We start from the raw sequence: 57,671 nt of genomic DNA on the forward strand, positions 1-57,671 counted from the left end.
GTGATGTCGTACACCGCCTCGCCGCGGGCGAAGGGGTGGTCCATGTCCCGTAGCATCTGGTTGGCCGCCGGCCGGATGTCGAGTTCCCTGGCCGTCACCCCCAGCGCCGTCATCAGTTTCCAGGCGTTGGACTTGGTGCCCTCGCTGGTGCCGAATCCCGGCATGGTGTAGCCGAGGATGCCGGTCCGTGGCAGGCCGAGCCGGTCCATGGCGCGGGCGGCGACGATCAGCGCATGGGTGCTGTCCAGGCCGCCCGACACGCCGATCACCACCGTCCTGATTCCGGTGGCGCGCAGCCGCTGGACCAGGCCGGCAACCTGGATGTTGTAGGCCTCGTAACAGTCCTGTTCCAGCCGTTCGGCGGCGGCCGGGACGAAGGGCAGGCGCGGCACCACGCGCAGCAGGCCGACATCTTCTTCTGGCGCGTCGAGACGGAAGGCGACGGTGCGGAAGCTGTCGGTGGCACCGGGGAACAGGCGGCGGTTGTCGTCGAAGGTGCCCTGGCGCAGCCGCTCCTGCCGCAGCAGGTCCAGATCGACATCGGCCACCGCCATCTGGGCGCCGTCGGGGAAGCGGTCGGTTTCCGCCAGCTTCTCGCCATTCTCGAAAATCGAGGTCTGGCCGTCCCAGGCAAGGTCGGTGGTCGATTCCCCCGCCCCGGCCGACGAATAGAGATAGGCTGCCAGGCAGCGCGCCGACTGCGATTTCGCCAGCAGGCGGCGGGTGTCGGACTTGCCGATGGTGATGTTGCTGGCCGACAGGTTGGCGAGGATCGTCGCGCCGGCCAGCGCCGCCATGGTGCTGGGCGGGGCCGGAACCCACAGATCCTCGCAGATCTCGGCATGGACGACCAGACCGGGCTGGTCCTCGGCGGAGAACAGCAGGTCGGGGCCGAAGGGCGCGGTCAGGTCGCCGATGCGGATCGTCCCGCCTTCGGTGCCGGCGCCCGACGCGAACTGGCGCCGCTCATAGAATTCGCGGTAGTTGGGCAGATGCTGCTTCGGCACCACGCCCAGCAACTCGCCCCGGTGGATCGCCACCGCCGTGTTGTAGAGCCGCCCGTCATACAGCAGCGGCGCGCCCACCAGCAGCAGCGGCATCAGCCCGGCCGACGCCTGCACCAGATCGAGGATCGCCTGCTCCACCGCGTCGATCAGCGGATCCTGCATCAGCAGATCGTCGATGGCGTAGCCAGACAGCGCCAGTTCGGGGAACAGCGCCACCGCCACCGACTTGTCGTGGCAGGCGCGCGCCGCCTCCAGCACCGCCGCGGCATTGGCCGCCGGGTCGGCGGGGGTGCTGCGCGTGGTGCAGGCGGCCACCCGCGCGAAGCCGTGGCGATAGATCGAGGTGAAGCTCATGACCCGTTCCCGCTGCCTTGCATGCCATTGACGCCCCAGGATGCGACGCCCGGGGGCAGCAAACATAGCAGGAATTTCGCGCACGTCAGGTCCCCCGTCCCGCTCGCGCTCTGTCTGATCCCTTGGCTTCGGACCGTTCGGAGGGATAGATGCTGAGGCTCGCCCGGGCGATGCTTAAGACACGATACATTCGTTATAAAACCAAAGTCAAATCGATGGGAAGATGCGGACATTCCAGATAAAATGATGATGTTGGAGGACGATGCCCTACGACAGTCAAGTTGACCAAACCAACAGCGTTGGATATAGGCAGGGGCTCGCTTGCGCAGAGAGCCGGCAGGCCGACGCCAGAAGGACTCGTTTATCACAGTGCCAACGGACACGCCCGCCACGCAGCCTGACCCGACAGCCGCCGCATTGCCCGATGCGGACGCGGGGGGAGTGCCGGCGGAAACGGGCGCGCCGCCGGAGCAGGCCTGCTGCATCGTCGGCATCGGTGCCTCGGCCGGCGGGCTGGAGGCGTTGCAGCGCTTCTTCGACGCGGTGCCCGGCGACAGCGACCTCGCCTATGTCGTGGTTCAGCACCTGTCGCCGGTGCACAAGAGCCTGATGGTCGATCTGCTGGCGAAGCACACGGCGATGGAGGTCGTGCAGGCGACCGAAGGCGTGCCGGTCCAGCGCAACACCGTCTATCTGCTGCCGCCGGGCAAGCATCTGAGCATCGAGGACAGCCGGCTGCGGCTGACCGCCAAGGACGCCAGCGGCGGCATGAGCCTGCCGATCGACATCTTCCTCACCGCACTCGCCCGCGACCAGGGGCCTTTCGCCATCGGCCTGATCCTGTCGGGGACCGGATCGGACGGCACGCGCGGCCTGATGGCGATCAAGTCGGCCGGCGGCTTCACCGCTGTCCAGCAGCCGGAAACCGCGCAGTTCGACGGCATGCCGCGCAGCGCGCTGGCCACCGGGCAGATCGACGCCACCCTGGCGCCGGAGGATCTGCCGGCCCGCCTGATCCAGCATGCGCGCAAGGCGCTGGCGCGCGCCCGGCCGATGCCGCCGCGCCAGCGGCGCGAGGACGGCGACGACCCGCTGGCCCAGATCATCGCGGTCATCCGCTCCGTCACCGGCGTCGATTTCTCGCATTACAAGCTGGCGACCCTGCTGCGGCGGATCGAGCGGCGGATGCAGGGCGCCGGTCTTGAGTCGATGGACGAGTATGCCGCCCTGCTGCGGCGGAACAGCGCCGAGACGGTCAATCTCTACAAGGAGATGCTGATCGGCGTCACCCGCTTCTTCCGGGACGAGGCGGCCTTCCGCGTCCTGGCCGACCGGGTGATCCCCAGCCTGCTCGCCAACCGCAGCCCGACCGACATGGTCCGCGTCTGGGTCTGCGGCTGCGCCAGCGGGGAGGAGGCCTACTCCCTCGCCATCCTGTTCGCAGAGGCGCAGGAAAAGCTGGGGCGCAGCTTCGACGTCAAGATCTTCGCCACCGACATCGACCAGGACAGCATCGAGATCGCAAGTCTCGGCGAATATCCGCGCGCGATTGCCGAGGACGTGTCGCCGGACCGGCTGAGCCGCTTCTTCGTCGCGCGCGGCGACAGCTATGCGGTGTCGCGCGACATCCGCCGCATGGTGGTGTTCGCCGCCCACAACATCATGCGCGACCCGCCCTTCACCAAGATCGACCTGCTGAGCTGCCGCAACCTGCTGATCTACATGGACCAGCCGTTGCAGCGGAAGGTCCTGAGCCTGTTCCAGTACGCCCTGCGCCAGAGCGGCTTCCTGTTCCTCGGCACCAGCGAGACGCTGGGCGACCTCCAGTCCGATTTCCACACCGTCGACAGCCGCAACAAGGTGTTCCAGAGCCTGCGCGCCGGCTCCTTCCGGCTGTCGCGCCTGCTGGTGCCGACGGTGGCGGCTCCGCTGGCCCGTCATGGCGAGGATGTCGGAAGCCATGGCATGGAGGAGGGGGCGGTCATCGACGAGGCCATCGGCGCGTTGATGAAGGCCTATGTGCCGCCCTGCCTGCTGGTCAACGAACAGATGACCATCATGCATGTGTTCGGCGACGCCTCGTCCCTGCTGAAGGTGCCGGCGGGCGAGGCGACGCTGAACGTGCTGAAGCTGCTGCCCTCCTCGGTCGCCATGGTGACGGGCACCGCGCTGAACCGCGCCTTCCGCTCCGGTGAGGAGTTCGCGCTGTCCAACATCCCGGTGAAGGACCGCGAGGGGGTGGCGGCGATCAGCCTGCGGGTCCAGCCCTATGTCGCGCGCAAGACCGGGCACCGCTTCGCCCTGGTGGTGCTGGACCGCGCCAACATGCTGCCGCTGTCGGTTCCGGATTCCGACTTCGACCTGAACGCTGACGCCGCCGAGCGCATCCGCGGGCTGGAACAGGAACTGCTGTCGCGCGGCGAGAACCTCCAGGCGACCATCGAGGAGCTGGAGACCGCCAACGAGGAATTGCAGGCCACCAACGAGGAGTTGCTGGCCTCGAATGAAGAGTTGCAGAGCACCAACGAGGAACTGCAATCGGTCAACGAGGAGCTTTACTCCGTAAACGCCGAATATCAGGCGAAGGTGGAGGAGCTGACCGAGATCACCAACGACCTCGACAATCTGCTGCGCTCGACCGAGATCGGCACGGTGTTCCTGGACGTCGACTTCGTCATCCGCCGCTTCACCCCGGCGGCGGCCGGCTTCATCAACATCATCCCGCGCGACATCGGCCGCTCCATCGCGCATCTGTCCACCAACATCGACTATCCCGATTTCCTCGGCGACATCCGCAAGGTGTTCGACGGGCAGGAGGCGGTGGAACGCCATGTCCGGGTTTATGACGGCCGCTGGGTGCTGACCTGCATCCTGCCCTACCTGACCGACAAGAATCAGATCGGCGGCGTGGTGGTGACCTTCGTCGACGTGACGGAGACCAAGCAGGCGCAGGAGCGGCTGCAGAAGGTGCTGGACAGCCTGCCGGAGCATATCGCCGTGACCGACCGGGACGGCCGGATCGTCATGGTGAACGCCGCCTGGCGCGGCTTTGCCCAGCGCAACGGCGCCGCGGCGACCGAGCGCTGCGGCGTCGGTACCAACTATCTCGACGTCTGCCTCAACCCCGAGGCGGCGAAGAAGGACGGCATCGCCCGGGCGGTGCATGACGGGCTGCGCCGCATCCTGGACGGCGAAGCCGACGATTTCTCCATCGAATATCCCTGTCATTCGCCCGATGAACAGCGCTGGTTCCTGATGCACGCCACCCGCATGAACGACCATGACGGCGGCATCGTCGTCAGCCACATCAACATAACCAACCGCAAGCTGATGGAATTGCAGGTCGACGGAGCCGGCACTGGCGACCGGGGTGACGGAGGCGGGGAATGACCGAGGAATCCTCCGGCCGACTGCGGCGCCGTGCCGAAACCATTCTCAACGGCGGGAATTTCGAGGCGACGGACGTCACCGCCACCTCGATGAAGGAACTGCTGCACGAGCTGTATGTCCATCAGGCCGAGCTTGAGATCCAGAACGAGGAGCTGCGCGGCGCCCAGCAGGCGCTGGAGGCGTCCCGCCTGCAATATCTCCAGCTTTTCCAGTCGGTGCCGCTGGCCTGTCTGGCGGTGAACGCCGCCGGCATCGTCGGCGAGGCCAACGCCGCCGCCGAACGGCAGTTCGGCCTGCCGATGCTGCGGCTGAAGGGCCGCCCGCTGACCCTGCTGCTCGACAGCGTCGACCATGGCCGGCTGTTCACCGCGCTCGGCCGGCTGCGCGACCATGGGGACTGGGTCCGGCAGGAGTTCCGCTATCTCGGGCCCCAGGGCACGATCATCGACGGGCTGACCGACGCCCGCCGGGTGACGCTGGACGACAGCGACCGCGGCGACGTGCTGCTGACCATCACCGACCTGACCGAACGCAACGCTTGGCTTCGCGAGGTGCAGCAGGCCCGCGACGACGCCGAGCGGGCGCGCGCCGACTATCACCACATCCTCCAGTCGGTCGGCGACGGCATCCTGGGAGTGGACGCCGACGGCCGCATCCGCTTCGTCAACGCCGCGGCGACGGCGATGACCGGGCATCTCGACCTCGACCTGATCGGCCGCCCGCCCTCCGACCTGTTTGCCGGACCGGCGGAGGCCGGGACCGGGCTGCCGGTCGGCGAAACGGATCCGGCGGCATCCCAGGCGGGCGGGGCGGCCCGTGCGCTGGCCCTGTCGCTGACCGATGGCCGGCCGCGCAGCGTCGCCTGCGAGAAGCTCCGCCGGGAGGATGGCGGGACGCTGCTGGTGGAGGTCACCATCTCCTCCATGCTGGCGTCCGGCATGCGCCTCGCCCCGATGCAGGAGCGCATTCAGGGCGCCGTCGTCGCCTTCCGCGACGTCACCGCGCGGCGGACCGCTGAAGCGGCGCTGAACCTCAGCGAGCGGCGGCACCGGGTGCTGGTGCAGTCGCTGCACGATGCGCTGGCGATGACCGCCGTCGATGGCCGCAGCCTGCTGGCCAATGCCATGGCCGAGCGGCTGTTGGACGGCCCCGCCCGCGCCCTGCTCGACCCGATGGCGTCGGCCTTCGACGCAAATGGCAAGGCAGAGAGCCGGGCTGACGGGCAACTGGTCCCGGCAACCGCCCCGTCCACCATGGTCCCGACCACCGCCGGCCGCCGCTTCATCGACGCCAACGGCAACCGGCTGCATGGGCTTCCCCCCGCGGCGGAGGCGGTGCGCAGCGGCAAGCCGGTGGTCGAGCGCATCATCGGCGTGGTCGAGGGGGAGGAGGCCACCGCCCCCACCCGCTGGCTGCGGGTGTCGAGCCGCCCGGTCGCCGATCCCGCCGGCCGGGTCGAGGCGGTGGTGTCCAGCGTCGCCGACATCACCGCGGTGAAGGCGCTGGAACGCGAGCTGAACGTGGCGCTGGACGCGCGCGAGCGCTTCCTGGCGGCGGCGAGCCACGATCTGCGCCAGCCGGTGCAGGCCCTGATGCTGCTCTCCGACCTGCTGATGAAGGAAGCGCTTTCCCCCGGCGCCCGGCGGATGGCGGAGCAGATCCAGTCCTCGCTCGGCGGGCTGGGCGGCATGCTGGACGGGATGCTCGACATCTCCAAGCTGGAGGCGGGGCTGGTCGCCCCCAATCCGGAGTCGGTCGACATCGCCGCCCTGCTAGCCCGGCTGCATGGGGAATTCGCGCCTGCGGCCGAGAAGGCGGGGCAGACCCTGCGTCTGGTGGCGCCACCTCTGACGACACGCACCGATCCGCGGCTGCTGGAGCGGGTGCTGCGCGCTCTGCTGACCAATGCACTGCATTTCGCCCCCGGCGGGCGGGTGCTGATCGGTGCGCGGCAGCGCGGCGACCATGTGCAGATCGAGGTGTGGGATACCGGCATCGGCATCGCCGACCAGCACATCGACCGCATCTTCCAGGACTTCTACCAGGTCGGCAACGCCGCCCGCGACCGGCGCGAGGGGCTCGGGCTGGGGCTCAGCATCGCCAAGCGGCTGGTCACCATGCTGGACGGTACCATCGACGTGACCTCCTCGCTGGGCCGAGGCAGCCGCTTCACCGTCAGCCTGCCCCTGACCGAAACCAGGCCGGACATGACCGACCGGTCCGGCAGCGCCGGCCGCAGCGGAGCCGATGACGAAGCCGGGCGGCTGGTCATGCTGGTGGAGGACGACGCCGTCATCCGTATGGCGCTGGTGCTGATGCTGGAGGACTGGAACTATCGCGTGGCGGAGGCCGGCAGCGGGGCGGAGGCGGAGCAGCTTCTGGGCGACCTGATCGAGTCGGGGGAGGAGCCCGACCTGATCCTGGCCGATTACCGCCTGCCGGAAGGGACGACGGGGCTGATGGTGATGGACATGGTCCGCCGCCGCCTGTCGCGCGACATTCCCGGCGTGCTCCTGACCGGCGACACCTCGGCGGACCGGCTGCGGGAGGCGGCCGGCGCCCAATGCGCATTGCTGCACAAGCCGATCCAGCCCGGCCGTCTGCACGATACGCTGGCGGCGGCGTTGAGTGGCTAGGATGCGATCGCTTCATGCGATGGTGTCACGATGGTTTGCCGACGTAGCTTTTTTTGATTCACGTCAATGCCCGGGGCAGGTGAAGATCCATGCTATTCGAATTGTTTAAGAGGTGAACGACTCCGCAGGACGGGGATGGCTCATGCCCATCGACACGGATGCCAGCCTTGCGCGCCGGACGGTGCGCGCCCGGGCCGCAAGAGTATCGGCGATGCTGCTCGGCGGCCTGTTCGTCGGCTTCCTGCTGCTCGTCGTCGTCTTCATCGAATATCGACGCGCCATCGACTGGATCGACCACACGCACGAGGTCATCTCCGCGGTCGGGGAACTGCAATCCACTCTGTCCGACACCGAATCCGGCCAGCGCGGATATCTGCTGTTGCCGGACCCCGTTCATCTCGCCGCCTACGAGGAGGGGAGCGAGCGCAGCCGACGGTTGCTGGACAGTATCGGGTCGCTGACCGCCGACAACCCGGTGCAGCAGGACAAGTTGAAGGCTCTGCGTTCCCTGACCGCCGACAGGCTGGACCAGATAGCCGAGGTACTGCGGCAGGCCACCAAAGAAGGACTGGAGCAGGCACTGGCGACCATCCGCGAGGGAAAGGGCGCCACCACGATGGCCGCGATCCGGCGCCTGACCGCCACCATGCGGGCGGAAGAGGACCTGCTGCTTGCCCGGCGCAGCCGGCATGCCACCATCCTCGAGCTGCTGATGATTGCCTATGGGGGCATCTTCGTCACGGTCACCGCTTGGCTCTGCTTCTCGACCGTCCGGCGGCTGGAGCGGGACTATCAGGCCGAGCGGGCCGAAGGGGAGGTGCTGGCCGCGACGTTGCAGGAGAACAGGATCCTGCTGGACGAGGTCAACCACCGGGTCAAGAATTCCTTGCAGATCGTCGCCAACCTGCTGCGGACCCAGGCGATGCGGCATCGCAGTGCGGAGGTGCGGCAGGAACTGCTGGACAGCAGCAGCCGGGTGCTGGCGATTGCCGAGGTCCATCGCCGCCTCTATGGCGAAGGGGCGGTGTACGACACCGTCGAACTGACCGACCTGATCCGCAGCATCGCCGAGAACGCCGTCCCGCCCACTGGCGGGGCCGAGCCGGCGATGACCCTGGCGGCTGGCACGCTGCTGTCGGCCCCGGTCGACACCGCGGTGCCGGTGGCGCTGATCGTCAACGAGCTGCTGACCAACAGCTACAAGCACGCCTTTCCCGACGGGCGGCGCGGCAGGGTCACGGTGGATATGGCGGTGGCGGGGAACGAGGTCCGCATCGATGTCGCCGACGACGGCATCGGCCTGCCGGAGGAGGTCGCGGGCAGCAGTGGCGGCGGCTTCGGCCTGAACACGGCCCGCAATCTTACGAGGCAATTAAGGGGGCGTCTGGAGATCGAACGTTTGACACCGGGGACCCGTTTCCTTTTAACTTTCCCAATGAAGCCGTCTGCTCCAACTCAGGCGTGATCCTTCCGGCGGATCCACAAAATATACAAGAAAAACAATGAAGATACTGATCATAGAGGATGAATTCCTGATCGCCGAGGGCGTGTCGCTGACTTTGCAGTCGGCCGGCCACGCGGTGACGGGCATCGCCGAGGATCTGCCGACCGCCCTTGCCCTGGCCGGGCAGGAGAAGCCCGACATGGCCTTCGTCGACATCAAGCTGGCCAACGGCTCGAACGGGCTCGACGTCGCCCGCGCATTGAAGGCGATGGGGATCGCTTGCGTCTTCGCCACCGGCAACCCGCCCAACAGGGCGCAGGCCGGCGGGGTCGGGCTCGGCTACATCGCCAAGCCCTTCTCGCCGCGCGTGCTGGTCCAGACCGCCGCCTTCGTCGCCGGCACGCTGTCGCCCTGCGCGCCGTCCGCGGCGGCGCCCCACGGGTTCGTCACGCTCTAAGAGTGCGAGCCCTCAGAATCCGGTGAAGCGGGTGAAGCCTTCGGCCGGTTCGCGGTCCGTCGGGAAGTTGTTTTCCGGTGCCGACCAGTCGGCGAAGCCCAGCGCCATGCCGCTGGCGATGATCTCGCCGTCGGGCAGGCCCAGATGCCGAGCGGTGATGGCGTGGCGGTAGCAGAAGGCGGCCTGCGGGCAGGTCTCCAGCCCGAAGCCGCGGGCGACGATCATGACATTCTGCATGAACATCCCGAGGTCGAGCCACGCCCCCTTGCCCATGTCGCGGTCGATGCTGAAGAACAGCCCGACCGGCGCCCCGAAGAACAGCCAGTTGCGGCCATGCTGGCGCGCCATCCGCTCGCGGTCGCCCTTGCCGATGCCGATGGAGCCGTAGAGCGCCCAGCCCACCGCCCGCCGGCGGCCCAGATAGGGCTCCCGCCAGCTTTCGGGATAATAGGGATATTCCGGCACCTCCGGCTCCCCGGCCTCATGGGCGGCCAGCAGCTCCGCCGACAGGGCGGCGCGCGCCTCCCCGGCGATGGCGTGGACCTTCCAGGGCTGGATGTTGGAGCCGCTCGGCGCGCGGGCGGCGAGGTCGAGGATGCGCAGCACCGTCTCCCGCTCCACCGGCGTGGCCAGGAAGGCGCGGATGCTGCGCCGGCCGGCGACGGCGTCCAGCACGGGCAGGGCCGTGGGGTCAGCGCTCATCGCCGGCCGCCTCTCCCCCCATTTCTCCCTCGACCTCCACCGCCGGTTCGTGCCGGACCGGGAAATTGACGGACCGGGCGATGAAGCATTTCTCCGCCGCCTCGTGATGCAGGGCCAGCGCCTTGCCGGCGTCGGACCCCGGCGCCAGCGTCACCCGCGGGCGCAGAACGACGGCGGTGAACTGGCCGCCGCCGTCGGTCTCCTCCTCCATCATCCCGTCCGCATCGTCACTGTAGCCGGTGACGACGATCCCGGCGGCCGAGCAGAGATGCAGGTACCAGAGCTGATGGCAGGAGGACAGGGCGCCGACCAGCATCTCCTCCGGGTTCCAGCGCGCCGGATCGCCGCGGAAGGCCGCGTCGGAGGTGGCGGGGATCGCCGGCTTGGTCCCGGCGCTCAGCGTGTGGTCGCGGCTGTAGGCCCGGTAGGACGAGGTGCCGGTGCCGAGATTGCCGGTCCAGTCGAGACGGACGGCATAGCGGTGTTCCTTGTGCGCCATGGAGTTCCTCCCTTCTACTGCATCACGAACATCAATAGCGCCGGCAGGCCGACGAAGGCCATGGCGGTGGACCCCAGGACCATGCCGGCGACATCCTCCGGCGCGTTGCCGTAGCGCAGCGCCCAGAGATAGTTGAAGACGGCCACCGGCATCGAGCTTTGCACCAGCACCACGCCGCGCGCCGCTCCGGTCAGCCCCATCGCCCAGGCCACCAGCAGCCCCATGGCGAAGCCGACCGCCAGCCGGAAGGCCGACATCGACAGGGCCCGCACCGCGCCGGAGAGGCGCAGCTTCGACAGCGCCACCCCCAGCGAGAACAGCATCAGCGGCACGGCGCAGTTGCCCAGCAGCGTGGTGGTGTTGCCGATCCACACCGGCAGCGGCAGTCCGGACAGCTGGATCGCCACCGCCGCCGCCACCGCGTAGATCGTCGGGGTGCGCGCCATCTGCCCCAGGTCGAAGCGCCCGGCGGCCAGCGCCGGCCCCAGCGTGAACTGCCCCACCGACATCACCGCATAGAACAGCACGGCAAGGCTGAGGCCGTTCTCGCCGAAGGCGAACAGGCAGACCGGCAGGCCCAGGTTGCCGGCGTTGGGGAAGGCCATCGCCGGCACATAGACCCGCAGCGACAGCCCCGACGCCAGCAGCACCGGGACCGACGCCAGCGCCGTCAGCGCCATGCACAGCGTCGCCGCCAGCGCCATCTCCCCCATCACGTCGGCGGACAGGTGCAGCCGCGTCAGGGCGGCGAAGACCAGGCAGGGCGACGACACGTTGATGGCGAAGGTGGTGATGAAGGCGCTGTCGTAGGGCAGCTTCCCCCGGGTCCAGCCATAGCCGAGTGCAGCTACCACGAAAACCGGGGCCAGCACGGCGAAGGCGTCGGACAGAAGGGCGGAGATGGGCATGGAGGCTGGCGGAACCCTGTGCTGCAACCGATGGGTAGGCGAATTGTCGGCCACCATGGCGGCATTCCCGCCCGCCGTCATCCCCCCAAGCCCAAGCCGGGACGCAGGGCAGCCGCGCGACAGGGCTCGGCAGGGCTCGGATCGCTGGGGCGTTCCCGGACCCTTGCGGCACATCCCCCCCCGAGTCGCACCCATTCGCATGCGGCGGCGATGAAAACGGCTGCGGACCTACCGTTATCGGAACGACACAGGTCCGCCGGAATACAGCTTCTGAGCGGGCTTTATCTCAAGTCAGTAACGATTTGTAACGAAGCTTGAGCCATAAGGGGGCACCCACTAGGGTGCAATGGCCTCATTCTGCGGATTTGCATGACAACCTCGCCCGGCGCCAAGACCGTTGTTCGGCCCCTGAACAATAAGGCGCAGCAATCCAAACGACAGCCGAACCTGAACAGCCGCCGATTCTCCCTGCGTTCGGTTCTGCTCTGGATTCTATTGTTGCTGTCGGCGGGTTTGTTTCTTGCGCTGGCCGCCTTGCCCGTTGGAAGATTTGCAAGCGCCGCCATCTCGGCCGGCGTGGTGGCCGCCGCCTTCGTGCTCGGGCGCTTCGCCCAGCGCTTCTGGCATGCCCGCACGCTGACCGTCCTGCTGCTGGCCTTTGTCACCTTCCGCTATTTCTTCTGGCGCCTGACCGGCACGCTGCCGCCGGCGGACGATCTGGTGAATTTCATTCCCGGCGTGACCCTGTTCGCGGCCGAGGCGCTGTCCTTCGTCCTGTTCCTGACCTCGCTGTTCGTCATCATCGACCCGCTCGCCCGCGAGCCGTCGGAACCGACGGGCGATCCCGCCTTCTGGCCCAGCGTCGACGTCTACATCCCCTCCTACAACGAGGAGCCGGAGCTGCTGGAGACGACGCTGGCCGCTGCGGTCTGCATCGACTACCCGCGCGACAAGCTGCATGTCTATCTGCTGGACGACGGCGGCACCGACCAGAAGCTGGCGCACAGCAACCCCGAACAGGCCGCGGCGGCTTTGGCCCGGCGCGAGACGCTGACCGCGCTGTGCGAACGGTTGCAGGTCACCTACATGACCCGGCCGCGCAACGAGCATGCCAAGGCCGGCAACATCAACCACGCCTTTCATAAGACCTCGGGCGATCTGCTGCTGATCCTGGACGCCGACCATGTGCCCACCGTGGGCATCCTGAAGGCGACGGTCGGCTTCTTCCAGCAGGACCCCGGCCTGTTCCTGGTCCAGACGCCGCATTTCTTCGTCAATCCCGACCCGGTCGAATACAACCTCGGCACCTTCGAGCGGATGCCGAGCGAGAACGAGATGTTCTATTACTCGATCCAGCCTGGGCTGGACCGCTGGAACGGCTCCTTCTTCTGCGGATCTGCCGCCATCCTGCGCCGCGCGGCGCTGGAGGAGGTCGGCGGTTTCAGCGGCGACACGGTCACCGAGGATTGCGAGACCGCGCTGGAGCTGCACTCGCGCGGCTGGCGCAGCGTCTATCTGCCGCGCCCGCTGATCGCCGGATTGCAGCCGGAGACCTTCGACAGCTTCATCGCCCAGCGGTCGCGCTGGACCCAGGGCATGATCCAGCTGTTCCTCCTGAAGAATCCGCTGCTGAAGCGCGGCCTGACATTCTCGCAGCGGCTGTGCTACCTCAGCACCATGCTCTACTGGTTCTTCTGGTTCTGGCGGCCGATCTTCCTGCTGTCGCCGCTGTGCTATGCCCTGTTCGGGCTGGAGATCTACCGCATCAACCTGCCGGACTTCGGCTGCTTCGTCATTCCGCACGTCTTCGCCGCCGCCTTCCTGTCGCAGTTCCTGCATGGGCGGATGCGCTGGCCGCTGTTCTCGGAGCTGTACGAGTATCTGCAATCCTTCCACGTCTCCCGCGCGGCGCTGGCGACGCTGATCCGGCCGCGCGATCCGGTGTTCAAGGTGACCGCCAAGGGCCAGTCGGTGGAGGAGGACGGCTTCTCGCCGCTCGCCACCCCATTCATCGTCACCACGCTGCTGCTGGCGGCCGGGCTGGGCGCCTGCGCGTGGCGCTATTCCATCTTCCCCGAACACCGGGCGGCCATCGTTCCGGTGGCGGTTTGGTGCTCGCTGAGCCTGCTGCTGGCGTTGGGCGGCCTCGCCGTCGTCTATGAGCGCAAGCGCGTCCGCCGGCAGGAACGCTTCACCGTCGACCGCCCCGCGGTGCTGAAGTTCGAGGACGGCACCGGCATCGACCTGACGGTCGCCGACGTGTCGGCCGGCGGCGTCGGGCTGATCGTCGATCCGAAATGGCGCGAGCTGCTGAGCCGGCCCGACCAGACGCCGGTGCTGACCATCGCCGCGACGGAGACGGAGGCGGCGACCACCACCGGCGTCCGTTTCTTCCGCATCGAGATGCGCAACGGCGAACTGGCGGTCGGCGCCGGTTTCGCCCCGCGCGACCGCCAGGACATCGTGGAGATGGCGCGCTTCGTCTTCGGCAACAGCGTCGGCTGGGACATCTTCCTCGACCGCAAGCGGGTGGCCGCACCGACCTTCTTCGGCGGGCTGCTGTTCTTCGCCACCCGCGTGGTTCCGCGGCTGGGCCATGTCCTGCTGGCCCTGCCGGGCGCGCTGCGCCGCATCCTGACTTTCCAGGCTCCGTAACGGCGATGGCGGTCCAGGGAAACCAAACCGGCGGAAGCCGGATGCTGCGGGCGTCGCCATTGACGTTGTTGGCGGCCCTGAGCGCGCTGCTGTCGCTGTGGATCGGCCTATGCGCCGGCTGGGCGTCGCCGGCGCAGGCCGCCGACCGCCGGGTGATCCCGCTGTCGAACCTGCGCGACGGCCAGCCGGAGGTCACGCTGCATGGCGAGACGGAGACGGTGGTGCTGCGCGCCGTCCTGCCGCCGGTGATCGGGCTGACCAGCGCCATGCTGACGCTGACCTACGAGAACGGCATCGACATCCTGCCCGAAAAGGGGTCGATGTCGGTCTTCATCAACGGCTCGCCGGTGGCCGACCTGCCGCTCGCCGCCTTCCGCGGGCCGGTCAACGCCTCCATCACCCTGCCCGGCAGCCTGATCCGCCCCGGCGAGAACCAGATCGTCTTCCAGACCAGCGCCCAGCACCGCGCCATCTGCACGGTCCGCGGCACCTACGATTTGTGGGCGCGGGTCAACCTTGTCGCCTCGTCGCTGACGCTGATGTCCGACGGCGGCGTGCCGGAGCCGGACCTCGCCATGGTGCGCCAGCTTCTGGCCTCCGCTGACCGCGCGCGGGAGCCGCTGGCCATCGTCCAGCCCGGCAGCGAGATCGACGCCGATCATCTCGGCTGGGGCTCCATGGTGGCGCAGTCCTACGGCCTGCTGCTGGGCGACCAGACCCCGCGGGTGGTGGCGGTGCCGGTGAAACCCGCCGGCAATGCCCAAGGCAATGCCCAGGGCAACCCTCCCGGCACTCCCGCCCCGACGCTGGAAAACCTGCCGCTGCCGGGCGGCAAGAACATCCTGATCGGCACCCGCGACCGCCTCGCTCCCCTGCTGGGCGAGGCGCGGGCGGCTGCCATCGGCGGACCGTTCCTCGGCGTTTATCCGTATGCCGTCAACAAGGGCGGTCCGGAGGGAAGCGGCGCAGGCGGCGGTGGCTTCGTCGCCGTCGCCTCGGGACGGACCCAGCAGGAGGTCGATCAGGCGGTGATGCGGCTGGCCGACGTGACCCGGCCGCTGCCGACCCAGACCGCGATGATCGTCACCGACGCGGCGGTCCCGGCCGCACCACCGGCCCCGCCAGTGCAGGTGGAGGGGCGCTACCGCCTGTCGGACCTCGGTTTCCAGACGGTGCAGCACAGCGGCTACCGCTACACCGGCCATTTCGGCCTGACCCTGCCGGCCGGCTTCGCCCCGGTCAGCGACCGCTCCATCCTGTTCCACGTCAACGCCGCGTTCGAAGGCAACCTTGGTCCCGGCGCGGTGCTGAACGTCCGGGTCAACGGCAAGTCGGCCGGCGCCATGGAGATCGACAAGCGCTCCAGCGGCATCATCGAGAATGGCGAGATGCCGCTGCCGATGGCGCTGTTCCGTCCCGGCCCCAACCTGATCGAGCTGGAGGCGGAGCTGCCGCCGGCCGGCGGCACCGACTGCGTCTTCGCGGTGCGGCGCCCGACCTTCACCCTGCTGGACAGCTCCAGCATCGAGATCCCCGGCTTCGCCCGTCTGGTCACGCTGCCGAATCTGGGCGGCTTCGCCAACACCGCCTTTCCCTATGGAGGCACCGCCGGGGGAGAGCAGGCGCCGCCCTTCGATCTGGTCGTCGTCGGGCGCGACCCCGCCTGGTTCGGCGCCGCCTGGAGCCTGACCGCCAAGCTGGCGCAGCGGGCCGGCGACCTGATGGCGGTGGTGCCCTACACCGGCTGGGACGGGCTGCCGAACGACAACGCGCTGATCGTCGGTCCGGTCGCGGCGCTGCCGCAGGCCGTCTTCACCTCGGCCCCGCTGCCGGCCGACCGGCTGGCCGGTCTCCTGGAGGCGGGCGCCCTGATCGCCCAGGCCAAGGCCCGTGGCGAGCCGATGGCGGCGGCCGACCGCCGGGCCCTGGCCGACCGGCTGCGTCTCGGCTGGTCCGGCACTGCCGCCCGTCCGGGGCCGGCGCGGCCGGGGGGGGTGCCGCAGGGGATGGGGCAGCAGATGGGCATCGCGGGCTCGGCGCTGGCCACCGACGGCGGCGCGGCCAACCGTTGGCAGCGGATGGCGGGCGACGCCAAGGACCCGGCCGCCGCCGGGCGCGGCTGGGTGCCCGACTGGGCGCGGCGGGTGATGGCGGCGGCGGCGCGCTACATCAACAGCTGGACGGTGGAGGAGGCGCCGGTCGACGTGGTCGCGCTGACCGAGAATGCCGAAACCCTGCCGGAAGCGGCGCTGCTGCAATACCGGGCACCGGGTGCCGAGCCGCTGACCTGGACGCTGCTGACCGCGGCAGATCCGCGCGCCGTCGACCGCGCCATGCGCAGCCTGGGCGAAGCCGGCCTGTGGGACAAGCTGCGCGGCGGCGGGGCGCTGTGGAGCAGTGCCGCGCCGGCCATCACCACGCTGGAGGTGTCGCGTCCCTACCAGATCATTCTCAATCCCTTTGACATCGGCAACCTGATCCTGATTCTGGCCCGCAACCTGTCGCAGCGGATCGAGCTTCTGTTCGCCCTGCTGCTGGGGACGGCGGTGGTGCTGACGGTCAGCATGCGCCTTCTGCTGAAGAGCGGGCATCGGGAACGGAGCGGGTCATGACGTCCCCTGTCGGAACATCGCGGCGCGGCATGCTGATCGGGACGGCCGCCCTCGGGCTGGCTGCGGCGGTGCCGGGGACTTCGCGCGCCGCCCCCTATGACGGGGCGGCGTGGCGCCGCTATGCCGAGCGTTTCCTGCTGCCGGAAGGCCGTATCGTCGACACCGGCAACAAGGGCATCAGCCATTCCGAAGGGCAGGGCTACGGCATGCTGCTGGCGGTGGCGGGGGGCGACCGCGCCGCCTTCGACCGGCTGTGGGGCTGGACCCAGCGCGTGCTGATGGTGCGCGGCGACGGGCTGGCGGCGTGGCGCTGGACGCCCGACGGCGGGGTCGCCGACCGCAACAACGCATCCGACGGCGACATGCTGATCGCCTGGGCGCTGCTGCGCGCCGCCGAGACATGGCAGGCGGAGGCCTACCGCACCGCCGCCGCCGCCATCGTCAAGGCGCTGGCCGCCGGGGTTCTGGTGGAGCAGGCCGGGCTGACCGTGCTGCTGCCGGGCCGCGACGGCTTCCGCAAGGGCGAGACGCTGGTCCTCAACCCCAGCTACTGGATCTTTCCGGCCATCCGCGCCTTCGCCGCCTTGGCCGGCGGCGAGCGCTGGAGCAAGCTGTCGGACGCCGGGCTGGTCCTGCTGTCGAAGGCCCGCTTCGGCGGCTTCCAGCTGCCGCCGGACTGGATGACCCTGGACGCCGCCGGAACGGTGGGCATCGCCGACGGCTTCAAGAAACAGTATGGCTACGACGCCGTGCGGGTGCCGCTCTATCTGGCGATGGACGGCTATCGCGATCCCTATTACTTCCGCCCCTTCGCGACGCTGGCGACCAAGTATGGCGCCTCGGCGGTTCCCGCCACCGTGTCGCTGCCGGGCGGCACCACCACCCAGGTGGCGGCGTCGGTCGGCATGCTGGCGGTCTACCGGCTGGCCTGCAAGCTTGCCGGGGCCGGGGCCGGCGACGCCGTGACGGTGCCGCCGCTGGCGCCCGACGAGGATTACTACTCCACCACCTTGGCCCATCTTTCCGCGCTGGCGGCGCAAAGCCTGGGGATCGATCCGTGACCCGTCCTCTCCTCCTTTCCGCCCTTCTCCTCGCCGGCATCGTCGTGGCTGGTGGGTCAGATGCCTGGGCGCAGTCGAACGGCGGCGCGCGGGCGCTGGCTCCCGGCGTGAAGGTGGAGGTGGCGCCGGCTCCCGGCAGCGGCTCTGCACCCGCCGCCGGCAAGGTGGACGAGACGGCGCTGCGCTATTACGCCCGCATCGGCGACGGCGAGCGGATGGAGGCGGAGATCGCCCGCCTGCGCGCTCTCGACCCAGGCTGGGAACCGCCCAAGGATCTGTTCGCGCCGCAGCCGACGACCGCCGGCGTCGACGAGACGCCGTTCTGGACTTTGATGTCCGCCGGCAAGGTGGCGGAGGCGCGGGCCGCCATCGCCGAACAGCGGCGCAAGTCGCCGTCCTGGCAGCCGTCGGACAAGCTTTTGCAGGAACTTGAACTGGCCGAGAGCGCCGGGCGCATCCGCTCCGCCAGCGACACCAAGCGCTGGCAGGAGGTGGTCGATGCCGCCGCCGCCCAGCCGGAGGCGGTGGCCTGCAACCGGCTCGACAATGCCTGGCGTCTGGCGGAGGCCTATGCCGAGCTGAAGCAGACCGACCGCGCCTTCGACACCTACAAGACCATTGTCTCCACCTGCCCCAAGGCGAAGGAGCGGCGCGACACCATCTTCAAGGCGTCGCGCCATCTCAGCCCGGAACGGCTGCGCGAGCTGTCGGCGCTCGGCGCCACCGCCAACCCCGCGACGGGGGAGGATTACTCCGCCGTCCGCAGCGCCGAGGCGGAGCTGGAGACCGGCCGCCTGCTGGAGCGTCTCGGGAACGCGAAGCCCGGCGCCTTGTCGGCGGGCGACCTGTCGCGCGTCCAGGGCATCGTCCGCGACAAGCAGGACGCCGACGGCGCCATCGCGCTCGGCTGGTATTTCCAGAAGCAGAAGAATTTCGCCGAGGCGCAGAGCTGGTTCACCCAGGCCAATGAGTGGACGCCGTCGGACAAGGCGGCGGAAGGGCTGGTTCTGGCCTACAACGGGTTGGGCGACAAGGCGCAGGCCCGTGCCGCCGCTGCCCCCTGGAAGGGCAAGTCGAGCCGCATCGATCAGGCGCTGAAGGCGGTGGATCCGCCGCGCGGCCCCTCCGGCCCCGGCGGCGGACGCAGCGCGCCGCAGGGCCCGAGCGAGCTCGACCGCGCGCTGGCCCGCCACGACTTCGCCGCGTGCATCAGCATCATCCGCGGCACCATCGCCAGAAGCGGCCCGACCGCCTCCCTGTTGCAGCAGCGCGGCTGGTGCCTGCTGGAGCTGAAGCGCCCGTCGGAGGCCGAGGCCGCCTTCGCCGAGGCGCAGACCCTGGCCGCCCGCGAACCTGCCCCAACACCTGCCAAGGGCGGGGCTTCGGCGGCCGGAAAGGCGGGCAGCCGCAGCCCCGCCGCATCGGGCCTGCCGCAGACGGCGACGCCGGCCCAGGAGAACGCCTATGGGCAGGCCATCGCGCGTCTGGCGACCGGCGACGTGACCGGCCTGACCCGCGACCTGCCGCGCGCCAATTTGACCGCGACGCAACGGGCGGAAATCCGCGCCTCGCTGATGGCGACGGAGGCCGGCCGGGCGCTGGAGGACAAGCGCTACAACGACGTGCTGCGCCTGCTCGATGCCCGCAAGGAGCTGGAGCCGGAGCCGCGCAACCTCGGCATCGTGCGCGGCTGGGCGCTGTACAACCTGATGCGCTTCGATGAAGCCTACGTCCAGTTCAAGTCCATCGACGACCGGCTCAGCACCGAGGAATCGCGCGAAGGCCTCTCCACTGCCTGGAAGACGATCTACCATGACTGGTAAGGAAGCCCCGATGGCCGTGATGCGGATGGCCCTGACTCCCATGCCCCGGATCGCGAGGCGCGCTGCGCTGTGGGCGGCGCTGGCGGCGGCCACGCTGCTGACCTCCGGCTGCGCCGGCTGGGTTCGCGACAACCTGACCCAGTCGGCCACCCCCTGGCGCCGCATCCAGCCGGCGGCGCTGCCGGTGACCCTGCCGGACAGCCGCGATTTCCCCATCGTCGCCGCCCGCATGCGCGACACCGGCACGGTCTACAAGACCTACAACGTGGCGCTGGGCAACCCGACCTCCTTGGCCGGGGAGAACCGCCTGACCGTCGACGTGCAGACCCTGCCGGACAGCCTGTTCGGCGCCCTGGTCCAGCCGCCGCGCGTCTTCCCGGTGCCGCTCTACACCATGGAAACGCTGACGGTGACGACCCGGCGCGAGTTTCCCGACATGAAGGTGAAGGTCGCCGACGGCGCCCGCCGCAACCGCTACGGCGATTACGACTACGCCACCGCCCAGGATGCGGTGAACAGCTGCGTGCTCGCCTGGCAGCTGATCACCGACCACAAGCGGATGCTGCCGGAACGGATCGAGGCGGTTCGGCTGGAGTACAGGGTCTGCGGTGTCGGCTCCGACATCCGCGCCCTGCTGGCTCCCTTCGACGGCCTGACCCTGACCCTGCCGGAGACGATCCTGGAAGCGCAGGATCTGGGGGGACTCTAGGAGCGCGCCCGCGATGACCACCGTATCCGAAGCCTTGCGTATCGCCGTTGGCCTGCACCAGGACAACCGGCTGGCCGAGGCGGCGGACATCTACCGGAAGATCCTCCAGGCCGCACCCGAGGTGGCCGATGCGTGGCACCTGCTGGGCGTGCTGCGCCACCAGACGGGCGAGCATGCCGAAGCGGTGCGGCTGATCGGCGAGGCGATCGGCCGGGATCCCCTGTGCGCCGCCTATCGCGACAATCTGGGATCGGCGCTGCGGGCGGCGACGCAGGCGGACCGGGCGGCCGGTCAGCATCGGGCGGCGATGGCGCTCGATCCCGCCTGGGTCAAGCCGTTCGGCAACCTCGCCGGCGCCCTGACCGACCTCGGCGACGGGGCCGCGGCGGCGGACGCGCTGGGCCGGGCCCTGCGGCTGGCGCCGGACAATGAGGGCTACCTGCTGCGGCTCGGCGACTGTCTCTATGCCCAGGATCGGACCGCGGAGGCCGAGGCGCAGTACCGGCGGCTGGACGCGCTCCAGCCCGGCCGGCCCGATTGCCTGTACCGTCTGGGGCTGTGCCGGCTGGCGGTGAGCCGGGTGATGGGCGTCGCGCTCGCCGCTGCCGGCCGGCTGGTCGACCGGGGTGCCCTGGCCGAGGCCATCGCCGCTTTCGGCCGTGCCGCCGACGGCGGCCATGGCGATGCCGGCAGGAACCTGTTCGGGACGGCGGTCGTCGCGGTCCAGACCGGCGTGATGGACGACGCAACGCTGGAGCGGGTCGCCGCCGCCGCCCGCCGCCGGCTGATGAGGGAGCCGCGCGACAGCGTCGCCCTGTCGGTGGTCTGCTACGCCCTCTACCGGCGGCAGCGGCTCGCCCTTGCGGAGCGCTATTTCCGCAAGTTCGCCCGCCATTGGACGGCGGCGGAGATCGCCGCCGATTTCGAGATGCTGCTGTGGTCGATGGTGCGCAGCGGGCCGGCCTTCTTCGAAGCGCTGGCCGCCGGGTCGCCGGACTGCTTCGCCCGCGCCGCCCGCCGCATGCCGGTGGCCGCGAAGTCCGACGGCCGGCCGATCCTGCTGGTCGGCTGCGACGGCGGCTATTGGCGCCGCTTCGGCGCCGGCTTCCTTGAGACATGGCAAGGCAAGGCCGCGTCCTGCGCCTTGCATGTCCATGTCGTCAACCCGCCGGCCGACATCGAGGCGGAGCTGATGCGGCTGGCGCGGGCGAAGCAGTGCGGCGGCCTGCCGCTGTCGGTCTCCTTCGAAGCCGTCGATCTCGGCGCCCTGCCGGAGTCGGTGCGGCTGACCTATTACGCCTCCGCCCGCTTCGCGGTGACGCAGCAGCTTCTGCGGGCAGGGGCCGGGCCGGTGATCCAGATCGACGTCGATGCGCTGCTGCTCGCCGATCCCGGCCTCGCCATGGCGGCGTCGCCGTCCTGGGACGTGGCGGTGATGCAGGACCGGCGCGGCCGCGGGCCGACCCGCGATTTCCTCGCCGGCTTCCTCGCCTTCAACCGCACACCGGCGGCCCAGCGTTACCTCGACCTTGTCGTCGCCTATATCGGCCGGCATTTCGACGAGGGCCGGGCCTTCTGGGGGCTGGATCAGGCGGCCCCCTACTGCACCTACGACCATCTGGTCCGCAGCGGCGGAGCGCCGGCCCTGATCCGCTTCGACTTCGAAGCCTTCCCCTTTCTGCATTTCCTCGAAAAGTGAGGCGGCCTCACGCCGCCTGCGCCGTCCGCTCCCGCAACCGCTGCTCCAGTGCCTGCCAGCGCGGCTCGACCGCCTCCATCGCGCGCTGCTTGACCGGGCCGAAGCCGCGGATCTCCTGCGGCAAGGCCGCCAGTTCCACCGCGGTGGCGAGGCGGTCGGACGACAGCCGCTCGGCGATCTCCGCCACCGTGGCCTCATAGCGGGCGACCAGGGCGCGTTCCATCTTCCGTTCCGCAGTGTAGCCGAACGGGTCGAGCGCCGTGCCGCGCAGCCGTTTGCAAGCCGCCAGCCCGCGGAACACCGGCAGGATCCAGGCGCCCAGCGCCATCTTGCGCGGCTCGCCATAGCCGTTGGTGTCGCGCGACAGCAAGGGCGGGGCGAGGTGGAAGACCGGCTTCCAGTCGCCGTCGAAACGGTCCTTCAGGCTTTTGGCAAAGGCCGGATCGCTGTGCAGGCGGGCGACCTCATACTCGTCCTTGTAGGCCATCAGCGTGAAGGCGCTGCGCGCCACCGCTTCGGCCAGCGCGGTCGATCCGGGGGCGACGCGGGTCTCCGACTGCCGCGCCCGCTCCACCAGCGCGCGGTAACGGTCGGCATAGGCGCGGTCCTGATAGTCGGCCAGGAACGCCGCCCGCCGCTCGACGATGGCGGCCAGATCGGTGGCCGGCGCTTCCTCCTCCGCACCCAGTGTCGCCAGCAGCTCCGGCCGGTGTGCGGCGAGGCGGCCGAAGGCGAAGGCGCGCAGGTTGGCGGGAACGCCGGTGCCGTTCAGTTCGATGGCGCGGGTCAGCGCCTCCAGCCCGACCGGCAGCAGCCCCTTCTGGAAGGCGACGCCCATCAGGAAGACGTTGGCGAGGATGCTGTCGCCGAACAGCGCGGTGACCACCCGGTTGGCGTCCACCACCTCCACCCGGTCGGGTCCGGCGGCGCGGCGCAGGGACCGCAGCAGCGATCCGGCATCGGGGAGCTTGGCGCGATCGCGGGTGAAGGCGCCGGTGGGGGCGACATGGGCGTTCGCCACCACCCGCGTGCGGCCGAGCCGCACCGTCTTCAGCGCGTCGGGAGAGGCCGCGACCACCGTGTCGCAGGCCAGCACCAGCTGCGCCTGCTTCGGATCGATCCGCGCCTGATTGAGCCGCTCCGCGTCGCCCGCCACCCGCAGGTAGCTGTAGACCGCACCGCCCTTCTGCGCGAATCCCATGAAGTCGAGCACCGAGGACGCCTTGCCCTCCAGATGCGCCGCCATCGCCAGCACGGCACCGATGGTGACGACGCCGGTGCCGCCGACGCCGACGATGAGGATCTCGGCGGGATCGGCGGTCGTGGAGCAGTGCGGCAGAGGCAGCGCCGCCAGATCGTCGGCGAAGCGGGCGGCGACGCTGTCGGGGTCCGGCTTGCGCAAGGTTCCGCCGACAACCGAGACGAAGCTGGGGCAGAAGCCGTCGGCGCAGGAATAGTCCTTGTTGCAGCTGGACTGGTCGATCTGGCGCTTCACGCCGAATTCGGTCTGCTTGGGCTGCACCGACAGGCAGTTCGACTTCTTCCCGCAATCGCCGCAGCCTTCGCAGACCAGATCGTTGATCACCATCCGGCGTGCCGGGTCGGCCATGGTGCCGCGCTTGCGCCGGCGGCGCTTCTCGGCGGCACAGGTCTGCTCATAGACGATGGCGGTGACGCCGGGAATCTCGCGCATCTCGCGCTGGACGGCATCGAGATCCTCGCGGTGATGCACGGTGGTGAAGGGGGCGAGGCCGGACCGGCTGTCGTATTTCTCCGGCGCGTCGCTGACCACGGCGATGCGGGTGATGCCCTCCGCCGCCAGCTGGCGGGTGATGGCGTCGACGGAGATCGGGCCGTCCACCGGCTGGCCGCCGGTCATGGCGACAGCGTCGTTGAACAGGATCTTGTAGGTGATGTTGATCCTGGCGGCCACCGCCTGCCGGATCGCCAGCAGGCCGGAATGGAAATAGGTGCCCTCGCCCAGATTCTGGAAGATGTGCGGGCGCTTGCTGAAGGGCGCCTGTCCGATCCAGCTGACGCCCTCGCCGCCCATCTGGCTCAGCCCCACCGTGTCGCGGTCCATCCACGACGCCATGAAATGGCAGCCGATGCCGGCCATCGCCTTGCTGCCCTCCGGCACCTTGGTCGAGCTGTTGTGCGGGCAGCCGGAGCAGAAATAGGGCGTGCGGGGCAGGGCAGGGGCGGCCAACGCTTCGCCGGGCAGCAGCTCCGCCAGCCTGCCGGAGAAATCACGGTCCGGGAAACGGTGGCGGATGCGCTCCACCAGCGCCTTGGCGACGATCCAGGGGCGCAGTTCGCCGGTGGCGGGCAGGAGATGCGCGCCGAATTCGTCGGTCTTGCCGACGACGGCGCGCGGGCGCTCGCCGGCCGGCAGGTGGAACAGCAGGTCCTTCAGCTGTCCCTCGACGACGGGGGCCTTCTCCTCGACCACCAGGATTTCCTCCGCCCCGCGCGCGGCGGTCAGGGCGAAGTCGGGCTCCAGCGGCCAGGACAGGCCGATCTTGTGGACCGACAGCCCGATCTCCGCCGCCTCCGCCGGGCCGATACCCAGCAGGCGCAACGCCTCCATCAGGTCGAGATGCGCCTTGCCGGTGGTGACGATGCGCAGCCACCCACCGGTCCCCAGCACGCTGCGGTCGATCCGGTTGACGCGGGCGAAGGCCTTCACCGCCGCGACCTTGGCGGCCAGACGCTCCTCGATGGCGAGGCTGGGCAGGTCGGGCCAGCGGTAATGCAGGCCCCCCGGCGACGGATCGAACGCCACCGGCAGGAAGCCGCGCTCCAGCGACGGCAGCCGGACGGTGGCGGAGCTTTCCACCGATTCCGAGATCGCCTTGAACCCGACCCACGCCCCGGAAAAGCGCGACAGGGCGTAACCGTAAAGGCCGAAGTCGAGATACTCGCGCACGCCCGACGGGTTCAGCACCGGCATCGACCATGCGATCATCGCAAGGTCGCTCTGGTGCGGCATGCTGGAGGACACACAGCCATGGTCGTCGCCGGCCACCGCCAGAACCCCGCCGCGCGGCGAACTGCCATAGGCGTTGGCATGCTTCAGCACGTCGCCGGAGCGGTCCACCCCCGGCCCCTTGCCGTACCACATCCCGAACACGCCATCGACGGTGGCCTCGCCGGAGGATTCGACCTGCTGGGTGCCCATGACGGCGGTGGCGCCCAGATCCTCGTTCACGCCGGGGACGAAGGTGATGGCGTGGGTATCGAGATGCCGGCTGGCCTGCCACAGCGCCTGATCCAGCCCGCCCAGCGGCGAGCCGCGATAGCCGCTGACGAAGCCGGCGGTGTTCAGCCCCGCCCGCCGGTCGCTCTCCGCCTGGAGCAGCAGCAGCCGGACCAGCGCCTGGGTGCCGGACAGATAGACTTGGCCTTCGGCCCGGCCATAGCGGTCGTCCAGGCGATAGCCGTCATCGAACGCCACCTGCTCAGGCCGCAGACCTTTCGGCATGCCGTCCATCTCTCGTCCCCTCGGATTTCTTTTCTGGGAACAAGTCTGCGCCTTTCGCAGGCAAATGATTTTGCGGGTTGGCCGGGGATCGGGGGTGTTCGGAAAATCCTGTTGCGGATTGTTGGATGAGTCAGCGAAATTTTTGCGCGGCACCGCCGCGTCCGGACGGGGTTACCCCCGCAGGGCGGCGCGGCGGTCGGCCCGCATCAGGGCGGCGCCGCGTTCGGCGATCATCACCGTCGGCGTGTTGGTGTTGCCGGAGGTCAGCGTCGGCATGACTGAGGCGTCGATCACCCGGAGGCCGCGCACGCCGCGCACCCGCATCTCCGCATCGGTGACGGCGGTGACGTCGTCCGTGCCGCCCATCCGGCAGGTGCCGACCGGGTGGAAGATGGTGGTGCCGATGTCGCCGGCGGCCTGCGCCAACTCCTCCTCGGTCTGGAAGCTGGGGCCGGGCTTGTATTCCTGCGGGTGGTAGGGGGCCAACGCCGGCTGCGAGACGATGCGCCGGGTCAGCGCCAGCGCCTTGGCCGCCTTCGCCCGGTCGGCCGGATCGGACAGGTAGCAAGGGGCGATGGCCGGGTTGGCGCGGTGATCGGCGCTGGTGATGCGGGTCCAGCCGCGCGACGCCGGGCGCAGGTCGCAGACGCTGGCGGTGAAGGCGGGGAAGCCGTGCAGCGGATCGCCGAACTTCTCCAGCGACAGCGGCTGCACATGGTATTCCAGGTCGGCGCTTCCGACCTTCGGCGAGGATTTGGCGAAGACGCCGAGCTGGCTGGGCGCCATGGTCAGCGGCCCCTTGCGGAACAGCGCATATTCCAGCCCCATCATCGCCTTGCCGAACAGGTTGCCCGCCCGCTTGTTCAGCGTCACGATGCCGTCGACCTTGTAGATCATGCGCAGCTGCAGATGGTCCTGCAGATTGGCGCCGACATCCGGCGCGTCCAGCACCACGGGAATCCCGAGCGACTTCAGATGCGCCGCCGGGCCGATGCCGGAGCGCTGGAGGATCGCCGGGCTGCCGATGGACCCGGCGGCCAGCACCGTCTCGATCTTCGAAGTCGCCCGCGCCGGCTGCCCATTCACGGTGAAGCGGATGCCGGTGGCGCGGCCGTCGGCGATCTCCACCCGGTCGATGGCCGCATCGATGGCGAGCTTCAGGTTCGGGCGGTCGAGGGCAGGGCGCAGGAAGGCCTTGGCGGCGCTCCAGCGGATGCCGCCCTTCTGGTTCACCTCGAAACTGCCGACGCCCAGATTGTCGCCGCGGTTGAAATCGTCGTTGCGGGGAATGCCGACCTGTTGCGCCGCCTCGGCGAAGCGGTCGAGCAGGTCCCAGCGCAGCCGCTGCCGCTCCACCCGCCATTCGCCGCCACTGCCATGCATCTCGTCGGCGCCGCGCCAGTAATCCTCGCTGCCCTTGAAGACCGGCAGAACCTCGTTCCAGCTCCAGCGGCTGTCGCCGGTGAGGGCGGCCCATTCGTCGTAATCGCGTGCCTGCCCCCGCATGGCGATCATGCCGTTGATCGACGAGCAGCCGCCCAGCACCTTGCCACGGGCGTAATGGATGCTGCGGCCGTTCAGCCCCGGCTCGGCCTCCGTCTTGAAACACCAGTCGGTGCGCGGGTTGCCGATGCAGAACAGGTAGCCGGCGGGGATGTGCAGCCAGATCCAGCTGTCCTTGCCGCCGGCCTCCAGCAGCAGGACCGAGACGTCGGGATCGGCCGACAGCCGGTTGGCCAGCACGCAGCCGGCCGTGCCGCCCCCGGCGATGATGTAGTCGAAGCTGCCGAAGTCGAGCACGCCCGCCATCCCGTCCGCCATTCGCGTCCCTCCCCAGGGGATCTGTTGATTTGTCGGACATATTAGATTGCTGACCGGGCGAACGATCCAGCGAAATTTCGCCGCAGCGGCATCCTTCGCGGCGGACCCCGCCGTCTCGCCGTTCACCCCGCCATCCGCCGCCGCTCGCGCTCCGTCAGCAGATCGACGAAGGCCCGCACCTTGGTCGGGCGGAAACGGGCGGCCGGGAAGACGGCATGGATGCCGCCCGGCGGCAGGCTCCAGCCCGGCAGGAGGCGGACCAACCGGCCGGACGCCAGATCGTCGGCCACGCAGTAATCCGGCAGGACCGACAGCCCGGCCCCCTCGCGCACCGCCTCGCGCACGGCGAAGGTGGCGTCCAGCGCGATGGATGCCCGCGGCGACACCGTGCGCACCTCTCCCGTCGCGGCGGTGAGCTGCCAAGTCAGCGGGTTGCGCAGCACCGTGTTGGCGACGAAGGGCAGGGCGGCGATGTCCTCCGGTCCGGCTCCTTCGTCTATCCGGGCAGCCAGGGCCGGGGTGCCGACCAGAAGCTGGCGGAAGCTGCCGAACTGGCGGGCCTGGAGGCTGGTGTCGGCCAGCCAGCCGACGCGGATGGCGAGGTCGAAGGTGCCGCCGACGAGGTCGAGCGACTGGTCGGACAGGGCCATGTCGGCCTTGCAGGCAGGGTGGGCGGCGACGAAGGCGGCGATGGCCGGAACGACGACCGCGACCCCGTAATCGAAGGGGGCGGTCAGCCGCAGCAGCCCGGACGGCGCCGCCGCGGTCTCCGCCAGCTCGCCGAAGGCATCCTCGGCCTCCCGCAGGATCACGACGCAGCGGCGGTGGAAGGCCAGGCCGGCCTCGGTCGGCCGCACCTTGCGGGTGGTGCGGACCAGCAGGCTGGCGCCGACCTCCTCCTCCAGCTTCGCCACCTGCTGGCTGACCACCGCCTTGGTGATGCCCAGCCGCGCCGCCGCCGCGGTGAAGGAACCGGTTTCCACCACCGCGGCGAAATAGGCGATGCGGTTCAGATGCCTGGGGTCGCTCATCGGACGCCTGACGATTGTTTGCCGATGGCATACGATATGTCGGTTTTGTGCCGGCTACCCAGCACAATCGGCTGCGGGTAAGGTCATTCCCATCGCCCCACCGCCAGCCACGGATGCCTTTCATGAGCCGGACCAGGACCGTCACCTATCTGTTCGACCCGCTCTGCGGCTGGTGCTACGGCGCTTCGCCGGCAATCGCGACGCTGTCGGAGGTCGGGGATCTTGCGCTGGAGCTGCTGCCGACCGGCCTGTTTTCCGGCGCGGGCGCCCGGCCGCTGGACGAAGGCTTCGCCGCCCATGCCTGGGCCTACGACCAGCGCATCCACGCCCTGACCGGGCAGGTCTTCAGCGAACGCTACCGCACCGGCGTTCTGGGCGACCGGAGCCAAAGGATCGACAGCGGTCCGGCGACGCTGGCCCTGACGGCGGTCGCGCTGACCGCGCCCGACCGCGAATTCGCAGCACTGGTTGCCATCCAGTCGGCGCGCTATGCCGACGGGCGCGACATCACCGCGGCGGCGACGCTGGCCGACATCCTGACCGGCCTGGGCCTCGATGCCGCCGCTTCCCTTTTTGCCGAGGGAGCTGACGAACTGACGGTCGCCGACGCCGCGCGGGTGGAGCGCGGCCGGCAGCTGATGGCCGCCCACCGTGCCAGCGGCGTGCCGACCCTGCTGTTCGACGACGGATCGCACCGGCGCAAGCTCGACTCCGAAATCCTCTTCTCCAAGCCCGGCCGGCTGGCCGCCATTCTCAGCGCCGGCTGACAGCGAACACCCAACCCTAGGACATCGACGATGATCACACGCAGGGACCTCCTTGCCACCGCTGCGCATGCCCTGACGCTGGCGGGGGCCGCGACCCTCCTGGCTCCGGCCGGCGCGCTCGCCGCCACGGCTGCTCCGCTCCGCTGGCAATCGTTCCCCGCCGGGGAGGGCGGCTTCTTCCGGTCTCCGGTCCTGCTGTCCGGCGACAGCGAGGCGATCCTGATCGACGGCGGCTTCACCCTGTCCGACGGCAGGGCGCTGGCCGACGCCATAAAGGCGACCGGCAAGCGGCTGACCGCCATCTATGTCAGCCAGAGCGACCCCGACTATTATTTCGGCCTGGGGCCGGTGAAGGCGGCCTTCCCCGATGCCCGCGTCATCGCAGCCCCCGCCACCGTCGAGGCGATCAAGGGCAATGTCGAGAAGAAGCTGGCGGTCTGGGGGCCGAAGCTGAAGGAGAACGGCCCGCAGACGCTGGCCGAGGTGGTGATGCCGCAGCCGTTCGACGGTGCGTCCCTGACGCTGGGCGGCCAGACCGTCGAGATCGTCGATGCCCAGGGGCTGCCCAACCGCCGTTACCTGTGGGTGCCGTCGTTGCAGGCCATCTTCGGCGGAGTTCTGGTGTTCTCCGGCCTGCATGTCTGGACCGCCGACACCCCGACGGCGGAGGCGCGGGCCGCCTGGGTCAAGGCGCTGGACGCCATGGCCGCCCGCAAGCCGGCGGTGGTCGTCGCCGGCCATGCAGCACCGGGTGCAGTGCCCGATGCGGCCGCCATCGCCCACACCAGGAGCTATCTTCTGGCCTTCGAGGAGGAGCTTGCCAAGGCGAAGACCAGCGCCGAGCTGATCGCCGCCATGACGCGGCGCTATCCCGACGCCGGGATGGGCATCGCGCTCGACATCGGCGCCAAGGTGGCGACCGGCGAGATGAAGTGGGGTTGACGCCCCACCGTCTCCCGCCGCTCCAATCTCACTTCTTGTTGACCAGCGCCACGCCGCAGACGGCCACCGCCATGCCGGCCAATGCTGCGACGCCCAGCTTCTCGCCGAACAGCATCCAGGCGACGAGCGCCGTCACCGGCGGGGTCAGGTAGAACAGGCTGGCGACCTTGGCCGCCGCACCGCGGCGGATCAGGGCGAACAGCAGGAAGATGGCGCCGACCGACAGCACGAAGCAGAGCCACAGCAGGGCGAAGATGAACTCGCCCGTCCACTGCACCTGCATCGTCTCGGTCAGCGGGGCGACCACCGCCAGCACGACCGCGGTGGCGGCATATTGGATGGCGGTGCCGCTGCGCAGATCCATGCCTCCGCCGTGGCGCTTCTGGTACAGCGTGCCGAGCGTGATCCCGACCAGCGCCGCCATGGCATAGCCGATGCCGATCAGATGTTCGGCGTCGACCGACAGCTTCTCGCGCACCACCAGCCCGACGCCGGCAAGGCCGAGCAGCAGCCCGACCCACTGCCGGCCGCTCACCCGTTCGCCCAGCAGCGGGCCGGACAGGGCGGCGGTCAGCAGCGGCTGGATGCCGACGATCAGCGCGGTGACGCCGGCCGGCAGCCCGTGGGCGATGGCGAGGAAGACGCCGCTGAGATAGACGCCGTGCACCAGCAGTCCGGCCAGCGCGATCCGCCCGGCGGTCGCCCAGTCCTTCGGCCAGGGCGCGCGGCTCGCCAGCGCCACCAGCGCCAGCACCACGGCGACCAGCCCCAGCCGGATCAGCAGGAAGGTCAGCGGCTCCACATAAGGCAGGCCGTATTTCGCGCCGATGAAGCCGGTGCTCCACAGCAGCACGAAAAGGCCCGGCATCAGGCGCAGCCAGGTCTGGCCGCCCGTCGCGGTCCCGCCCATTGTTCAGATCCTTCCCCGTCCGGTCAGCTCACCGCCGGAACGGCCGGAGACGACTGGGTCGGCTGGCGGCGCGCTTCGGCGACCGCCTGGATGTGGGACTGCAAATCCGCGTCCTTCTGCACCAGCCGGCGGAAATCCTTCTCATCCAACACCAGCAATTGGCAATAGCCCAGCGCCCGCACGTCTGCATTGCGCCGCTGGCGGGACAGGAGCGCCATCTCGCCGAAGAAGTCGCCGGTGCCGAGCTTCACCGGCTCCGCCAGCATCGGCACCAGCACCTCGACGGCCCCCGACGCGATGAAGAACATGGCGTCGCCGCGGTCGCCCTTGCGCAGGATGGTCTCGCCCGGCAGCGCCAGCTGCGCGCGCAGCAGCGTGGCGATGGTCGCCACCCGCTCCGCCGGCAGTTCGGCGAACAGCGGCACCCGGCGCACCAGCTCCGCCACGTCGAAGCGGACATCCAGCTTCGGCAGCCGTTCCAGCACCCGGCGCCGCTGTTCCAAATCGCGCTCCAGGTCGGTCAGCACCTCCTGGCTGATGATCGATTCGGCGTGCATGGCGCGGTATTCGGCGTGCTCCAGCCGCAGCGCGGCCCGGCCGACATAGCGGCTTTGCAGCACCACCGCGTAGTCGGGATACTGCAGCTTCAGGGCCGCCAGCGCCTGCTCGACGATGCCCAGCCGGCCGACCAGCATGCCCTCCAGCACGAACGCCACCTCCTGGCCCAGCACGCGGGCCAGCCGGTCGCGGGTGAAGGCCAGCAGTTCGCGCAGCACGGTGCGCACGGCGACCAGCACCTCGAAGCGCATCGACAGGCGCCGTGCCAGCGGGCTGTGGATGCCGAAGCGGCGTTGCAGCCAGCTGGCGGTCCGCATCCAGGGGGAGAAGGCGATGAACGGCTCCTCGAAGGCGCGATAACCGTTGCGGCCCTGGCTCTTGACCGCGTCGAGCAGGCGCCCGCTGCGGCCGGCCAGCATCTCCATCACCGCGCGCGACACCACCCCTTCGGAGAAGTGGGCGTAATAGAGTTCTTCCTCGCGGTTCACCAGGATGACGAGGCCGATGGTGACGCGGTCCTCGTCGGTCAGCTTGGCCTCTTCCTGGCTGTCGCGGTCGATCTTCTTCAGCCGCTCCTCGTAGCGGGCGATCATCACGTCCTTGACCGCGCCGTCGACCTCATAGGTCTGGGCGACGGCGGAGACGCGGTCGCGGATGCTGTCGGTGGACAGCGCCAGCGCCCGGTTGCGCATGGCGCGCTCCACCGGCGTCAGCTCGTCCAGCTTCAAGAGGCGGATCAGCCAGCGCAGCGTGGTGCCGTTGACGAACAGCGTGACGAAGACGAAGCCGGTGACCATCACCGCGATGAAGCTCTGGAGCTTGTCGGGCACCCGGAAATTCTCGGTCACCGCCAGGGCCAGCGTCAGCGACACCGCCCCGCGCATGCCCCCCCACAGCATCACCGACTTGTAGGAATTGCTGACCTTCTGCGCCAGCCCGGCCCAGGACAGCACCGGCAGCAGCCCGAACAGCATGACCGCGCGCGCGGCGAAGGCCGCCAGAACCACGACCACCACCAGCCCGACCTCCGCCCAGCCGGCGTCGGCCAGCAGGCGCGGCACCAGGATGGCGGTCAGCAGGAAGATCATGGAGTTGGCCCAGAAGCCCAGCTGCTGCCAGACATGCTCCATGGCGCCCCAGGTGGCGGGGGAGATGCGGGTGCGCCCGACCGACCCGATGACCAGCGCCGAGGTCACCGTCGCCACCACGCCCGACGCGCCGACATAATGGTCGGCCAGCACATAGGACAGGTAGGCCAGCGCCACCGTCAGCGTGATCTCCGCCATCGGCTGGTTGCGCACCGGCTCCACCAGCATGCAGACGATGCGGCCGCAGACATAGCCGGTGACGACGCCGCCGGAGAAGTCGCGCAGGAAATCCACCGCCGCCGCCGCCGCCCCGCCGTGGGAGGTGCGCGTCAGCATTTCCAGCAGCAGGGTGAAGAGCGCGATGGCCGCGGCGTCGTTCAGCAGGCTCTCGCCCTCGACCAGCGTGGTCAGCCGTCTTGGCGCGCCCAGGTCGCGGAAGATGCCGATCACCGCCGCCGGATCGGTGGAGGCGACGATGGCGCCCAGCAGCAGGCAGGCGACCAGCGGCAGCGGGGTGAACAGGTTGACGGCATAGCCGACGGCGAAGGTGCAGACGAAGACCGCCACCACCGCCATCAGCAGGATCGGCCCCAGATCCTCGAACAGCCGCCGCACATCGACCGCCAGCGCCGTCTCGAACAGCAGGATCGGCAGGAAGACGTGCAGAAGCACGTCCGACGAAACGTCCAGCTCGGCCAGCGAATTCAGGAAATCGTGCAGCGGATCCTTGCCCGGTCCCGCGAAGGTCTGGATCACGGCCCCCAACGCCACGCCGACGCCGGCCAGCAGCACCGTGTAGGGCACCTGGAAGCGGGCGGCGAGCGGCGGCAGGAAACTGACGAGGGCGAGAAGCCCGGCAACGCCGAGGACTTGGATGACGATGTCGTGCATGGTTCCACGGAACGGCTGCGGCGTGGGCTGCACGGTATCGCCGCACTGTGGCGGGGGCAAGGCCATGGGCCGCAGATTCCTGCGGCAAAAATGGTCCGCAGCGATGCGCCGGCCGCGAGCAGGGGGGCATCCCGCTCCCACGTATCCCCCCTCCCTTTATCCGGGCCTCACCGCCAGCCGCCGTCCTTCGTCAGACCGGACAGGATGTCCGTCAGGATGGCGTGGGTGGCGCGGGCGGCGGCCGACATCGGCCGGCCGGCGGCATGGGCCAGCAGGATGGTCCGGTCGATCTGCGGATCGGCGATGGGCAGGCCGGTCAGCCGCTCCGCCGCCACGCCGTGGCGCGCCACCCGGTCCGACAGCACGGTGTAGCCGCAGCCTTCCGCCACCAGCGCCTTGATCTGCTCCAGCGCATCGATCTCCAGCGCCACGGTGACGCTGGCCCGCGCCAGCAGGGCGGCATGCTCCACCTCCTCGCGCACGCCGTGCGGGCGGCCGGGCAGGATCAGCGGCAGGGAGAGCGCCTCGGCAAAGGGAATGGCGCTGCGGCCGCGCAGCAGCGGGTCGTCGGCCGGTCCGACCAGATGCAGCTTCTCCCGCGCCACCAGCTCGGTCTCCAGCCCGCCCATCTCCTTGGTGCCGAACACCAGCGCGAGGTCGAGCTGCCCCGACAGCACCCATTCCAGCATGTGGCCGGACAGCCCCTCGACCACCCGAAGGCGGATTTGCGGGTGGGTGCGCCGCACCGCCAGCGCCAGCGGCACGGTCAGCACCGGCCCCAGCGAGGTCGGGATGCCGACGGTCGCCGGCCCTGCCGGCACCGCCTCCACCGCCCTCACCTCGTCGCGCAGCCCATCCATCTGGCCGATCAGCGCCGCCGCCCGCTGCGCCAGCCGCCGCCCGCTTTCCGTCGGCACCACGCCGCGTGCCGTGCGCAGTACCAGCTGGCAGCCGAAATCCTCCTCCAGCCGCTTCAGATGCAGGCTGAGCGCCGGCTGCGCCACCCGCAGGGAATCCGCCGCGCGGGAGATCGAGCCATGCTCGACGATGCCCAGGAAATAGCGAAGCTGCCGCACATCCATCCCGTCGGAACCCCTGCCGTCCATACCGTGGCGCTATGAAAGGAGCGGTGGGGATCGTGTGTCAATATGGCTTCACCGTTCACGCATGAGGCGACGCCTCCCCGCAGGCCCCCCTCTTGATCGCCGCAAATCCGTTAACCATTTACCCATCAGGCACCGGGCGGTCGCGCATTCGCGGACTGTCGGGGGCGCCGTTCCGCGCCGGATGACTGGGCGGAAGACCATGGAAACGGAGTGCCGAATGGACTTCGGTCAATTCACCGATCGTGCGCGCAGCGTCATTCAGGCCGCGCAGATCGCCGCCCTTGCCGAGCGGCATCAACAGCTTCTCCCCGAACATCTGCTGAAGGCCCTGATCGACGAGGGCAGCGGCGTGGCGGCGCGTCTGGTGCGCGACACCGGCGGCGACCCCGATCTGCTGAAGTCCGCGACCGAGGAGCAGCTGTCCCGCGCCCCGGTCCAGGCCGGCGCCAATGACGGTCCGCAGCCGCTCTACATGTCGCCGGCGCTGGCTGCCGTGTTGCAGGGCGCCGTCGCCTCGGCGCGCACCGGCGGCGACCGCTTCGTCACCGCGGAGCGCCTGCTGGAGAGCCTCGCCCGCCAGAGCGGCCCGCTGCGCGCGCTGTTCCGCCGCGCCGGCGTCGATGCCGACGCGCTGGCCGCCGCCGCCGATGCCCAGCGCAAGGACCATCCCGCCGACGAGGAGACCGAGACGACGGCCGGCGAGGCGCTGGCCCGCTACACCCGCGACCTGACCGAGGAGGCGCGGCAGGGCCGGCTCGACCCGGTCATCGGTCGTGACGACGAGATCCGCCGCACCATCCAGGTGCTGGCCCGCCGCACCAAGAACAACCCCGTCCTGATCGGCGAGCCCGGCGTCGGCAAGACCGCGGTTGTCGAGGGGCTGGCCCAGCGCCTGGCCTCCGGCGATGTGCCGGAAGGGCTGAAGGACCGCCGCGTGCTGTCGCTCGACCTCACCGCGCTCCTGGCCGGCGCCAAGTTCCGCGGCGAGTTCGAGGAGCGGCTGAAGTCTGTGTTGAGCGAGGTACAGGAGGCCAACGGCCGCATCATCCTGTTCATCGACGAGCTGCACACGCTGATCGGCGCCGGCCGCACCGACGGGGCGATGGACGCCGCCAACATGCTGAAGCCCGCCCTGGCGCGCGGTGAGTTGCGCTGCGTCGGCGCCACCACGCCGGACGAGTACCGCAAGTATATCGAGAAGGACGCCGCACTCGCCCGCCGCTTCCAGCCGGTGACGGTGGACGAGCCGTCGGCCGACGACGCGGTGTCGATTCTGCGCGGCATCAAGGGCAAGTACGAGGTGCACCACGGCGTGCGCATCGCCGACGCGGCGGTGGTCGCGGCGGTCAGCCTGTCGGCGCGCTACATCGGCGACCGCCGTCTGCCCGACAAGGCCATCGACCTCGTCGACGAGGCGGCGAGCCGCCTGCGCATGGCCATCGACAGCAAGCCGGAGGCGCTCGACGCAGTCGACCGCCGCGTTGCCCAGCTGAAGATCGAGCGCGAGGCGCTGAAGGCCGAGCCGGACGCCGCCTCGCAGGAGCGCCTGCATGTGCTGGAAGGCGAGCTGGTCGAAGCGGAAGCCCGCCAGACCTCGATGGAGGAGGAATGGCGCGCCTCGCAGTCCCGCCGCACCGAGGGCCGCCGCCTGAAAGAGGAACTGGACCAGGCCCGCACCAAGCTGGAGCGTGCCCAGCGCGACGGCGACTGGGCCAAGGCCGGCGAGCTTGCCTATGGCGTGGTGCCCGACCTTGAAAAGCGTTTGGCCGACGCCGAATCGCGCGCCAGCACGGAGCGCGACGAGGTGACGGCCAAGGACATCGGCGCCGTCGTCACCCGCTGGACCGGCATCCCGGTCGAACGCATGCTGGAGGGCGAGCGCCAGCGGCTGAAGGGCATGGAGGACAAGCTGGCCGAGCGCGTCGTCGGCCAGAAGGAGGCGGTGCGTGCGGTGTCCAAGGCGGTGCGGCGTGCCCGCGCCGGGCTGAAGGACCCCAGCCGCCCGACCGGCTCCTTCCTGTTCCTGGGACCGACCGGCGTCGGCAAGACCGAGCTTGCCAAGGCGCTGGCGTCCTTCCTGTTCGACGACGAGACGGCGATCACCCGGCTCGACATGTCGGAGTATATGGAGAAGCACGCGGTCAGCCGCATGATCGGTTCGCCGCCGGGCTATGTCGGCTATGACGACGGCGGCTCGCTGGCCGAACGCATCCGGCGCCGGCCCTATCAGGTCGTGCTGCTGGACGAGGTGGAGAAGGCGCATCCCGACGTGCTGAACGTCCTCTTGCAGGCGCTCGACGACGGGCGGCTGACCGACGGGCAGGGCCGCACCGCCGATTTCCGCCACGCCATCCTTATCATGACCTCCAATTTGGGGGCCGAGGCGCTGAGCGCCTTGGGCGACGACGAGGATATGGCCGGTGTGACGGTGGAGGTGATGGACGCGGTCCGCAAGGCCTTCCGGCCGGAGTTCCTCAACCGGCTGGACGACGTCCTGATCTTCCGCCGGCTGGGCCGGGACCAGATGTCGCGGATCGTCGACATCCAGCTGTCCCGCGTCAACGAGCGGCTGGCCGAGCGCGGCGTCACCCTGGCGGCGGATGCGGCGGCCAAACGGCGGCTGGGCGATCTGGGCTGGGATCCCGCCTTCGGCGCCCGCCCGCTGAAGCGGGCCATCCAGGGCCTTGTCGAGGACCCCATCGCCGAGCGTCTGCTCGACGAGGAGGTGGAGGGCAAGACCACAATGACCCTGTCGGTGGTCGACGGCCAGCTGGCGCTGGACGGCGTGGTGGTCGAGGAGGACCGGGCGCACGGCTTCAAGGCGCCGGAACGCCCGCCGCTCGGCTTCGCCCTGCCGCCGGTGGCGAGTTCCGCCGCCAGCCGCGAGGCCTCGGTCCACTGACCGGGGTTGCGTAAAATGGGGAAGGGGGGCGCAGGCTTTGCGCCCCTTTTTCCATTTCCGGGGCTGCCCTTGCGCCGCTGCGTCTGCTAAATGACCGCTGCAACGCCGCACCGGACAGGGGGCAGGACATGACCGCGACGACGCCTTCCAATTTGGCCTACCTGTCGACTTTCTCGCTTGCCGGTCAGGTGGCGCTGGTCACCGGCTCGGGGCGCGGGCTGGGGCTGGAGATCGCGCGGGCGTTGGCCGGCTCGGGCGCGCATGTGCTGCTGAACGGCCGCGACGCCGCGACGCTGGAGGCCCGCGTCGCCGAGATTGAGGCCACTGGCGGCAGCGCGTCGGCCCTGGCCTTCGACGTGTCGGACCGGGCGGCGGTGCGCGACGCCTTTGCGCGGATCGACCGCGAGCATGGCCGGCTCGACGTGCTGATGCAGAATGTCGGGCAGCGCAACCGCAAGCCGCTGGCCGACCTGACCGACGACGAGATCGTCACCCTTCTCGACGTCGATCTGGCCTCCAGCCTGATTCTGGCGCGGGAAGCGGCGCGGCTGATGCTGCCGCGGGGGAGCGGCCGGCTGATCGCCGTCACCTCCGTCGCCGGGCAGATCGCGCGGGCCAACGACAGCGTCTATGCCGCGGCGAAGGCCGGGTTGAACGGCATGGTGCGGGCGCTGGCCGCCGAGTACGGCGCGCAGGGCCTGACCAGCAACGCCATCGCCCCCGGCTTTTTCGCAACCGAAACGAATGCGGGGATTGCCGGCGATCCCGAACGCGGCGCCTATTTCGCCAACCGCACGCCGCTGCGCCGCTGGGGCCGGCCGGAGGAGATCGCCGGGGCGGCGGTGTTCCTGGCCTCGGCCGCGGCGTCCTATGTCAACGGCCATGTCTTGGTCGTCGATGGCGGCGCCACCATCTTGATGTAAGCCGCCGGCCGACTGCCCACCGCCATGCTGACGATCCCGATCTCCTGCGGCGATCCCGCCGCCCTGTTCCGTCCCTGGAGCGCCGAGCCCTGGGCGATGCTGCTCGACAGCGCCGCCCCTCACCCGCAGAACGGGCGCTATTCCTACATCGTTGCGGACCCGTTCCAAACCGTGGAGGCCACCGACGGGCAGACCCTGGTCGACGGCCGGCCGGTCGGCGGCAGCCCCTTCGATGCGCTGGAACGGACGCTGGCAGCACATCCGCTTCCCTCCGCCGGCCCGGTTCCTTTCACCGGAGGGGCCGTGGGCTTGGTCGGTTACGAAGCCGGAACGGCTTTGGAGGGCCTGATCTCCCGCCACGGCAATCCGGGCGGCCAGCCGGACTTCGCCTTCGGGCTCTATGATGTCGTCGCCGCCTTCGACCGGCAGGAGGGCCGTGCCTGGGTGATCGCCGCCCGGCCGGAGGCGGAGGACCGCGCCCGCCGCATGGCGGTGCGGCTGTCCGTTCCGCCTCCGGAACAATCGGCCGGCCCGGCGCCGCTGCGCTGGCGGTCGGAGTTGTCGCGCCCCGACTATCTCGACCGGGTCGGGCGGGTCCTGGACTATATCCGCGCCGGCGACATCTATCAGGCGAACTTCACCCAGCGCTTCCTGGCCGATGTGCCGGGCTCCGTCGATGCTTATGCGCTCTACGAACGCCTGCGCGCCTTGAGCCCGGCGCCCTTCGCCGCCTTCCTCAACTGCGGTCCCAAGCTGCGGCTCGCCGGGGCGTCGCCGGAGCGCTTCATCCGGCTCGGCGCCGACCGCAGGATCGAGACGCGGCCGATCAAGGGCACCCGTCCGCGCCACGCCGACCCGGCGGCCGACGCGGACGCTGCGGCGGAACTGTCGGCCAGCATCAAGGACCGGGCGGAAAACCTGATGATCACCGACCTGCTGCGCAACGATCTGGCGCGCGTGTCGGAAATCGGCAGCGTCAAGGTGCCTGTGCTGTTCGGGCTGGAGAGCTTCGCCACCGTCCATCACCTCGTGTCCGTCGTCACCGCGCGCCTGCTGCCGGGGCTGGGACCGGTCGATCTGCTGCGGGCGGCCTGTCCCGGCGGGTCGATCACCGGCGCGCCGAAGATCCGCGCCATGCAGATCATCGACGAGCTGGAGGTGGCGCGCCGCGGCGCCTATTGCGGCTCGGTGGCCTGGATCGGCTTCGACGGCGCGATGGACAGCAACATCGTCATCCGCACCCTGTCGGTGACGCCGGACGCGGTGATCGCCCAGGCCGGCGGCGGCATCGTCGCCGATTCCGATCCGGCGGACGAACATGAGGAAATGCTGGTCAAGGCCCGCGCCCAGCTGCGCGCGGCGGGGGAACCGGTGGGGGAGGGAACGCCATGACGATCTGGCTGAACGGGCGGTTGATCCAGGCGGCGGAGGCGCGGATCGACCCGGCCGACCGCGGCTTCACGCTCGGCGACGGGCTGTTCGAGACGATCCGCATCAAGGACCGCCTGCCGCGCCACCTGCCGCGCCATCTCGACCGGCTGGGCGCGGGCGCTGAACTGCTCCGCCTGCCGCTGCCCTACAGCGCCGCGGAACTGACCGGGGCGATGACGGCGCTGATCGAGGCAGCCGGCATCGCCGACGGCGTGCTGCGCTTGACTCTGTCGCGCGGAACCGGCGCGCGCGGGGTGCTGCCTCCGGCCGATGCCCGGCCGACCCTGTTGATGACCGCGGCGCCCGCCGCCCACATGACCGCGCCGGTGGCCGCCATCGTCGCCCGCAGCACCCGCCGCAACGAGCATTCGCCGCTGTCGCGCCTGAAGTCTTTGAACTACCTGGATTCCATCCTGGCCCGGCAGGAGGCGGCGGAGCGCGGCGCCGACGAGGCGCTGCTGCTGAACGCCGCCGGCCGACTGGCGGAATCGAGCGTCGCCAACCTGTTCCTATCGGTTGGCGGCCGGTTGCTGACCCCGCCGCTGGCCGACGGTGCCCTTCCCGGCATCCGCCGCGCCCTGATCCTGGAGCGCCATGGCGCCGAGGAAGCGCCGCTCACCCCGGAAGACCTCGCCCGCGCCGACGAAGCCCTCCTGACCAACAGCCTGGGCCTGCGCCCGTTGGTGGCGGTGGACGGCCATTCCATCGGCTCCGGTTCTCCCGGCCCGGTTCTGGCCCGCCTGCTGGCCGACCCCGACCTGTAATCCGTCGCCATCCAAGGGACCGTGATGATCGAAACCGTGAGCTTTCCCGAACTGACCATCATCGGCTGCATGGTGGAGGCGAGCGGCGACGAGTTGCCCGCCGCCGTCGCCGCCGCGTGGGAGCGCGTGTTCGCTGCCGATGTCGGAACGGCGGCCTACGCCGCGGTGTCGCTGCCGGACGAGACCGGGCTCCGCCGCCGGCTGGTCGGCTTCATGGCGGCCAGGGCCAGCGAGATCCCGGACGGCATGGTCCGCCTCGACCTCGACGCCGGCCGCTACCTGCGCACCGCGCAGGACGGCCCGCAGGCGGCGATTGCCGAGGGCTTCGCCCGGCTCCACGCCCATGCCGCGGCGAACGGGCTGACGCTGTCGGGCATCGCGCTGGATTTCGGCCACCGGCCCGGCCAGCAGGATGGACGCCACGAACTGCATCTGGCGCTTGCCCCGCAACTGCCGGCGCTCGGCTGACGGCACGGCGACGGCCGGCCGGCGCGCCCTGCTTCAGCGCGCCGTGCTGTAGACGCCGTGGATGCCGAACTCCACCGGCTGTCCGGCCAGATGGCGGTTCAGCAGGGTGGCGACCTCCGCGGCGGCCGGCTTGCCGTCGAGTGCGGCGAGGTCGCGTTGCAGCGCCGCCATCGGCTTGGGCGAGGCGATGGCGAGGAAATGGTCGGCGCCGAAGGGCGGCTCCACCGTCAGCGCCAGCCGGTAGGGGCCGCCGCGCGGGATTTGCGGCGGGTCTTTGCGGTCGGCCAGCGGGTAGAGGTAGTTCACCGTGCCGTCGGCGGCGAGGTTGATCAGGGTGAAATAGGTGCCGCTGTTGCCGCCGATGTCGAGCGAGACCGTCTCCCCCTTGCGGTAATCGCGGTCGCCCGGCTCGACGGCCAGCGCGAGCGACCGCTCCTGTGCTGCCGCCTTCACCCGCAGCACCAGCGCCCATTTGTCGATCACCCCCTGCACCCGCCGCCGGGTCTCCGCTGCCGCCGGATCGCCGGGAATGCTGGCCAGCACGTCGCCCGTCGAACTGACCACCTCGCCGGAGGCGCTGTCCCAGACCAGGGCGGCATCGTCCTTTCCGGCCGGCTCGACCCCGGTGAAGCCCGCCACCAGCGTCTTCGCCGCCGCCGGCTTGCCCAGGATGCGCAGCGGGATGGCGCCTGCCGCCGGCAGCAGGGAGGGCGGCTTCGGCCGGCCGGCGACCGGGTCGATCAGCGGGACCTCGCCCCGGCCGCGCGGCTGGACCTGCGGATGCTGACGCCCTTCCAGCGCCATGCGCACGGCGCCGCGGATGTGCGCCTCCAGCTCCCCCTTGGTGACGACGCCGTCGCCGTCGCGGTCGGCCTGCCCGCGGAGCGCGTTGGCGAAGGCCCAGCTCAGCGCGCCGCGCGGCTTGCGGTCGATCAGCACCTCCGGCGCCAGCTCGTGGTCGGCCACCGCGGCGAAGAAGGTGACGTTCGGCTGCTCCTCCGCCTCCGCCTGCAAGGCGGCGCGGGTGGGCAGGGGCAGAGCGTCGTCCTCGATATGGTCGACCGGCACGCCGTCGATGGTCGCCGCCCGCGTGCCGAGCTTGCCGGCGCGGTCGTCGAAGGCGCGGGTCATCGTTCCGGAATGGCACGAATCGGAGACGAAGATCACCCGGCGCGGCGCCGCCTCCTTGAACAGGACGGCGACCTCGTCGTCGGTCAGGCGTTGCGCGGTGCCGGGGCCGCGCGGGGCGAAATCGGCCAGCACCAGGAATTCGTCCAGCCCGTCGGCCTCGCTGCCGAGCACACGCTCCGGTTGTTGTGCGCCATGGCCGGCGAAGGTCAGCACCAGCGTCGAGTCGGGGGAGGTTTCGGCGATCAGCTGCCGCCATGCGGCGATGATCCGGCTGCGCTCGGCCTCGCCATCGACGAACAGGCGCAGTTTCCGCACACCCAGCCCCTTCAGCGCATCGGCGATGTCGCGGGCGTCGTTGACCGCCCCCTGAAGCGGATTGATCCGGCTGTACTTGTCGATTCCGATCACCAGCGCGGCAATTTCCGCCCGCGCCGGGCCCGCGGCCAGCATCGGTCCGGCGGCGAGCGAGAGGCCCGCGAACACCGTCGCCAACACGGTCAGCCGCCGCAATCCTGCAATCATTCGATGCCCCCGATACCCCGGAAGAGGACGGCCCGCCCGAACGGGTTACGGCCGATGATAGTTAAAAGACTGCACGAATTGGTAGCAATGACCCCTTCCTTCAGGGTTGTTGCTGTGGCAGCGTTGCAGCCGGGTTCGAGCCGCCGTGACGATGCAGCCGCTGGGGGGTGGCGCCGATGGTCACGGTTTCGGATCTGAAACGCAAGACGCGATCGAACAGAAAAGCAAACGGGAATCCAGGCAATGCGAAGCAACCGTGTCAGGGCAAGCCTCCTCTCCGTCACCATCGTCGCCATGGCGCTCAGTGGCTGCGTGACCACGCAGCAGGACCGCATCGGCGCCAATGACGGGTCCGATGCCTGCTACCAGTACCGGGTCGCCCTCGATTCGACCGGCAATTACTATGCCGAGGACATGCTGAAGGGTGCCGCCATCGGTGCGGGCGCCGGGGCTCTGACCGGTGCGTTGGCCGGCGGCAACCTCAAGAGCGCCCTGATCGGCGCCGCGGCCGGGGCCGCCGTCGGCACGCTCGGCGGCTACTGGAACTCCAGGATGCAGCAGGGCCGCGATCAGGCGATCCTGGGCGTGGCGAACGATCTCGACGCCGAGAACCAGAACCTGGACCGCACCCAGGTCGCGCTCGACCAGCTGGTGAACTGCCGCCGCGCCGAGATCGCGCGGGTCAAGGCCGACTACAAGGCGAACCGCATCGGCAAGCCGGAGGCCGAGCAGCGCCTCGCCCTGATCCGCGGCCAGCTGGACAAGGACTACACCATCGCCAGCGCCATCAACCAGAACATCGTCAAGCGCCGCGACGAGTATCTGATCGCCGCCGACAACATCGAGCCGGGTGCCGCCGCCAAGATCCGCACCAAGACCGCGGTCAAGGCGCAGACCAAGAAGAAGCCGGCCAAGCAGACCACGACCGCCGCCGCCGCCTCGCCGTCGCAGGTGGTCCAGCGCACCAACACCGCCTTCGAAACGTCGGAGCGCATCAACGCCTCGACCAACGCCATCCAGCAGATCGCCCAGAAGGAAGCCACCCTCGACGCGGTTTGAGGCGCGATCCGACAAGGTCCGACAGGATCCGCCCGGCCGCAGCATCTCCAAAGGTGCTGCGGCCGGGCGGGTCTTCGACATTCAGTGCAAGCGGAACCGACGATGGCCGGCTGTCTCCCTCACAGAATCGCGCTGCTGCGGTGCAGCATCCGCTCCGGCGCTCTCCTTGCCGCCCTCCTCGGCCTTCTGCTGGGCTGGCTGGCGGTGGGAAGCGCGCTGGCGGGCGACGCCTCGACGGGCGCGTTCCTGCGCATCGAGACCGGCGGCCACACCGCCCGCGTCAACCGGCTGGCCAGCGATGCCCAGGGCCGGCTGATCGCCACCGTGTCCAACGACAAGTCCCTGCGGCTGTGGAGCCGCGACGGCGAGCCGCTGGGCGTGCTGCGCGTGCCGATGGAGGCGGGGGACGAAGGGGCGCTCTATGCCGTCGCCCTGTCCGCCGACGGGTCGCTGGCCGTGGCGGCCGGCAACACGGGCACGAGCTGGGGCGACGGCGTCACGCTCTACCTGTTCGACGTGAAGGCCCAGCGGCTGAAGGCCCGCCTTGCCGGCCAGCCGCAGGTGCTGAACGATCTGGCCTTCTCGCCCGACGGGCGGTTCGTCGCCGGGGCCTTCGGCGGCACCGCCGGCATCCGGGTGTGGGACAGCGCCGGCTTCAAGCCGGTCGCCGAGGATGCCGGCTACGGCGCGCGGGTTTCGGCGCTGGCGTTCTCGCCGGACGGCCGGCTCGCCACCGCGTCCTTCGACGGCAACATCCGCCTCTACGATGCCGGCTTCAAGCAGAAGGCCAAGCGCAAGCCGGGCAGCGGCATGCCCTATTCGGTGGCCTTCTCGCCCGACGGATCGCTGCTGGCGGTCGGCTATGCCGACCAGACGCGGGTCGATGTGCTGTCCGGCAGCGACCTGAAGGCGCGCCTGTCGCCCAAGACCACCGGCATCACCGGCGGCAGCTTCGCCGCCGTCGCCTGGGACGGCACGGCCCTGGTCGCCGCCGGCACCGCGACGCAGGACGGCACCCGCAACGTGGTGCGCCGCTGGGCCGATGGCGGCAAGGGTGCCTTCGCCGACACCCCCGTGGCGCGCGATTCGGTGACCCACCTGCTGGGCCTGCCCGGCGGCGGGGTGGCCTTCGCCGCCGCCGATCCCGGATGGGGCGTGCTCGATCCGGCCGGCCGGCTGCTGTTCGCCCGCATCGGCGACATCGCCGATTACCGCGACATCCATCTCGGCCGTTTCGGCCTGTCGGACGACGGGCTGGTGCTGGAATTCGGCATGGAGCAGGGCGGCCGGCGGCCGATGCGCTTCGACGTGCTGGCCCGCAGCCTGACGCCGGCGCCCGACGCGCTGCCCGGCCTGAACCGCCCGTCGGCCGAGGGGCCGGGCATCGGCGTCTCCGACTGGCGCAACAGCCGGGCGGCCAAGGTCAACGGCCAGCCGGTGAAGCTGGACAGCGGCGAGTGGGCGCGCAGCGTCACCGTGCTGGGCGCGCAGCGCCGCGTCCTGCTGGGCGGCGAGTTCAGCCTGCGCCTGCTCGATTCCGCCGGGGCCGAGCTTGCCCGCGCCGAGGTGCCGGCCGCCGTGTGGGGCGTCGTCGCGTCGGCCGACGGCCGGGTCGCCGTGGCGGCGCTGGGCGACGGCACGCTGCGCTGGTATGCCCTGTCCGGCGGCGCCCGCCCGCTGGAGGAGCTGGCGGCGCTGTTCCCGCACCGCGACGGCCGCCGCTGGGTGCTGTGGACGCCGGAGGCCTTCTTCGACCATTCCGAGAGCGGCGGCGAGACTTTGGTCGGCTTCCACCTGAACGACCCCAACAAGAAGGGGCTGCAATGGGTGGAGTTCAAGCAGGTCTACCGCGTGTTCGACGCCCCCGAACTGGTGCGCGCCAAGCTGCGCCAGACCGGGCAGGCGGAGATCGCGGCGCGCCTGTCCGCCATCGGCGACATCCGCCTGCTGACTCAGCGCCGTCCGCAGGTGACCCTGCTGGACTACTGCACCGTCCCCGCCGCCTCCCGCGGTTTGGCGCTCGGCACCGGTGCGGTTGAGGCCACCGCGCCAACTGCGGCCCCGGCCCCGGCGGTGACGGCGGATGCCGAAACCTGCCATCCGCTGGACATGACGCCGGTCAGCCGCGCCTTCGCGCGCGCCAAGGAGCCGGCCCCCGCACCGGCGGCGGCCGCCGCCAAGACGCCGCTGCAAGGGGCGATCCAGGGGACGGCGCAAGGGGCCGATCCCGACGGCACGGCGGACTCGCCCCGCCTGACCGTGACGCTGCCGGAGGGGATCGGTGCGGTGCGCCTGCGCTACCGTGTCGCCGATACCGGCGGCGGCATCGGGTCGGTCGATCTGTTCCGCAATGGCCGCAACGTCAGCGGCCAGGACAAGTCCCGCGCCTTCGCCCGCGCCAAGGACCCCTCGCCGCAGCCTGCCGCACAGCCCTCCCCGCCGTCGCCATCCTCGCCTGCCGCAGCCGACGCTGCCAAGAACCAGGGACCGGCGCCAGAGGAGCGGGTCAGCACCGTCCGGCTCGATCCCGGTAGCAACCGCGTGCAGATCCGTGCCTACAGCGGGTCCGACGCCATCTACGAGCGCTCGGCTCTGGTCGATTTCGTTCTGCCGGCGCCGGTGCCGGTCGCAGAGGCCGAGGCGGAGGACGGCAAGGCGCGGGACGTGCCGGACCGGCCGCGGCTGATCACCTTCGTCGTCGGCATCGACAAGTACCGGCCGGCGGGTTCGCAGCTGCGCTTCGCCCGTGCCGACGCCACCTCCTTCGCCGAGGCGGTGCGTGGCCGCATTCCCGCGACCTACGACCGGGAGCAGTCGCTGGCGCTGTCGCGGACGCTCTATGACGAGGAGGCGAGCCGCGACGCCGTCGTCTCCGGGCTGGAGGCGCTGGCCGCCGCCGCGCGGGAACAGGACACGGTCGTGCTCTACCTGGCCGGCCATGGCGTAATCGTGCCGTCGCCGAAGGACCCGTCGGTCAAGCTGTATCATTTCATCACCCAGGACGTGGCCGCCACCACCGCCGAGGCGATCACCCGGCAGGGCCTGTCGGAAAAGGATCTGAACCGGTTGGTCAGCGCCATTGCCGCCCGCAACGTGCTGGTCCTGCTCGACACCTGCCATTCGGGTGCCGTGTCCGCCGGCACGGTCGACAAGCTGTACCAGGACATGGGCCAGCGCTATCTGTTGGCGGCTTCATCGGAGCAGGAGGAGGCGCTCGACAGCTATGACGGCCGCAACGGCATCTTCGCCCATGCGGTGCTGGAAGGGCTGAGGGGCAAGGCGCTGCTGCCGGGCGACGAGGCGGTCTATAACCTGACGCTCGGCCAGTATGTGAACCGCGCCGTGCCGCGTCTGGCGCGGGAGAAGCGCTGGAACCAGTCCGCCATCTTCAAGACCGGCGGCAACGAGCTGAACCCCTTCCCGCTGGCGGCGCCCGAACCGGCGAAGCCCTGAACGCCCGTTTGGAAAGCGCCCGTCATGATCCGCGTCCTTTCCGGTCCGTCGGTCCCGCGACTTTGGGGAGCCCGGCTTCCTCTGGCGGCCGGCCTCGCCGGTTTCCTGATGGCCGGAGTGTCGCAGGCCCAGTCCCCGCCGGCGGCGGCTGTGGACACGCCGCGTCCGACCGCCGCCGAGGCTCGCGAGCAGGTGGATGCGGCGGTCGGCCGCCTGACCTGCGCCGGTGTCGAAACGACGGAGACCGGCAAGGGGCTGCGCATCGCCGGCTATGTCGGCAGCGACGAGGATGCCGGTGTCCTGAAGGCGGCGCTCACCGCGCTGCCTCCCGGCATCGATCTCGATGCGCGGGTGGCCGTGCGGCCCTGGCCGCTGTGCGAGGCGCTGAGCATCGCCGGGCGGGCTGGCGGGCCGAAGGAGAGTCCGGAAGGGCAGGGGTCCGACGCCCCGACGCTCGGCTTCAACCGGCCGTCTCTGGTCTACCGCAAGGGCGAGACGCTGGAGATCACGGTCACCGCCGGCATGACGGGCCGTCTGACCGTCGACTACATCGACACCGACGGCAGCGTGATCCACATGGTGCCGATGCGCCTGCGCCGCGACGACCGTGTGGAGGCCGGGCGGCCGGTGACGCTCGGCGTCGCGAAGTCGGCGACCGACCGCATCTACACCATCGCCCCGCCCTTCGGCCCGGCGATGATCCTGGCGCTGGTGACCCGCGACCCGCTGTTTCCTGCCGACCGGGAGGAGGTCGAGCCCGCCGGCCCCTATCTGGCGGGCCTGCGCGCCGCGCTGGCGGCGCTGCCGGCCGACGCCAGGGGCGCCGTGGCCGTCCGCTCCGCCGTCCTCACCACCGTCGCCGAGTAGCGTGGCCGCCACGGTCTTAACGAATCCACTGCCGTCCCGCGCTGCCGTCCATTGCCAGATGCCGGGGCAAACACTATGATTCAAGCGGTAGAAGCCGGGTGTCCTCAGGGGCGAGACCCGTACCGCTTGAGACGATCGGAAGACCCGTATGGACGCTCACGACCTTTCGCTGGACGACAACCGCACGCTCCAGGCCATCGGCATCCTGGCCGACGTGCTGGATGGGGTCGAGGGGCCGGGCGGTCTCGACACGGTGCTGGTGTCCAAGGCGCTGCGTCAGGTGATCGCCACCAAATCGCAGCCGGCCTTCGAATTCGCCTCCCGCGCCTTCAACACGCTGGAACCGTCGGTCCGCCGCCAGGTGGCGCAAACCGCGGACGAGGCGGCGCATCATTCGGTCGAGCTGCGCGGCCGGGTCGGCGGCTTCCTGTCCACCGCCCCGAAGAAGCCGGTTCCCCAAGGGCAGGTCGTCGGCCAGCAGCCCAACTTCATCACCGCGCTGAACCTGCGCTCCCGCCGCCGGCCGAACTCGCCCACCTGAGCCCACCCATCTGGGCAACCCCGCCCGAGTTGGCCTACCCGAGTTGGCTCAGCCGGCCCTTTCGGGCCTTTCCCCTCCCGGCCATGCTTCCTCCGGCAGCGTGTCGAGCAGAGCGCAGTCCCAATAGGGGCGCGGGCCGAAGCGCTGAACCAGGAAATCGACGAACACCCGCACCTTCGGCGACAAATGGCGGTTCTGCGGATAGACCGCATTGACGCTCACCTCGGTTGGGACATGGCGGTGCAGGATGCTGACCAGCTCGCCGCGCGACAGCGCCTGCCCGCACAGGAAGGTCGGCGACATGATGAAGCCGACGCCGGCCGCCGCCGCCTCGCGCAGCAGGTCGCCGTTGTTGCTGCGGATCGGGCCTGACACCCGGACGCTGCGCGTCTCCCCATCGACGATGAACTGCCAGAGGTCCGGGGTCGGCACGTTGGTGTAGATCAGGCAGGCGTGATTGCTCAGCTCGTCCGGCGTCTGCGGCACGCCGTGCTTTTGCAGATAGGCCGGGCTGGCGCACAGCGCCATCCGCGCCGGGGCCAGCCGCCGGGCGATCAGCGAACTGTCGCGCAGCCGGCCGATGCGCACCGCCAGATCGTACCCCTCGTCGACCAGATCGACCGTGCGGTCGTTCAGGTCCATGTCGATCTCGATGGCCGGGTAGCGCTCCAGGAACTCCGCCACCGCCGGGGCCAGATGCAGGATGCCGAAGCTGACCGGCGCGTTCAGCCGCAGCCGGCCGCGCGGGGCGGCATGCAGGTCGGCGACCGCCTGCTCCGCCTCCTCCAGATCGGCGAGGATGCGGGTGCAGCGCTCGTAATAGGCCTGACCCACCTCGGTCAGGCTGAGCTTGCGGGTGGTGCGGTTCAAGAGCCGCGCGCCGAGCCTGTTCTCCAGCTCGCCGATGCGGCGGGAGACCACCGACTTCGACAGATTGAGCCGGTCGGCGGCGGCGGTGAAGCTCTTGGTGTCCACCACCTTGATGAAGGCGAGCATGTCGTCGAGGCGATCCATGGCATTGTTGTACACCCAGAAACAATGAGGTGCCAAGATCCGGGATTACCGGAAGCGCCGCCGCGCCCTATTTCTGGTGTCACCGCCGCGCCGGCACCGGCCCGCGGCGGCCGGAAAATCGACGACCCATTCACGCAAACCAACAGGGAGTGACGGCGATGGCGAAGGTTCTGGTCCTCTATTACAGCAGCTGGGGCCATGTGTCGGAGATGGCGCAGGCGGTGGCCGAAGGCGCCCGCTCCGTCGCCGGGACCGAGGTGGCGGTGAAGCGCGTGCCCGAGCTGGTGCCGGAAGCCGTCCGCCAGTCCGCCCATTACAAGGACGAGAGCAACATCCCTGTCGCCACGGTCGACGAGCTGGCCCAGTACGATGCCATCGTCATCGGCACGCCGACGCGCTACGGCAACATGGCCTCGCAGATGAAGAACTTCCTCGACCAGACCGGCGGGCTGTGGGCCAAGGGCGCGCTCGTCGGCAAGGTCGGCAGCGTCTTCACCTCCACCGCCACCCAGCATGGCGGGCAGGAGAGCACCATCCTCAGCACCCACACCGTCCTGCTGCATCTGGGTCTGGTGATCGTCGGGCTGCCCTATTCCTTCCAGGGCCAGATGGGTGTTTCGGAAGTCATGGGCAACTCGCCCTACGGTGCCAGCACCATCGCCGACGGCGACGGCTCGCGCCGCCCGAGTGCGGTCGAACTGGACGGTGCCCGCTACCAGGGCCGCCATGTCGCCGAGATCACGACCAAGCTGCACGGTTGATTTCCGGTCTACAGTGAAAAAGGGGAGGGAGCCGTGGGCCTGCTGATCGATGGACAGTGGCAAGACCAGTGGTACGACACCAAAAAGACAGGCGGCGCGTTCGTCCGGACGGAGGCGCAGTTCCGCGACCGGGTGTCGGCCGACGGCTCCACCCCCTATCCGGCGGAAGCCGGGCGCTATCACCTGATGGTGTCGCTGGCCTGTCCCTGGGCGCACCGCACGCTGATCTTCCGCAAGCTGAAGCGGCTGGACGACGTGATCGGCGTCAGCATCGTCGATCCGCTGATGCTGGCCGACGGCTGGACCTTCGCCGAGCCGGAGCCTGTCACCGAAGCCAGCCGCCTCTACGAGGTCTATCTGAAGGCCAATCCCGGCTACAGCGGCCGGGTGACCGTCCCGGTCCTGTGGGACAGGAAGACCGGCAGCATCGTGAACAACGAGTCGGCGGAGATCATCCGCATGCTCAACCGCGCGTTCGACGCCTTCACCGACGTCCGCACCGATTTCTACCCCGCTGAATTGGCGGAGGAGATCGACCGCGTCAACGCCCACGTCTATGACGCCGTCAACAACGGGGTCTACAAGGCCGGCTTCGCCACCTCCCAGGACAAGTACGAGGCGGCCTTCGACGCGCTGTTCGCGGCACTGGACGGCATCGACGCCAGGCTGGCGACGCAGCGCTGGCTGGTCGGCAACCGCCTGACCGAGGCGGATTGGCGGCTGTTCACCACGCTGGTGCGTTTCGACGCGGTCTATGTCGGGCATTTCAAGTGCAACCAGCGGCGGATCGCCGACTATCCGCACCTGTCGGGCTATCTGCGCGACCTCTATCAGGTGCCGGGCGTGGCCGAGACGGTGAATTTCGACCACATCAAGCGCCATTACTACGGCAGCCACGCCACCATCAACCCGACCGGCATCGTGCCCAAGGGGCCGAAGCTCGACCTCGATGCGCCGCACGGGCGCGGCGGCCTTGGACCCGATCCCGTCTGAGGCGTGACGGATCGGCTCCCCGGCGGTTGTCAGAAGGAAACGACAACCGCATGAGGGAGTTCGTCCAATGCGTACAGTCATCCTGGCTGCCGCCGCCGTCCTGGCCCTGTCGTCGCCGGCCCTGGCCCAGAGCGGGCAATCCCAGAATGGCCAGAATGGCTGGGGCGGCGCGCTCGATCAGCTGAACCGCGCCGTCAACCCCAACGCCTATCCGCAGGACCGCGACGGGCGCGCGGCGGATGAGCGCGATGCCAGCCGCGACGTGAACCGCGATAACCGCCGCACCGAAGGATCGTCGGGCAACCGCCGCGGCAACGCCTACAGCGACTATTCCGACCGCGACCTGCGCAGCCAGTATGACCGGCTGGGCGAGGAACAGCGCCAGCTCCGGCAGAACCGCCGCGCCATCGAGGACGAGATGGAGCGCCGCGGCATCAACCGCTAAAAAACCACCATTGAATTGGGCCAGCCGTCAGGGCTTGTAGCAGCGGGCCATGTCTTCCGGGTTGCCCATCGCCTCGCACTGGAAGCCGTTGGAGAATTTGAAGCGCAGCGGGCCGGTCTTGCGGACGCTGACCACCGGCTTCTTCCCCGCATCCTGGAATTCCACCCAGGCGGAGCTGTCGAAGCGGGTCTGCACCCCGTTGCTCAGCTGCACCCGGCCCTGACGGTCCTTGATCACCTGGATGCCGGTGTTGAACAGCAGGTTCGGACCGTCGGGCTTCGCCGACAGGCCGTTGGTGCAGTTCACCCCCTCCGGCTTGACCGCGACGCATTCGAACGATTGCGGCTGGCCGGCGGTGAGGACCATCGCATAGATGGCGATTTCCAGGACATTCATCGGCATCGGCGTGCACCAGCGGGAGGGCGGCGGGATTTTTCGTCTTACCGGCTATCTGGTTACGAAAGAGATAATGTCGCGCCCGCGGTCGAATCTTGCGTGGATCTGCCCCCGATCCGGCACTAAGACGGCCGCCGGGCCGCTGCGGCCATCCGTCGCCGTGACATGAGCGGTGCAGCGGCCCCGCGCCTGGACTTGCGCGTCCCGGACCGGTAGAAGCGGTGGCATCGGCCATTTCTTCAACGACGGGGGGCGGGCGCAATCCCATGACGTTCCAACAGCGTTTGATCCTGCTGGTCACCGGTCTGGTGCTGCTGGCGGTTGCGGCGGTCACCACGACGATGGCCTGGACGACGCGCGCCGCCCTGACCGAACGGATCGAGACGGAGGCGCGGCTGGCCGCCGGCCTGCTCGCCCGCGGTGCTGCCCAGTCGCGCGACATCCCGCAGGAAGTCGACGCCCTGCTGTCGGAACGCCTGCTGTCGGAAGCGACGCTGACCGCGCATCTGGTGGCGCTGGCGGAAACGGCGAAGCTGGCGCCCCGCGCCATCAACGACCGGCTGAAGCAGATCGCCGAGGCCGGCGGTCCCGACGAAATGTGGATCACCGACAACCGCGGCCGCGCCTATCTGCACAACCTGTCCGGCCCCGATCCGCTGTTCGGCCAGGATGCCAAGGGCGGCCCGCGCCATGGCGCCTATGCCGGCCTGCTCAACCGCTCCCCGGCGTCGGTGGTCTCCGAACCGGCGATGGAGAACGGCAAGCTGATGAAGTTCGCCGGGGTGGCCGGCGTCGACAAGCCGCGCATCGTGCAGGTCGGCGCCGACCTGCGGCGGCTGGGCGACCTGCTGCGCAAATCGGGGGCCGACGGGCTGGTCGACGGGCTGATCGCCACCCGCGCGGTGGAGGCGGCGTGGCTGCTCGACCGCGACGGCCGGGTGCTGGCCCGCGGCGCGGTGGCGGCCGACGGCACGCCGCTGTCCGATGCCGACACCGCCGCGGCCAAGGCGGTGACGCCCGGCGGCGACGTGACCGTCCGCGTCTCGGGCAACAGCCTGCTGGCGCTGGCGCCGATCAAATATGCCGGCCCTGCTGCCGCCACTTCTTCATCCGGGGCCGGCGTCCCGGCGGTCGCCGCGGTGCGGGTGGCCTACAGCGAGCCGGGCGCGATGCTGAGCCGCCAGCTGAAGATCGGCGGGCTGGTCGGCATCTTCGTGCTGGCGCTGGGCGTCTATGCCTGCATGCGCTTCGCCCGCGACCAGATGGCCCCGGTGGAGCGGCTGGGCGAGGCGGTCAAGGCGGTGGAGGCCGGCCGCTTCAACCCCCTCACCCTGAACGAGGCCGCCGACCGTGACGACGAGTTCGGCCGCCTGTCCCGCGTCTTCCGCCGCATGGCGATGGAGGCGACGGCGCGCGAGGAGACCCTCGACGCCCAGCTGGTCATGCGCGGGGCGGAGCTTGAGACCAAGAGCGAGAAGCTGGCCGCCGCCGAACAGCTGATCGAGGAGGAGCAGCGCGCTGCCCGCGACGTGCAGTCCGGCCTGCTGCCGCGCCAGCTTCCGGTCGGCCGCGACAGCCAGTTCTACGGCATCCTGCTGCCCGGACACACCGTCAGCGGCGACTTCTACGACGTAGTCGAGCTGGACGAGCGGCACAGCCTGCTGGTCGCCGCCGGCGTGTCGGGCGGCGGCGTGCCCGCCGCCTTCCTGATGCTGATGGTGCGCGGCGCCATCCGCGAGGCCGCCCGTCCCGGCGTCGGCCCGGGCGCCATCCTGACCCATGCCAACGAGCGTCTGTGCGGCGAAAGCCCCTTCAACGGCTTCGCCACCGCCTTCGTCGCCATCTATGACCGCGTCACCGGCTCGCTGGTGCATGCCTCCGCCGGCCATCGCGGCGCCGCCCGCGTCGCGACGGACGGCGCGGTGCAATATCTTTCCGAAGCCGGCGGTCCGGCGCTCGGCGTGCGCCGCGGCGCCCCCTATGGCGAAGCGACGGCGGTGCTGACCCAGGACGACACGCTGTTCCTGTGCACCGACGGCGTGCTCCAGTCTGTCGACGGCCAGCGCGAGCCCTTCGGCGAGGCCCGCCTTGCCGCGGCGCTGGCCCACAGCCGCGGCATGTCCGTCCGCGACCGCACCGAGATGGTTCTGCGCACGGTGCAGGCGCATGTCGGCGCCAACGGGATTCTCGCCGGCGATCTGGTCTGCTTGGTCATGCGCCGCCTGCTGCCGGTGACCGAGACGGCCGAGGCGGTTTGAGAACCGGGGCAGTCTGAGGTGGGAGCGTCGGCCGGCCGACGCTCCCACCCGCCCCCTATTTCTTCCGCCGCGCGCCTTCCCGCGCCCGCGCCGCCGTTTCCCGCTCCAGCCTTTCGCGCAGGAAGGCCAGCACGGCGGCCTCCTCGCCGCTCAGCCCGGCCAGATCGTCGCGCAGCTCCGCTTCCACCTCCTGCTTGAGCGAGGCCAGCAGTCCGCCTTCCAGATAGGCGTCCAGCACCTCGGGGTGGACATAGCTCTTGCGGCAGACGCTGGGGGTGTTGCCCAGACGGGTGGCGACCTGTTCGATTGCGCGGGTGACGTTGCGCTTGGCGGCGCTGGCGCTGTCGAAGCTCTCGAATTCCCGCAATGCCATGGCGGCCAGCACGGTGCCGGCCCAGGTGCGGAAATCCTTGGCCGTGAAGTCGGCGCCGGTCGCCTCGCGCAGATAGGCGTTCACGTCGCCCGAGGTCACGGCGTGGCGCTGGCCGTCGCGGTCGAGATACTGGAACAGCTCGTCCCCCGGCACATCGCGGCAGGCTGCGACGACGCGGGCCAGCCGGCGGTCCTTCAAGGCGACGTTCCATTCCTTGCCCGACTTGCCCTTGAAGGAGAAGCGGACCTCCGTCCCCTCGATCTCGGCATGGTCGTCGCGCAGGGTGGTCAGGCCATAGCTGCGGTTCTCGCGGGCATAGGCTTCGTTGCCGACACGGATCAGCGTGGTTTCCAGCAGCCGCACCACCGCCGCCAGCACCTTCTCCCGTGGCAGGCCGCGCCGGCCGAGGTCGGCGTTCACCCGCTCGCGCAGCTTCGGCAGGGCGTGGCAGAACTCCACCATGCGGCCGAACTTGGTGCCCTCGCGCAGCTCGGTCCAGCGCTGGTGGTAGCGGTACTGCTTGCGCCCCTTGGCGTCGCGGCCGGTCGCCTGGAGATGGCCATCGGGATCGGGGCAAATCCAGACGTCCTTGTAGGCCGGCGGGATCGCCAGCTTCCTGATGCGCGCCAGCGTGTCCTCCTCCGTCACCGGGGTGCCGTCGGGCCACAGGAAGCGGAAGCCTTTGCCGTAGCGCCGCCGCCGGATGCCGGGCGTCTCGTCGGCGCTGTAGGTCAGCCCGGCGCAGGCGGCTTCCTGCTCGGGAGAGGGGCCGTCCTTATCGGATGCGGCATCGGATGCGGCGCCATCGGGCGGGGGGAGGGGGCTGTCCATAAGGCCAACAACGGCCGGAACGGGCGTTGGTTTCCGCTACCCCCTTCGGAGAGGGTTTCTTCGCAGTTGCAAAAACCGTAGTGTTGCGACGCAAGATCCCCAGTAGATCCCGACCCGATTCCGATTGGAGCGCCAGACCATGGACCGCAAGCCGGACGAGACGATTCTGACCGCCCATCTGCCGAACCTGGAAATCCAGATCCGGCACCGCGAAGCCGGGGAGGACGGGGCGGAGGTCATCGCCATCCAACTGCGCGCCACGCCGTCCTTCGACGCGGTCGCCGGCATGCTGGCACCCGCCATGATGAACCCGCTGCTGCTGGCCGGCCCCGCCTTCGGTGCGCGGAGCGGCCAGTGGACCGGGCAGGGCGGCGCCAACCCGATGGGGTCTGCCGCCGGGATGGCGGACCTGTGGCTGGCGCCGATGCGGCTGTGGGGCGAGATGGTGCGGCAGGCCTGGGCGCCCTGGCTCCAGGGTAGCCCGTGGGGCCAGGGCGGTTCCGCGCCGCGGCGCTGACGGCCTCCGTCGTCAGGTCCGGGAGCACCATGTGAAGAAGGTCTCGGTATCCCGGGACCCGGCGAGCGCCCGCAGATAGGCCGGCTTCCAGACATCCTTGAGGAAGCTGTCCATCCTGGTGGGTAGCGGGCTGCGGCTGCCATGGAAGCGCACCCGCCGGCTGTTCAGCGCGTCCAGGGTCAGGCTGTCGTCGAGCCAGCGGTCCGGCGTGCCGAACCGTTCGAGAAACTCGGCTTCGACCTCCGGCCGGTTCCGGTCGACGAAGCGATACTCCACCGGCCGGCCGATCTCCCGGGCGATGAGCGCCGCCACCTCGGGCATGGTGAGATCCTCCGACCCGACCTCGCGGACGACGCGGTGTCCACCCGTCGGGTTGGTCAGTTCCCTGGCGGCCAGACCGGCGATGTCCTGCGTCGCCACCCAGGGCAGCGCCACATCGGGGGCGAGCGACCAGCCGATCCGGTCATGATTTGCGACCGCATCGGTGAAGAACAGCATGTTCTCCATGAACCAGCCGGCCCGCAGATGCACGAGGTCGATGGCGTCGAGCTGGTTCAGCGTCCGGTCCAGATGGTGGAAGCTTTCGAAATGGCCCGTGCGGCCAGCGACCTCCGATCCGATGGCGGTCAGGCTCACGGCCAGCCTGACCGGAGAGCCGCGAAGCGCATCGACGAAGCGCTGGGCGACCGTCGGATAATGCCCGTGAATGTTGGTCCAGTCGGTCTTCACCATCAGGAACGCGGCATCGGCGTCCTGAAAGAAGTCGCCGAGATCTCCGGCGCCGGTGTCGAAGCTTCCCAGGAACGGCTCCGCGCCGGCCGCGACCAAGGCGTCGAGGGCCGGACCGCCTCTCGACAGGGCTTTTACCTGATGTCCGGCGCCCAGCAGGGTATGGGTGAGCGTGGCGCCGATCCTTCCGGTCGCGCCGACGACGGCAATTCGCATGGCAATCTCCAATGGCGGTCAGCTGTTCCGGGTCGCATCGGGAGGGTGGGCCGGCCGGCTTGGCGGCGGCGGGGTCCCGGTCCCTGGTCGGCGACCGCGCTGTCGTTCCCCAGTGATAGCGGATTGCCGTCCGCATGAATTTGGAGATAATGCCATATGATCTCCAAAGCGGGCCAATCGGCGGCCACATCGGCGGTGACGCCGCGTCCCTGCATCGACGACTTCGACTTCGACTGCGACTCCGACCGCTCGGACCGTCCGGCGGTCGCCCTGCATCTCGACTTCAGCGATTACGAGGCCGAAGTGCCGCAGCACAGTCACCGGCAGGGCCAGCTCATCCTGGCCTTGCACGGCGCGGTCACCTGCACGACGGCGAACGGCCTCTGGCTCGTCCCGCCGGATTGCGGGGTCTGGATTCCGGGCGGCGTCCCCCACAGCAATCAGGTCACGCCCAACGCCCGCCTGTCCTACCTGTTCGTCGAACCCGGCGCGGTGGAATTGCCGCTGGAATGCTGCACGCTGT

42 protein-coding genes (2 of these 42 running past the window's edge) are annotated in these 57,671 nt (G+C 70.0%); 27 read left to right on the forward strand and 15 right to left on the reverse strand.

Annotation, left to right across the window (positions count from 1 at the left end; translation table 11 throughout):
- Window positions 1–1,361, reverse strand: the 5' portion of a protein-coding gene (locus ABNQ40_RS10085) for an NAD(+) synthase (RefSeq protein WP_109049563.1). 685 nt of this gene lie to the left of the window's left edge; 1,361 of the gene's 2,046 nt are visible here — the first part of the coding sequence; its start codon is at window positions 1,359–1,361; the stop codon falls past the left edge of the window.
- Between the two features lie 441 nt (window positions 1,362–1,802).
- Between ABNQ40_RS10085 and ABNQ40_RS10090 the strand changes: the two genes are divergently transcribed.
- The 4 genes from ABNQ40_RS10090 (at window position 1,803) to ABNQ40_RS10105 (ending at window position 9,288) form a co-directional block, all read left to right on the forward strand.
- A complete protein-coding gene (locus tag ABNQ40_RS10090; protein WP_109049564.1) occupies window positions 1,803–4,751 on the forward strand; it encodes a chemotaxis protein CheB in 2,949 nt (982 codons plus the stop codon).
- Window positions 4,748–7,387, forward strand: a complete 2,640-nt coding sequence (locus ABNQ40_RS10095) for a PAS domain S-box protein (RefSeq protein ID WP_109049565.1) — start codon at window positions 4,748–4,750, stop codon at window positions 7,385–7,387. The genes ABNQ40_RS10090 and ABNQ40_RS10095 overlap by 4 nt, the downstream gene beginning before the upstream one ends.
- A gap of 142 nt (window positions 7,388–7,529) precedes the next feature.
- Entirely contained in the window at window positions 7,530–8,852 is a 1,323-nt protein-coding gene (locus ABNQ40_RS10100) for a sensor histidine kinase (protein ID WP_109049566.1), read from the forward strand.
- Between the two features lie 37 nt (window positions 8,853–8,889).
- Complete coding sequence (locus tag ABNQ40_RS10105; protein ID WP_109049567.1) at window positions 8,890–9,288, forward strand: response regulator; 399 nt, start codon at window positions 8,890–8,892, stop codon at window positions 9,286–9,288.
- A 12-nt stretch (window positions 9,289–9,300) separates the two neighbouring features.
- On the opposite strand, the gene ABNQ40_RS10110 is transcribed toward ABNQ40_RS10105, so the two are convergent.
- From ABNQ40_RS10110 to ABNQ40_RS10120, 3 genes are read right to left on the reverse strand one after another with little or no spacing between them, the layout of a single operon-like run.
- On the reverse strand, window positions 9,301–9,990 hold the full coding sequence (locus ABNQ40_RS10110) for a nitroreductase (RefSeq protein ID WP_109049568.1): 690 nt from the start codon (window positions 9,988–9,990) through the stop codon (window positions 9,301–9,303).
- Window positions 9,980–10,489: an OsmC family protein gene (locus ABNQ40_RS10115; protein WP_109049569.1), complete on the reverse strand. Its 510-nt coding sequence runs from the start codon at window positions 10,487–10,489 to the stop codon at window positions 9,980–9,982. The genes ABNQ40_RS10110 and ABNQ40_RS10115 overlap by 11 nt, the downstream gene beginning before the upstream one ends.
- A 14-nt stretch (window positions 10,490–10,503) precedes the next feature.
- A complete protein-coding gene (locus tag ABNQ40_RS10120) occupies window positions 10,504–11,397 on the reverse strand; it encodes an AEC family transporter (protein ID WP_109049570.1) in 894 nt (297 codons plus the stop codon).
- A gap of 369 nt (window positions 11,398–11,766) precedes the next feature.
- On the opposite strand from ABNQ40_RS10120, the gene bcsA reads away from it, so the two are divergent.
- The 6 genes from bcsA to ABNQ40_RS10150 are packed head-to-tail and all read left to right on the forward strand — an operon-like array spanning window position 11,767 to window position 21,956.
- Complete coding sequence (gene bcsA / locus ABNQ40_RS10125; RefSeq protein WP_109049571.1) at window positions 11,767–14,052, forward strand: UDP-forming cellulose synthase catalytic subunit; 2,286 nt, start codon at window positions 11,767–11,769, stop codon at window positions 14,050–14,052.
- A gap of 59 nt (window positions 14,053–14,111) precedes the next feature.
- A complete protein-coding gene (locus ABNQ40_RS10130) occupies window positions 14,112–16,664 on the forward strand; it encodes a cellulose biosynthesis cyclic di-GMP-binding regulatory protein BcsB (protein WP_247879751.1) in 2,553 nt (850 codons plus the stop codon).
- Complete coding sequence (locus tag ABNQ40_RS10135; protein WP_109049573.1) at window positions 16,661–17,725, forward strand: glycosyl hydrolase family 8; 1,065 nt, start codon at window positions 16,661–16,663, stop codon at window positions 17,723–17,725. Before ABNQ40_RS10130 ends, ABNQ40_RS10135 begins: the two co-directional genes overlap by 4 nt.
- Window positions 17,722–19,548: a hypothetical protein gene (locus ABNQ40_RS10140; protein ID WP_109049574.1), complete on the forward strand. Its 1,827-nt coding sequence runs from the start codon at window positions 17,722–17,724 to the stop codon at window positions 19,546–19,548. Before ABNQ40_RS10135 ends, ABNQ40_RS10140 begins: the two co-directional genes overlap by 4 nt.
- Window positions 19,538–20,257, forward strand: coding sequence for a cellulose biosynthesis protein BcsN (gene bcsN / locus ABNQ40_RS10145; protein WP_109049575.1), 720 nt, complete (start codon window positions 19,538–19,540; stop codon window positions 20,255–20,257). Before ABNQ40_RS10140 ends, bcsN begins: the two co-directional genes overlap by 11 nt.
- A 13-nt stretch (window positions 20,258–20,270) precedes the next feature.
- Window positions 20,271–21,956: a tetratricopeptide repeat protein gene (locus ABNQ40_RS10150; RefSeq protein ID WP_109049576.1), complete on the forward strand. Its 1,686-nt coding sequence runs from the start codon at window positions 20,271–20,273 to the stop codon at window positions 21,954–21,956.
- Between the two features lie 7 nt (window positions 21,957–21,963).
- On the opposite strand, the gene ABNQ40_RS10155 is transcribed toward ABNQ40_RS10150, so the two are convergent.
- The 3 genes from ABNQ40_RS10155 to ABNQ40_RS10165 form a co-directional block, all read right to left on the reverse strand.
- Window positions 21,964–25,440 (reverse strand): indolepyruvate ferredoxin oxidoreductase family protein, encoded by a 3,477-nt coding sequence (locus ABNQ40_RS10155; RefSeq protein ID WP_247879752.1) that lies wholly within the window; start codon window positions 25,438–25,440, stop codon window positions 21,964–21,966.
- 171 nt (window positions 25,441–25,611) lie between these two features.
- Entirely contained in the window at window positions 25,612–27,249 is a 1,638-nt protein-coding gene (locus ABNQ40_RS10160; RefSeq protein WP_109490899.1) for a GMC family oxidoreductase, read from the reverse strand.
- 134 nt (window positions 27,250–27,383) lie between these two features.
- Window positions 27,384–28,292, reverse strand: coding sequence for a LysR family transcriptional regulator (locus ABNQ40_RS10165; RefSeq protein ID WP_109049578.1), 909 nt, complete (start codon window positions 28,290–28,292; stop codon window positions 27,384–27,386).
- A gap of 122 nt (window positions 28,293–28,414) precedes the next feature.
- Between ABNQ40_RS10165 and ABNQ40_RS10170 the strand changes: the two genes are divergently transcribed.
- Together ABNQ40_RS10170 and ABNQ40_RS10175 are read left to right on the forward strand one after the other, a co-directional pair.
- Complete coding sequence (locus ABNQ40_RS10170) at window positions 28,415–29,059, forward strand: DsbA family protein (RefSeq protein WP_109049579.1); 645 nt, start codon at window positions 28,415–28,417, stop codon at window positions 29,057–29,059.
- 30 nt (window positions 29,060–29,089) lie between these two features.
- On the forward strand, window positions 29,090–30,001 hold the full coding sequence (locus ABNQ40_RS10175) for an MBL fold metallo-hydrolase (protein ID WP_109049580.1): 912 nt from the start codon (window positions 29,090–29,092) through the stop codon (window positions 29,999–30,001).
- 28 nt (window positions 30,002–30,029) lie between these two features.
- Here ABNQ40_RS10175 and ABNQ40_RS10180 read toward each other — a convergent pair whose 3' ends face one another.
- The 3 genes from ABNQ40_RS10180 to ABNQ40_RS10190 all read right to left on the reverse strand — a co-directional run bounded on the left by ABNQ40_RS10180 (window position 30,030) and on the right by ABNQ40_RS10190 (window position 34,530).
- Window positions 30,030–30,911: a DMT family transporter gene (locus ABNQ40_RS10180; protein ID WP_109049581.1), complete on the reverse strand. Its 882-nt coding sequence runs from the start codon at window positions 30,909–30,911 to the stop codon at window positions 30,030–30,032.
- 23 nt (window positions 30,912–30,934) lie between these two features.
- Entirely contained in the window at window positions 30,935–33,514 is a 2,580-nt protein-coding gene (locus ABNQ40_RS10185) for a cation:proton antiporter (RefSeq protein ID WP_391346387.1), read from the reverse strand.
- A 101-nt stretch (window positions 33,515–33,615) separates the two neighbouring features.
- Entirely contained in the window at window positions 33,616–34,530 is a 915-nt protein-coding gene (locus ABNQ40_RS10190; protein WP_391346389.1) for a LysR substrate-binding domain-containing protein, read from the reverse strand.
- A gap of 241 nt (window positions 34,531–34,771) precedes the next feature.
- Between ABNQ40_RS10190 and clpB the strand changes: the two genes are divergently transcribed.
- From clpB to ABNQ40_RS10215, 5 genes are all read left to right on the forward strand, one after another.
- Window positions 34,772–37,456, forward strand: coding sequence for an ATP-dependent chaperone ClpB (gene clpB, locus ABNQ40_RS10195; protein ID WP_391346391.1), 2,685 nt, complete (start codon window positions 34,772–34,774; stop codon window positions 37,454–37,456).
- Between the two features lie 128 nt (window positions 37,457–37,584).
- On the forward strand, window positions 37,585–38,379 hold the full coding sequence (locus ABNQ40_RS10200) for an SDR family oxidoreductase (RefSeq protein ID WP_109049585.1): 795 nt from the start codon (window positions 37,585–37,587) through the stop codon (window positions 38,377–38,379).
- 24 nt (window positions 38,380–38,403) lie between these two features.
- Entirely contained in the window at window positions 38,404–39,771 is a 1,368-nt protein-coding gene (gene pabB, locus ABNQ40_RS10205; protein ID WP_109049586.1) for an aminodeoxychorismate synthase component I, read from the forward strand.
- Window positions 39,768–40,574 (forward strand): aminotransferase class IV, encoded by an 807-nt coding sequence (locus ABNQ40_RS10210; protein ID WP_109049587.1) that lies wholly within the window; start codon window positions 39,768–39,770, stop codon window positions 40,572–40,574. Before pabB ends, ABNQ40_RS10210 begins: the two co-directional genes overlap by 4 nt.
- A gap of 24 nt (window positions 40,575–40,598) precedes the next feature.
- Entirely contained in the window at window positions 40,599–41,042 is a 444-nt protein-coding gene (locus tag ABNQ40_RS10215) for a GyrI-like domain-containing protein (RefSeq protein WP_109049588.1), read from the forward strand.
- A gap of 33 nt (window positions 41,043–41,075) precedes the next feature.
- On the opposite strand, the gene ABNQ40_RS10220 is transcribed toward ABNQ40_RS10215, so the two are convergent.
- On the reverse strand, window positions 41,076–42,695 hold the full coding sequence (locus ABNQ40_RS10220) for a caspase family protein (RefSeq protein ID WP_109049589.1): 1,620 nt from the start codon (window positions 42,693–42,695) through the stop codon (window positions 41,076–41,078).
- Between the two features lie 243 nt (window positions 42,696–42,938).
- Here ABNQ40_RS10220 and ABNQ40_RS10225 point away from each other — a divergent pair, with 243 nt between their 5' ends.
- From ABNQ40_RS10225 to ABNQ40_RS10240, 4 genes are all read left to right on the forward strand, one after another.
- The gene (locus ABNQ40_RS10225; protein ID WP_109049590.1) at window positions 42,939–43,754 is read left to right on the forward strand and encodes a YMGG-like glycine zipper-containing protein; all 816 of its coding nucleotides are present in this window, start codon (window positions 42,939–42,941) and stop codon (window positions 43,752–43,754) included.
- Window positions 43,755–43,856: 102 nt separating this feature from the next.
- Complete coding sequence (locus tag ABNQ40_RS10230) at window positions 43,857–47,207, forward strand: caspase family protein (protein WP_247879754.1); 3,351 nt, start codon at window positions 43,857–43,859, stop codon at window positions 47,205–47,207.
- Between the two features lie 24 nt (window positions 47,208–47,231).
- Window positions 47,232–48,074: a DUF4384 domain-containing protein gene (locus tag ABNQ40_RS10235; protein WP_109049592.1), complete on the forward strand. Its 843-nt coding sequence runs from the start codon at window positions 47,232–47,234 to the stop codon at window positions 48,072–48,074.
- Between the two features lie 148 nt (window positions 48,075–48,222).
- Window positions 48,223–48,615, forward strand: a complete 393-nt coding sequence (locus ABNQ40_RS10240; protein WP_109049593.1) for a hypothetical protein — start codon at window positions 48,223–48,225, stop codon at window positions 48,613–48,615.
- A gap of 48 nt (window positions 48,616–48,663) precedes the next feature.
- Here the strand turns inward: ABNQ40_RS10240 and ABNQ40_RS10245 are convergent, their stop codons facing one another.
- Window positions 48,664–49,629 carry a LysR family transcriptional regulator gene (locus ABNQ40_RS10245; RefSeq protein ID WP_109490900.1) on the reverse strand — a complete coding sequence of 322 codons (966 nt, stop codon included), beginning with the start codon at window positions 49,627–49,629 and terminating at the stop codon, window positions 48,664–48,666.
- Window positions 49,630–49,787: 158 nt separating this feature from the next.
- Between ABNQ40_RS10245 and wrbA the strand changes: the two genes are divergently transcribed.
- The 3 genes from wrbA to ABNQ40_RS10260 all read left to right on the forward strand — a co-directional run bounded on the left by wrbA (window position 49,788) and on the right by ABNQ40_RS10260 (window position 51,828).
- Window positions 49,788–50,390, forward strand: coding sequence for an NAD(P)H:quinone oxidoreductase (gene wrbA, locus ABNQ40_RS10250; protein ID WP_109095677.1), 603 nt, complete (start codon window positions 49,788–49,790; stop codon window positions 50,388–50,390).
- A gap of 33 nt (window positions 50,391–50,423) precedes the next feature.
- Window positions 50,424–51,383, forward strand: coding sequence for a glutathione S-transferase family protein (locus ABNQ40_RS10255; protein ID WP_109049594.1), 960 nt, complete (start codon window positions 50,424–50,426; stop codon window positions 51,381–51,383).
- A 67-nt stretch (window positions 51,384–51,450) separates the two neighbouring features.
- Window positions 51,451–51,828, forward strand: a complete 378-nt coding sequence (locus tag ABNQ40_RS10260) for a hypothetical protein (RefSeq protein WP_109049595.1) — start codon at window positions 51,451–51,453, stop codon at window positions 51,826–51,828.
- A gap of 27 nt (window positions 51,829–51,855) precedes the next feature.
- Here the strand turns inward: ABNQ40_RS10260 and ABNQ40_RS10265 are convergent, their stop codons facing one another.
- Entirely contained in the window at window positions 51,856–52,230 is a 375-nt protein-coding gene (locus ABNQ40_RS10265) for a hypothetical protein (protein WP_109049596.1), read from the reverse strand.
- Window positions 52,231–52,490: 260 nt separating this feature from the next.
- Between ABNQ40_RS10265 and ABNQ40_RS10270 the strand changes: the two genes are divergently transcribed.
- Complete coding sequence (locus ABNQ40_RS10270; protein WP_109049597.1) at window positions 52,491–54,482, forward strand: PP2C family protein-serine/threonine phosphatase; 1,992 nt, start codon at window positions 52,491–52,493, stop codon at window positions 54,480–54,482.
- 55 nt (window positions 54,483–54,537) lie between these two features.
- Here the strand turns inward: ABNQ40_RS10270 and ABNQ40_RS10275 are convergent, their stop codons facing one another.
- Window positions 54,538–55,686: a DNA topoisomerase IB gene (locus ABNQ40_RS10275; RefSeq protein WP_109049598.1), complete on the reverse strand. Its 1,149-nt coding sequence runs from the start codon at window positions 55,684–55,686 to the stop codon at window positions 54,538–54,540.
- A gap of 139 nt (window positions 55,687–55,825) precedes the next feature.
- Here ABNQ40_RS10275 and ABNQ40_RS10280 point away from each other — a divergent pair, with 139 nt between their 5' ends.
- Window positions 55,826–56,203, forward strand: coding sequence for a hypothetical protein (locus tag ABNQ40_RS10280; protein ID WP_109490901.1), 378 nt, complete (start codon window positions 55,826–55,828; stop codon window positions 56,201–56,203).
- A 12-nt stretch (window positions 56,204–56,215) separates the two neighbouring features.
- Here the strand turns inward: ABNQ40_RS10280 and ABNQ40_RS10285 are convergent, their stop codons facing one another.
- Window positions 56,216–57,148, reverse strand: coding sequence for an NmrA family NAD(P)-binding protein (locus tag ABNQ40_RS10285; RefSeq protein WP_109490902.1), 933 nt, complete (start codon window positions 57,146–57,148; stop codon window positions 56,216–56,218).
- 156 nt (window positions 57,149–57,304) lie between these two features.
- Between ABNQ40_RS10285 and ABNQ40_RS10290 the strand changes: the two genes are divergently transcribed.
- A protein-coding gene (locus ABNQ40_RS10290) for a helix-turn-helix domain-containing protein (protein WP_109049599.1) crosses the window boundary here: on the forward strand, window positions 57,305–57,671 show its start. It continues 527 nt past the right edge of the window; only the first 367 of its 894 coding nucleotides appear in the window; its start codon is at window positions 57,305–57,307; its stop codon lies beyond the right edge, outside the window.

It is taken from the genome of Azospirillum sp. A23, assembly GCF_042938965.1.
GTDB lineage: Bacteria > Pseudomonadota > Alphaproteobacteria > Azospirillales > Azospirillaceae > Azospirillum > Azospirillum melinis.

Coding starts and splice junctions, on each gene's coding strand:
- ABNQ40_RS10095 (WP_109049565.1), top strand. CDS start 4,748: ATGACCGAGGAATCCTCCGGCCGACTGCGGCGCCGTGCCGAAACCATT.
- ABNQ40_RS10100 (WP_109049566.1), top strand. CDS start 7,530: ATGCCCATCGACACGGATGCCAGCCTTGCGCGCCGGACGGTGCGCGCC.
- ABNQ40_RS10105 (WP_109049567.1), top strand. CDS start 8,890: ATGAAGATACTGATCATAGAGGATGAATTCCTGATCGCCGAGGGCGTG.
- ABNQ40_RS10110 (WP_109049568.1), bottom strand. CDS start 9,990: ATGAGCGCTGACCCCACGGCCCTGCCCGTGCTGGACGCCGTCGCCGGC.
- ABNQ40_RS10115 (WP_109049569.1), bottom strand. CDS start 10,489: ATGGCGCACAAGGAACACCGCTATGCCGTCCGTCTCGACTGGACCGGC.
- ABNQ40_RS10120 (WP_109049570.1), bottom strand. CDS start 11,397: ATGCCCATCTCCGCCCTTCTGTCCGACGCCTTCGCCGTGCTGGCCCCG.
- bcsA (WP_109049571.1), top strand. CDS start 11,767: ATGACAACCTCGCCCGGCGCCAAGACCGTTGTTCGGCCCCTGAACAAT.
- ABNQ40_RS10135 (WP_109049573.1), top strand. CDS start 16,661: ATGACGTCCCCTGTCGGAACATCGCGGCGCGGCATGCTGATCGGGACG.
- bcsN (WP_109049575.1), top strand. CDS start 19,538: ATGACTGGTAAGGAAGCCCCGATGGCCGTGATGCGGATGGCCCTGACT.
- ABNQ40_RS10150 (WP_109049576.1), top strand. CDS start 20,271: ATGACCACCGTATCCGAAGCCTTGCGTATCGCCGTTGGCCTGCACCAG.
- ABNQ40_RS10155 (WP_247879752.1), bottom strand. CDS start 25,440: ATGCCGAAAGGTCTGCGGCCTGAGCAGGTGGCGTTCGATGACGGCTAT.
- ABNQ40_RS10160 (WP_109490899.1), bottom strand. CDS start 27,249: ATGGCGGGCGTGCTCGACTTCGGCAGCTTCGACTACATCATCGCCGGG.
- ABNQ40_RS10165 (WP_109049578.1), bottom strand. CDS start 28,292: ATGAGCGACCCCAGGCATCTGAACCGCATCGCCTATTTCGCCGCGGTG.
- ABNQ40_RS10170 (WP_109049579.1), top strand. CDS start 28,415: ATGAGCCGGACCAGGACCGTCACCTATCTGTTCGACCCGCTCTGCGGC.
- ABNQ40_RS10175 (WP_109049580.1), top strand. CDS start 29,090: ATGATCACACGCAGGGACCTCCTTGCCACCGCTGCGCATGCCCTGACG.
- ABNQ40_RS10180 (WP_109049581.1), bottom strand. CDS start 30,911: ATGGGCGGGACCGCGACGGGCGGCCAGACCTGGCTGCGCCTGATGCCG.
- ABNQ40_RS10185 (WP_391346387.1), bottom strand. CDS start 33,514: ATGGCCTTGCCCCCGCCACAGTGCGGCGATACCGTGCAGCCCACGCCG.
- ABNQ40_RS10190 (WP_391346389.1), bottom strand. CDS start 34,530: ATGGATGTGCGGCAGCTTCGCTATTTCCTGGGCATCGTCGAGCATGGC.
- clpB (WP_391346391.1), top strand. CDS start 34,772: ATGGACTTCGGTCAATTCACCGATCGTGCGCGCAGCGTCATTCAGGCC.
- ABNQ40_RS10200 (WP_109049585.1), top strand. CDS start 37,585: ATGACCGCGACGACGCCTTCCAATTTGGCCTACCTGTCGACTTTCTCG.
- pabB (WP_109049586.1), top strand. CDS start 38,404: ATGCTGACGATCCCGATCTCCTGCGGCGATCCCGCCGCCCTGTTCCGT.
- ABNQ40_RS10210 (WP_109049587.1), top strand. CDS start 39,768: ATGACGATCTGGCTGAACGGGCGGTTGATCCAGGCGGCGGAGGCGCGG.
- ABNQ40_RS10215 (WP_109049588.1), top strand. CDS start 40,599: ATGATCGAAACCGTGAGCTTTCCCGAACTGACCATCATCGGCTGCATG.
- ABNQ40_RS10220 (WP_109049589.1), bottom strand. CDS start 42,695: ATGATTGCAGGATTGCGGCGGCTGACCGTGTTGGCGACGGTGTTCGCG.
- ABNQ40_RS10225 (WP_109049590.1), top strand. CDS start 42,939: ATGCGAAGCAACCGTGTCAGGGCAAGCCTCCTCTCCGTCACCATCGTC.
- ABNQ40_RS10230 (WP_247879754.1), top strand. CDS start 43,857: ATGGCCGGCTGTCTCCCTCACAGAATCGCGCTGCTGCGGTGCAGCATC.
- ABNQ40_RS10235 (WP_109049592.1), top strand. CDS start 47,232: ATGATCCGCGTCCTTTCCGGTCCGTCGGTCCCGCGACTTTGGGGAGCC.
- ABNQ40_RS10240 (WP_109049593.1), top strand. CDS start 48,223: ATGGACGCTCACGACCTTTCGCTGGACGACAACCGCACGCTCCAGGCC.
- ABNQ40_RS10245 (WP_109490900.1), bottom strand. CDS start 49,629: ATGGATCGCCTCGACGACATGCTCGCCTTCATCAAGGTGGTGGACACC.
- wrbA (WP_109095677.1), top strand. CDS start 49,788: ATGGCGAAGGTTCTGGTCCTCTATTACAGCAGCTGGGGCCATGTGTCG.
- ABNQ40_RS10260 (WP_109049595.1), top strand. CDS start 51,451: ATGCGTACAGTCATCCTGGCTGCCGCCGCCGTCCTGGCCCTGTCGTCG.
- ABNQ40_RS10265 (WP_109049596.1), bottom strand. CDS start 52,230: ATGCCGATGAATGTCCTGGAAATCGCCATCTATGCGATGGTCCTCACC.
- ABNQ40_RS10270 (WP_109049597.1), top strand. CDS start 52,491: ATGACGTTCCAACAGCGTTTGATCCTGCTGGTCACCGGTCTGGTGCTG.
- ABNQ40_RS10275 (WP_109049598.1), bottom strand. CDS start 55,686: ATGGACAGCCCCCTCCCCCCGCCCGATGGCGCCGCATCCGATGCCGCA.
- ABNQ40_RS10280 (WP_109490901.1), top strand. CDS start 55,826: ATGGACCGCAAGCCGGACGAGACGATTCTGACCGCCCATCTGCCGAAC.
- ABNQ40_RS10285 (WP_109490902.1), bottom strand. CDS start 57,148: ATGCGAATTGCCGTCGTCGGCGCGACCGGAAGGATCGGCGCCACGCTC.